Raw genomic sequence first — 57,671 nt, forward strand, 5'->3', positions numbered from 1 at the left:
ATTTCAGTTCATCGTGGTGAAGCCAATGGTCAAGACATCGAAATTGATCGTTTGGAAGGTGGAAAAGTCATTGGTCATACGGTGCATGTTAAACAGATGATTGGTGGCGAAATTATTGCCAATAGCGTTAAAATTGACAATCTTCTTTCCAATGCAAAAATAACAGCGTGTGATCTTATCGAAATAACAGAACTCAAAGGCAATAACAATAAACTTATTATTGATCCAAGTGTCACAAAAGAGTTCAATGAAATGATTGATACGATTAATGCTAAGATTGAAAAACTTGAAGAAGAGCTCAAAGCCTATCCAAGGCAACTCAGTTCTAAAAAAGAGTTTATCGATAAAAATAAACCTATGGCAGAGATGGTTAAAGATAAGATTATGGAGCTTAAACGTAATGGCGTTGAACCGCCTATGACACTTTTTGCTAAGATCAAAGATTTTCAAGAAAAAGTGATTGACTATAATACGTTTTTGCAGACCTTTAAAGATAAAAAAGAGGAGTTGCAAGAGTATCGTAAAGAGCTCAATCAAGTCCAAAATAAAGTGTTCTCTGCCAAAATCATTAACCATTCTGCTTGGAAAGAGTTTAATGAAGTACGATTTAGACTCATTTCTCCACCCAAAGATATTACCTACAATCCAAAAGAGCATGAAATTGTACGTGAAATTACGCTCAAAGATATGGGCAATGGTGAGCATAGAGTAATGCGTTCCGCGGAGTATAGTAGCAAATGATTGTGGGTATTGAAGGAAAAGTTGTTAAAAAAGAGGTGACGTTTGTCCATATTAAAACAGCTGCAGGACTAACGTATAAAGTGTTTGTTTCATTATCGTGTCTTGGAAAAATCAGCAGTGAAATAATCTCTTTACATGTAAGCCAAATTATCAGAGAAGATCAGCACAGTTTGTATGGTTTTATCGACGAAAATGAGAAAAAAGTATTTGACACACTTATTAAACTAAATGGTATTGGACCATCAACGGCTTTAGCGGTTTGTTCGACGCTCAGTCCCGATGATTTTGCACAAGCCTTGGTGAGTCAAAATGTTCAAGCTTTTCAAAAAGTTCCTGGCATTGGACCCAAGAGTGCCAAACGTATTTTAGTAGAACTGAGTGATTTTTCGTTGCAACTTAGTTCTGATGAGCATAACTCGAGTAGTATGATTGAAGCCTCTTTAGCCCTTGAAAGTCTTGGATTTAAAAAAGAGATGATTAAAAAAGCATTGAGTACCTGTCAAGGGGTAGATACTCAAACACTTATCAAAGAAGCTCTTAGAAAGCTTAGTTAAATAAAGGATGAAAATGACTATAGCCGTTTTGTTTGGCGCCCAAAGTTTTGAGCATGAGATTAGCGTGGTAAGTGCCATTGCTCTCAAAAAAGTGCTAAAAAGTGACATTGTTTATATTTTTTGTGATTATTACCGTAATTTTTATTTGATTCCAACCGATAAAATTACTTCAAAACGTTTTAGCAGTGGTGAATATAAAAAAGATAAACTGCTTTATCTTAAGCAAGGTGGTTTTTACGCTAAAAAGATGTTGGGTGAAGAGAAAATAATCTTCGATGTCATGATTAACCTCGTGCATGGCATGGACGGAGAAGATGGAAAACTCAGTTCTATGCTTGATTTCTTTAGTGTACCCTATATTGGGCCTCGGATGGAAGGTAGTTGTATCAGTTATAACAAACTTTTTACAAAGCTGTATGCCAAGGAAGTGGGTGTTAATGTTTTAGACTACCAAGTGCTTCGTAAAGGAAGTGGTGAATCAATTAAAATTGCTTATCCATTTATCGTCAAGCCTCTACGACTAGGAAGTTCCATTGGAATAGGGATTGTTAAAGAAGAAAAAGAGCTTGCATACGCACTTGATGTTGCTTTTGAATTTGATGATAGTGTCCTAATAGAACCGTTCATAAGTGGTGTAAAAGAGTACAATCTTGCAGGTTGTAAGACCGATATATTCCACTTTTCTATTATAGAAGAGCCTCAAAAAGAAGAATTTTTAGATTTCGATAAAAAATATTTAGATTTTTCTCGTACAAAAAGAGTGAATGAGGCTACACTAGATATCAAAGCAGAAGAGGGAATTCGAGACGCATTTATGAAGCTTTATGATCCACTTTTTTTAGGTGCACTTATTCGTTGTGATTTTTTTGTGATTGATGGAATGACGTATCTTAATGAAATCAACCCAATCCCTGGTAGTATGGCCAATTATCTTTTTGATGATTTTGACAGAATAATTAAAAATCTTTCAAAATGGTTGCCAAAAAGTATCACGATTCCAAAAGAATACCGCTATATCAACTCCATTCAAGCAGCTAAAGGTAAGTAAAAGTCTTGTTTATGTAGGATATTACATAAAATTTTGCACAAAGGCTCGAATCGATGACCTATGCTAAAAACGAGATAATGACTGCAACAGACATGGTGCGCAACTTTAGTTCTGTGTTGGGTAGTATTACCAAAGGGAAAAGTAAACGTGTGGTCATCGTGAAAAATAACCGTTTTGAAGCGGTTATGATCACGGTGGATGAATACGAAAAAATGAGTGAAGCCGTTAATATTTTGGAAAAAATCTATGCCAACACGAAAAAGAAGAGTGATGGCTAAGAAAGAGATCGTATTTCAAAATACTTCTTACGAATTATCGTATGAGTTGTTAAACCAAAACCAACCGCAAACCATTCTTTTTTTACATGGTTGGGGCAGTAATAAAGAGATTATGAAGCAAGCGTTTGGGAAGACGTTTTCTCAGTACCAACATCTCTATCTTGATCTTCCTGGTTTTGGGCACTCTTCAATTCATGATGTCATCACTACAGGAACTTACTCAGACATTGTATCTGTCTTCTTAAAAGCGTTACATGTAAAACCTCTTATCATTGTGGGACACTCGTATGGTGGTAAAGTGGCAACATTGCTGCAACCAGAGGTCTTGGTTTTGCTCTCAAGCGCTGGTATTGTTCCACCAAAATCTTTGAAAGTCAAACTAAAAATAGCGCTTTTCAAACTGCTAAAACCCTTTGCTCCACGCTCTTTTTACCGCTTTTTTGCGACCAAAGATGTGGAAGGGATGAGCCAAACCATGTACGAAATTATCAAGCGGGTCGTCAATGAAGACTTTAGTGAGCAATTTCTTACATGTAAAGCAAAAACGTTTCTGTTTTGGGGCAAAGAGGATAGTGCAATGCCACTTTTCTGTGGAGAAAAGATGCACTCTCTCATTAAGGGAAGTCACTTTTACCCGATGGAGGGTGATCATTTCTTTTTTATGAATCAAGCAAAACAGATCGAAAAGACACTTGGGGAGTTTGGATTTTGAGTACTTATAGATTGATTGTAACAGGACGCGTACAAGGTGTTAATTTTCGCCGATTTGTTGTTGATATAGCGCATGCATTGAATTATGTGGGGTATGTCAAAAATAGTGCCGATGGCAGTGTTGAAGTTGTGATTAACTCTGCTTATGAGGAAGATTTGGAATTTTTTATTAGTAAACTCTATGATGGTTCAATGTTTTCAGATGTTCAAGACGTTACATGTCAGAAGATTGAAAGTATGATCTTTGATGATTTTGAGAAGAGATAAAGAGCATGGAAATAATGGTTACAAGCATCACTCACCTCTGTTTTATTTTAGGGCTTAGCTACTACTTTATAATAGCAATGCAATGGTACAGTTATAGGCTAGAGCGTATTTTATTTCACTACAATCGTTATGATTGGCACGTGTTCTACTTTTTAGTTCCTTTAGTAGGTTACTACCTTCTAAACGGTGTTGTACTTTCTCTTTTTGTTGCACTTTTTTTGATCTCCCTTTTCATATGGCAGAAAAAAATGGACAAAAAACTTGTTTGGACAGCACGAGTAAAGCGATTTTTTCTCTTTTTAGTTTTAGCGACTCTTTTTCAAGATCTTTTGTGTACGGTATTGGTTGCATCATGCTTGAAGTTAGGTGTCATTATTCCTTTAATGGTGGCACAAATAGCAAGTATGTTCTATGAAAAGATGCTTTTTCTTAGCTTTAAAAAAGAGGCTCAGAAAAAATTGATGGCAAACAGTGCGTTAAAAGTAGTTGCCATTACAGCGAGTTATGGTAAAACCAGTATTAAAAACTTTTTAGCACAAATTCTTTCCACAAAGTTTAATGTCTATAAAACACCACGTAGTGTCAATACAATAGGTGGCATTATTAAGGATATTAACAACGATTTGCCTGAACAATGTGATGTTTATATTGTTGAAGCGGGTGCTCGAGCTCGTGGAGATATTGATGAAATTGCGAGACTTGTCAATCCACACATTGCCGTTGTTGGGTGTATTGGCGAGCAACATATTGAGTATTTTAAAACATTGGAAAATATCCGAAATACAAAGATGGAACTCCTTCACTCCTCTAGGCTTGAAAAAGCATTTGTGCATGAAAGTACCAATGTCAAAGGATCAGAATCTATTCTTTCTTTTGGCGCTGAGCTTAGTGATGTTGAGGCTTCTTTGCAAGGGCTAAGTTTTTCAATGCTCCTAAATGGCGTAAAAGAGAGTTTTACATGTAAACTTTTGGGTGCTTTTAATGCGATTAATATAGCAGCAGCCATTCACGTTGCACGCACACTAGGGCTCTCTATTGAAGAGATTAGGTCTGCCGTATCGCATTTAGAAGGGGTTGAGCATCGTCTTCAAAAAATTGAAGCAGGTGGAAAGCTCATTATTGATGATAGTTTTAATGGTAATTTAGAAGGCATGTTAAGTTCCTATAATCTGGTTTCACAGCATCAAGGGCGTAAAGTGATTATTACGCCAGGTATTGTTGAAAGTACCGAAGAAGCGAATAGGATACTTGCCAAAAAAATTGATGATGTCTTTGATCTTGTCATGATTACAGGTAAAATAAACGTTACTATTTTACACGATAACATTCATAAAGCTCAAAAAATTATCATTTCCGATAAATCAAAGCTCCAAGAGACCTTATCAGAACAGACATATGCAGGAGATGTGATACTTTTCTCCAATGATGCACCAACTTTTCTCTAATAATCGTATCCTTTTTATATTCCTATTATCTGTTGTAAAGTATGATGGGCAATCAATTTAAAAGGAGTGAGATGAAAAGTAAGAGTTTGTATATCTCATCGCTTGCACCTGCCGCAGGCAGTTTGATTGTAGCGATGGGCATTATGGAACTATTAAAAGGGCGTCTTGGTAAGGTTGCTTTTTTTAGACCGGTTATTTTAGATGCGAATGAAGTTGATAAAGACATTGATTTCATGCTGGAATATTATGCCCTTAAAATGGACTATAACGCTACTTATGGTTACACTGTTCATGAAGTTGAAAGTTTAATTGCTGAAAATAAATACAATGAAGTTTTGGAAAATCTTATTGATAAATTCAAAATTTTAGAGAGCCAGTATGACTTTGTACTCATTGAAGGACTTAACCAAGCGAATTTTTCACAAACTCTTGATTTTGATATTAATCTTTCAATCGCTAAAAACTTGAGTAGCCCTTTTATCAGTGTTTTAAAAGGTAAGCAAAAAAGTGTTAAAGAGGTATTGGATGAAATATCTATCGAGGCAGATGCCATTAAGGGTGCTGGATGCCAACATTTTGCGACATTTGTCAATCGTTTAGGTGACCAAGAGGTTCAAGAGCTTAAAGAGCTCAATCGCGCTAAACCAATTCAAAATGTTCCTGTCTATTTTTTACCTGAGGTGCCAGAGCTTGACACTCCGACTGTTGCTGAGATAAAAAATAAGCTAGGTTGTTCCCATATCTATGGTGAAGAAAAAGATTTACGTAGAGTTGTCAAGCAGAGTAAAATCGCTGCAATGAAACTTGATAATTTCTTAGAATATATTGAAGATGGTGACTTGGTCATAACTTCAGGGGATAGATCAGATATTATCGTAGGATGTCTTAGTACCGTATTTTCTAATAATTATCCAAATATCTCCGGCATTTTATTGACTGCAGGGATGATGCCCCATAAGTCCATTAACAAACTTATTGCTGGGTTTAAAGACCTTTCCATTCCTATTTTAAGTGTCGACAATGGTACTTTTGATACTGCTGTCAATGTCTCCAATGTTCCAGCGACAATTACACCACAAAGTGTACGCAAAATTGCATTGGCTATGGGACTTTTCTCTTCAAATGTCAATATTGAAGAAATCGAAAAAAGTATTGATACTGAATCCACCACGAGTTCTATTACTCCAATTATGTTTGAGTATGCTCTTTTTGAACGCGCAAGGAGAAATCGTAAAAAAATTCTTCTTCCTGAGAGTAATGATGAGCGTATTCTTCGAGCAACGGAGATTTTATTACGTCGTGATGTAGCTGATATTATCCTTTTAGGTGTTGAAGAAGAAGTACGTCGAAAGAGTGCAACACTTGGACTTGATATAAGTAAAGCGACTATCATTGATCCTTTAACATCACCTCTAATGGAAGAGTTTGTCACTTCTTTCTATGAAATGCGTAAAGCCAAAGGATTGAGCTTAGATGTTGCTCGTGATAGTATGATGATGAAAAATTATTTTGGAACAATGATGGTTTACCTAGGTTATGCCGATGGCATGGTCTCAGGTGCGATTCATACAACCCAAGAGACGATTCGTCCAGCACTTCAGATTATCAAAACCAAACCAGGTATTTCCATTGTTTCAAGCCTTTTCTTTATGTGTTTAGATACAAGAGTCTTAGTTTACGGTGATTGTGCCGTCAATCAAGATCCAAATGCGGAAGAGTTGGCTCAAATTGCTATTTCTTCTGCAGATACGGCTAAGATATTTGGTATATCTCCAAAAATTGCAATGCTCTCGTATTCTACAGGTGATTCAGGGAAGGGTGAAGAGGTTGAAAAAGTGCGTTTAGCCACTAAAATCGTTAAAGAAACACGACCTGATCTTTTGGTAGAAGGACCTATTCAATACGACGCAGCCATTGATCCTATTGTTGCTAAAACAAAATTACCGAATAGTAAAGTCGCTGGTGAAGCCACCATCTTCATCTTTCCAGATCTTAATACTGGTAACAACACCTATAAAGCGGTTCAAAGAAGTTCAGGTGCTGTTGCTATTGGCCCTGTACTCCAGGGACTTCGAAAACCCGTTAATGATCTCAGTCGAGGTTGTTTAGTTCCAGATATTGTCAATACCGTCGCCATTACAGCTATTCAAGCACAAACCAATGATGGAGCTAATAAGTGAAAATTTTAGTCTTAAATGCGGGTAGTTCTTCTGTCAAATATCAACTCTTTAATATGGCCAATAATGAGGTTTTGGCCAGTGGAGTGATTGAGCAAATTGGCGAAAAAGAGTCAATGGCTAAAATAAAATATAAAAAGCCAGCTGGTGATGAGCAAAAAAGAGAAGAAAAATGCTCCATCCACGATCATGATGCAGCCTTAACATGGATGAGTGAGGCATTGATCCAATCAGGTGTTATTCACAATCTTAATGACCTTGATGGGATTGGTCATCGTGTTGTTCAAGGTGGTTCTTCGTTTCAGGAACCAGCAATGGTTGATGACTATGTGATGTCAGAGATTGAGCGTTTAATTCCACTTGGACCATTGCACAATCCAGGTCATCTTGCCGGTATGAAAGTTTCGGTACATCAAAGCCCTAATGTTCCCCAAGTGGCTGTTTTTGATACCGCATTTCACTCGACATTACCTAACTATGCTTACATGTATGCTATTCCTTACAAATACTATGAGGAATTACGCATTAGACGTTATGGCTTTCATGGAACTTCGCACTATTACGTTACCAAAGTAGCTGCAAAATATTTGAAGCAAGACATCAATACACTTAATGCCATTACGCTTCATTTAGGAAATGGTGCAAGTGTTGCAGCGATTGAAAATGGTCAAAGTGTTGATACATCAATGGGCTTAACACCACTGGAAGGGCTCATTATGGGAACACGAAGTGGTGACCTTGATCCAGCTATTCTCTTCTATTTAGCACGTAAACGTGGACTTACTCTTGATGAACTGGATAAAATGCTCAATAAAGAGAGTGGATTAAAAGGAATATGCGGAAGTAATGATATGCGTGAAATTACACGTATGGCAGAGGAGGGTGATGAAAGAGCACAGCTTGCCTGTGATATGTTCAATTATCGCCTTAAAAAATACATTGGTTCTTATTCTGCTGTTCTTGGGCGGGTAGATTGTATTGTTTTTACAGGAGGTATTGGCGAAAATGCAAATGATGTTCGCCTCAAGTCTTGTGAAAAATTGGAGAATTTTGGCATCAAAATAGACCCAATACTCAATAGTGTTCGATCAAGTGAAATTAGAACGATTAGTGCAGATGATAGCAAAGTAAAAGTTTTGGTTATTCCAACCAATGAAGAGCTTGAAATTGCAATAGAAACTTTGGAAATGATCCAAAAGCATCACTCGTAAAATATGTGTTTACATGTAAAGATTTTCTTTACATGTAAACCTTCTTTTTTAGCTCAAAAGTTCTTTCGCAATCGTATTAATACGTTTACCATCAGCTACGCCTTCACATTCAGCAAGAACTCCAGCCATGATCTTACCAATTTCTTTTAAACTCGTTGCTCCAGTTGCAAGAATGTGCTTTTGAATGATGACTTTAAGACTTTCATCACTGAGTTGCTGCGGTAAATAACTTTTTAAAATCATTGCTTCTGCCAACTCTTTTTCATAAAGATCTTCTCTTCCTGCATCTTTAAAAGCAGATAAGGCATCTTCGCGTTGCTTGAGTGATTTTTGGATAATTTTTACAATATCAGAATCACTAAGCTCTTTACGTTCATCGACTTCAATTTGTTTAAGTGCACTCATCAAAAAACGGATAACATCACGTTTAAAAGTATCTTTGGTTTTCATCGCATCTTTTAGATCATCTTGAAGTTTTGACTTGAGTTCTGACATCTTTTTTCCTTAGAACATAATTTACTTTAGAGGTGAGTATTTTATAGTATAATAGTAAAAAATAGAATAAAACGGAGTCGTATGAGAGTTTTTACATGTAGCTTTGTAGCCGCTCTTTTTTTGGCAGGCTGCTCAGTACATCCAGCTGATCCAAAAATTAGTATGAAAGCACCTGTATATGTTGATGAAACGCCTTCCAAAGTGAATGAAGTGATGCCAACAAATCCAGGTAGCCTTTTTGGACAAGGTGACAACCCTTTATTTGCCGATCTTAAAGCAATGCATGTTAATGACGTTGTAACTGTTACCATTACTGAAAAAACAGCACAAACATCTACGGGTAAAAAAGCTTTAACAAAACAAAGTAGTGATTCTCTTGGTGCTGGTATTACCACTGCTGCAGGTGGTGGTGTTTTAGGTACAGTATCAAAAAATTTAAATGATGTTGGTAATATTGGTTTTACGACAGGATCCAATAACTCTTTTACAGGCAATGGAAGCAATACTCGTAACGAAACCTTTAGTACGACTATTTCGGCACGTGTCATCAAGATTTTAAATAATGGACATTACTTTATTGAGGGTAGTCGCGAATTATTAATTAATGGTGAAAAGCAAATTATTCAAGTGAGTGGCGTTATTCGACCTTATGACATTGATAAAAATAACAACATTGATTCAAAATACATTGCGGATGCAAAAATTCTTTACAAAACAGAAGGTGATATAGATCAAACTACGACTAAGCCATGGGGTGCCAAATTTATGGAAACCATTTGGCCATTTTAATGTAACTATACTAAAGGATATTTTTTGGAAAACAGTAACCCACCTAAGTTTATTGAAAGAGACAAAATTTTTAAGGCAAAAGATATTATTGTTGCACTTAAATATTTTGGTGTCAGTTTTGATAAACTTAAAACAAATACACCCAATCGTGCTCGTGCCATCGTTCTAGGCTATAAAGCATGGCGATTAGGATTGAATGAAACACAATTACGTTCTGTCATTGAACGCAAAATTGATGATAAAGAAATTATTGAGATTCTTGAATATAAAGAAAAAAAAAGTATTCGAAGTTGGAGTATTTTTACTAAAATTAAAGAAGATGACTATAAAATTAAAGTTGAACGTTTATGGTGTAAAAAGCTAGGAGCACTTTGCTTAATTGCAAAAATAGGGCAAAAAGAACTTATTACGCTCGCATGCGAAACATTCAAAGATCAATTAGATTGCACAATTCCTAAAGAGTTTTAAACCCAATTTGCCTTACATGTAAAACCATATAAGGCAAAATTCTCTCTTTTATGATTTAACAGCTTTTGCCATATCCCACATAGGCATGAAAATACCTAAGGCCATCAAAAGTACCATAGCTGCAATAAAGCCCAAAAGAATAGGCTCAATATAACTTGCGATATTGTCGATAATTTGGCTAAAACGTGATTTGAAATAAAGGGTGACTTTTTCCAGCATTTTATCCAGAGTACCACTTTGTTCACCTGCTTGAATCATTTGAATAAGCATACCTTCAAAAAGTCCTGTATCACGAAATGATTCTGTTAAAGAAATACCTCTTTGTACTGAGATCTTAACACTAGAAAGTTTCTTTTTAAGATGGGTGTTTTCTAACGTTAATAAAGCTGTATCGAGCGCATCTGCAATAGGAATACCTGCACGAATAAGTTCCGTAAAAACAAGGCAAAAACGGCTCAGTGTTGCATAAAAAATAATATTTCCAATTAAATAGACCTTAAGAATATAGATATCAAATTTTTTCTTAAAGTCTTCATTATTTTTGAGTAAATACTGAAATAGTAGAATAGTGCCAATAATGCCAGATAGAAGGTAGAGACCATAATGATTAATAAGGTTTTCCATAAAAAGAAGGATTTTGGTTGGTAGGGGCAATTCCGCTTTAAGTTGAGCAAAAATTTCTTTAAATTTTGGGACAACATAGATCATAAGTATTGAAAAAGCAACAGCAATTGCAATAACAACCGTAATAGGGTATCGCATCGCTTTTTTAAACTTTTGTCTATTTTCTTCAATTTCTTCAAGAATTTCTGAAAGTTTTTCTAAAGATTCTGCCATATTTCCTGTACTCTCACCTAACTCAACCATAGCAAGGGTCACGTCACCTACTTCATTGCGATATGTCATCAATGATTGCGTAAGGCTAAGTCCAGAGTTTAGATCATCATTAACGCTGTTAAATATTTCCTTCAGTGTCTTGTCTACGGTAGCATTTGCAACTTCTTTAACACTATCATGAATAGAAATACCAGCATTGGTCATAACACTGAGCTGTCTCATTGCAGCAATAAGGTTTGGCATTTTTATTTTTTTGCGAAAGAGAGCATTCATGATTTGATCTTTTAATTCACCTAACTGATCTTCAAGGGGTGCCGAAGTTTCTTTAATATTTAAAATTACGCCTGGTATTTTTAATTTTGCTATTGATATTGCATCATTTCGTGTGGGCGATTTGACAACGGTTTTAGTCTTTTGCCCTTTGAATAGGTAGTTTACTTCAAAATATTTCATTCTTTTGCCACCCTTATGATTTCATCTAGCGTTGTAATGCCATGTGCAGCTCGGGTAATACCATCTTGGAACATATCGACAAAGCCTTCTTTGATTGCCTGCTCTTTAATATCACTTTTACTGCCACCTTGTGCAATCATACTTGAAATTTTTTCACTTATAGGAAGAATTTCAGAGATCATTTCACGCCCTAAATAGCCTGTTTGTGAACATTTTTCACAACCATTATTTTTATAGAATTGAAAATTTTCAGGAAGCATATCTTTAATTTCATCATGAGCAGTTTTTGGTAGTGTATATTTTGTTTTGCAATAAGGGCACAATTTACGTACTAGCCTTTGTGCTTCAATCGCAATTAATGATCCACTAATTAAATACGGTTCAATTCCCATATCTACAACTCTTGTAACGGCACTGATTGAATCATTTGTGTGAAGCGTTGAAAAAACCAAGTGACCTGTAAGTGCTGCTTGCACTGCAATACGAAGGGTTTCAGTGTCACGAATCTCACCAATCATAATAATATCTGGATCTTGTCTTAAGATAGAACGTAATGCCGTTGCAAACGTTAAATTAGCCTTTTCATTAACTTGTACCTGTTGCGTTAAATTGAGTTGGTACTCCACTGGGTCTTCGACGGTAATAATTTTACTTTGCACACTTTTAATAGCATTTAAAGCCGCATAAAGCGTTGTGGTTTTACCACTTCCTGTTGGCCCTGTAACTAAGATAATACCATAGGGAGACTTCATAGCTTGTGCAAACTTAATGTAGTTATTAGGATGCATACCAAGATCTTCAATTTTAATCATCACTTTAGATTTATCTAAAATACGAATTACAATGGATTCTCCATTAATTGTAGGCAATGCAGAGATCCTGAAATCATACTCACGGCCTAGAATCGTAGCTGAAAAACGACCATCTTGAGGCTTTCTCTTTTCAGCAATATCCATATTGGAAAGCAACTTCATCCGTGAGCCCAGAGGAGGGTATATATCTTTATCAAAAATGAATGTTTCTGTGAGCATTCCATCAATACGGCTACGAACAATGCAATTGTTCTCTGTTGGTTCAATGTGAATATCACTAGCACGTGCCAAAATAGATGTTTTAAGGATAATTTCTATGAGTTTTAAAATCCCAGAAGATTCTTGTGGATTTTCAGCAGCACTGGAAGTAATCTCTTTGCGAATTTCGCCAATGAGTCCTTTGATACTTTCACCTAACTCCATTTTAATCAGGTATTTATCAATTTGTGTAGGCTCTGCAATGATAACTTTGAGTAGTTTTCGTGGAAAAATTCTTTGAACGCCTTCTTGAGCATTGATGTCCAATGGATCTTTTAATGCAACAAAAATATTAATTTCATCTTCTCTAATAGGGAGTGCTTTAAATTTCTTGAGTTGAGCAAAAGGAAGTTTTGAGGCAAGACGATAATCAATGTCTATTGAATCAAGATCAAGGTACTCATAATTAAGATTTTTAGCCAAAGATTGTAAAAACTTTTCACTGTCAATTGCAAAATTAGCGTTAACATCTTCTAAATTTAGATACCCTTTTTTAAAAAATTCAATGACTAAAATAAGAAGATCTTCTTTTGTAAAAAAATTATTTTCTAAAAGAATTTCACCTAATACTTTATGATTATTCTGTTGTGTTTCTTCTCTTATTTTAGCAGCACTATGTTCATCAATTATACGGTTGTGAATAAGATATGTTAAAAGTGTTGTTGTAATATCATTCATTTTTTACCACTATTTATAAATTTTTCTATTGTACCATTTATTAAAAAAAGAAAACAAATTCATTTAGTCAATAACTTCACCTACACTAATTTGATTCAGTAGACTTTGAGCTGCTTTTGATTTATTACTTTTTAGGTAGGCTTGAAGCGCAAGGACAGCATCTTCTTTATGACCAAGTTTAACTTTAGATTTAGCAAACCAAATCCAACTTTTTTCACTATCAGGATCTGCATTGTTGGCCATAAGAGCCCATTTATTACATTCCGTATAGTTTTTCATTGCATAATATTCTTCTGCGAGCATTAATGCAAAAGTAATGTTGTGTGTTTTCTCAAATTTATCTTTAAGATATTGTACAGAATTTACCTCATGCGTCTCAATTTTTATAAGACCCTTTGGTTTTGGTTCATCTAGTAGAGGAGGGGGCAAAAGAGCTGTGTCAACTTTGTCCTCTTTATTGCGATAAAAATTTTCATCATCAATAGTTGGCATTTTACGCATTAAAACTTTATTGTCAAGTTCTTCTTCTTGAATACCAAAATTTGTTTTTTTCTCAGGAGTTTCTGGTATATAAGAGGACTTTTTTTCTGCTTTATTTCTATTAATAGTTGGAAGTTGGAGAAAAAGTGTTTGATTTTCTTGTTCATTCATCACAATAGGTGGAGTATATTTCTTCACACCAATATTCACATCAGGAACATTTAAGGGCTGTTCTTGAATACTAGTACTGTTAGTATCAAGAGGTTTTATTGTTTCTGCTGTTGTTTGAACATCAGATAATGACGTATTGGTATCTGTCCCATGAATAATCGTAGGATAAGAGTAAATGGCAATAGCCCCTATTAGTAAAATAATGACACTAATAATGATGTAATGTATTCTTTGTTTAAGTCTATATTTGAAGACTCTTTTTTCGAGCTCCATAATTTCTACAGCACTAAGCATGGATCATTCCTAGACTTATACCTGCCATTTCAATATATTTTACATGTAAAGCATTTGTTTTGATAAGGGAGGGTTGATGCATATCGTAATATTCCAAAATTTCAAAAAGTTTGTACATTAGTTTATTAATAGTTCTCAAATTTCCATCCGTAACTTTTAAAATAAGTTTATAGTGCTTATCTCTAAAAAGGTTGAGATATTCAAAGCGATTATGGAAGAGGAGTTTTTTTTCAATATATGTTTTAATTTCATTCTTTGAAGCATTGTCAATTTCAATTGTTTCCCAAATACGTGTCTGAAAATAGTCTTTAGCTAAAACATCTTCTTTTTCTGTTTTATGAACCGTAAATAAAAATTTAAATAAACGCGAATCTGCCATCAGACGAATTTTTTCAATCAAATCTGTTGGATAAAGCTGTGCTTCATCAATTAATACGGTAATAGATTGATCTGTAGATGTAATATGCTTGCTTAAGAGTGCTAAAAATTCATTGTAATTTGAAAATCCAGGAGATTTCTTTGCAAAAATATGCTCAAACAATGCATCAATAAAAACTTTTTCTTCAAAAAAAGGTCTTGGAAAAAAAATAATCCGTTTTTTTGTTCTTAAATCATTAAAAATTTTTTGGAGTAAAAAAGTTTTACCCGTTCCTGGCTTGCCATAAAAAAGGATTAACTTTAGAGGTTTATCTAAAGTCTGTACCAACTTATCATACGTTGTTGCAGACTTATCAAGATTGACATAATCAAAAACTTCACCATCAACAAAGATAGTTTTAAGATCACTGTAATGGCTATTCATTTATCTTTTGACTGTACCCAAGATCTTTAAGTGTTGCTTTATCTGTGCCTTTTGCTCCGATAATACGTGGTGTGATTACAAAAACAAGTTCATTGCTAGACAATGTATCAGCCGAATGTTTAAAGGCTTCTCCCAGCAGAGGAATACTACTGAGTAGCGGTACACTCGTATCTTGTTTAGATTTATTATTTGTTATAAGACCACCTAAAATAATCGTTGAGCCATCTTTAACTTTTACAACTGTTGAGAGTTTTTTCTCAGAAGTATCTGGTGCAATAACTCTAGGGTCAGTCGTTTTAACATCATCTGCTGTGTATTTAAACGTACTAACAGATGGATTTATCCTAAGAATAATTTCATTGTCTTCAGAAATTTCAGGAGTAATATTCAAAAGAACACCAATAAAAATAGAATAATTAGTATAGGTTGTTGCCAATGTAGCGGTTCCAGTTGTGCTAGCTGCATTGGTTGTTTCAGGAACACGGTAATTAACATTATCACCAATAGTAATGAGTGCTTGTTGATTATTCATTGTTAAGACTTTTGGACTAGATACAACTTTTGTTTCACCACTTGAACCTAGAAAATCAATCAGTCCTGCAATAGAAAAAGATACGTCATTGACAACTGTTAAATTATTGAGATTGCTTGATGCATTTGCAGTACCAGTACTGGCTGAATTATATAAAGTATTTGGATTGCTAGCAGATAATGTTCCTTGATTGCTGTTGTTAAAAATAGAGTTACTACCAATATTTAAAGAAAATTTACTCCAATCAACACCTGATGTATTACTATTATTTAATAATACTGAGACAATTGAAACATCAATTAACACTTGCCTATGAAGTCTCTCTTTAAGTACATCTATATATTCACTGACACGGTCTAATTGCCTTTTTGTAGCTGTAACAGTAATCATACCTGCATTGATATTGATAATAGGTGATTGTGCTTTATACGTTTCACCTCCCGTATTTAAAACGGAGGTAAGTTCTGTTGCAATAGTTTTCCAAAAATCAAAAGATTCATTTGAAGAAATTGTATTTTGACCTTGTGTTGCTGTATTTTTTGTGCCACTGGTACTTGTTTCAGTCGGTGTAGCATCGACTGAAGCATTGATAACCGCTTTACCTTCTCGAATTGATGAAATGTAATCTACTTTAAAAGATTTTGTTGATAAAGCTGAAATCTTTAAATAGTTCTTATCATAAGTATAAAAAAGATCATTATCTTGAATAATTATTTGAAAAACTTCATCCAAAGAGAGATTTTTGATATTAACCCCATTAAGATTTTTAGCAAGCACCTTTTCTGCTTCAGTATCTTTGACAACAATACTAAAATCACAAACTTCTGCAAGCTCGCCTAAAAGTTCTAACCCTGTTGCTTTGTTATTTGTTTTAATGTTAAATGTACGATACTCACATGATGAACGATTATTTTTTTCTGCTGCATGTAAAGGCAAAAGAGCAATCGTGAAAACTGCAACCAATGCAATAATTTTACTTGGAAAATATTTTAATATTGCTATCATCTTTTGTCCTTATTACAAGTTCTTTTTTTTCAATTTCATTCTGAAGAATAACACTATTGCGTGTAATTTTTATTAGCATATAAGATCCTATAAGATCATTTTTTTTGTACCAATTACCATTTATTTTTGCTTTTTGATCAAAAGTAGCTTCTAAAACATAAGTAGATGCTTGTGCGGTTGCATTGTTTTCACTCTCATTTTGTTCTGAAGAAAGAATAATAAAAGGATTTTCGAGCTTATCAATCATAATCGAATCAGCACCTGATCTTCTTTCCGCAATTTTTTCAAAAATTTTATCATACTCTTTGACTTCACTGCTCGCAGGCAATTTATCTTGTGCTTCTATAACAGTAAACATAAGCAATAATCCTAAAATAGGCTTCATTAAAGTTTTCAATATTTCATCCCCCAAACAGCAATATTGAATTGACCCTCAATATCTTTTTGACCTGTACAGTTGAGCTCATAAATATCAACAACCAATTCACTTTCTTCGATAGCATTCATATACTTCATTGTATTGGCGAAAGAACCATTAAAAGAAACTTTTAGAGTTAAAATTTGCTCTATTTTTTGAATACTTGGCTCGTTGATTTTATTTTCAATAACTTTAATACGAACAGAATATTTTTGTGCCAATTGGCTAATTGTATTAAGAAATTTTGCCCAATTTTCATCATTGAATAACAGATAGGAGAGATCTTTGAGTTTATTATCTACGTAATCATTCATATAAATTGTTTTTTCTAAAAGGAGTTTAGAATTTTCAATATCTGACTTAACTTTTTTAATTAAAAAAGTTGCATCTCCATCTCTCGATACAGAAGTCAAGTAAGCTTGTTCATCATGAAGCTTCTTTTCAATGTCTTTTGCACTTCGCATTGACTGATTCAATATTTTTTCTGTTACAGGATAAAGATAGCTGTAGAAAATAAATCCAATGACGACAAAGGCCATCGCAAAAATTAAGTAAATTTCGTTATTTTTTTTATCTTTAAAAAAAAGATCAATTTTATCTAAAAGTGAATCAATACTATTCATTGCTCAATCCTATAGAGATTTTACTGGTATAGAGTTTAATCTTGTCATCCTGTATAATCTTTTCCGTATTGACTTTATATTTTTTTAGAGCTGTTAAATCTTTAATAAATTCTGTAATCTTTTTTTCATTTTTATTTCGAACAAAAAAATCAAGTTGCTGGTTTTTGAACTCAATTGCCTCGACTTTACAACCATTTTGATTTGAAAGCTGAAATATTTCTAGTAGCATTAGTGCTTTCATAGGATATGATATTTTTTTATTATAAATTTCACTTAAAAGCTTTTTTCTAAATTCAAACTTCGTTGTTTCATTCTTAACCAAACCATCAACTTTTTCTTTCTCAGTTTTTAAAAGAGATAGTTGTTGCCTGATATCAGATGTCTGTTTGTATAACTCATTATACTCACTTGTCTGTTTTACAATTATCAAACTTAAAAAAGTATGGTATGCAAATTGATAAGCAGGATATGCGAGACTAATAATAACACTTGCTGCCATAATGCCAAGAAATTTTCCTGAAGCTCTGTATTTAAGAGGAGGGGGTCTTTTATAAATGGAAAAATTAAGATTATCATCTGGATTTTCAATATAAAGTTGTGCACTAAGCATCATCAAAATATGAATTTGATCAATATACCACTCTTTGGAATTAATCGCTATACTAAAATTAAATTCATATGACTCTAATCCGAGATAGCTTTTCCCATATTCTTCAATACCCGAAAAAGTACCAATCTCTGATCCTAAATAGATTTTATCAATAAAATCTATATTGTAAGAACGTTTTGTAAAAACTAATACATCATTAATATAAAGGAATATCTCACCAAAAAGCTGCATTAAGCTTTGTTGATATTGGCTATTGGTAGCTCTTAATCCCTCGTTAGTAAGAAGTTTATAGAAATCTTCTTCATCAACACGCTCGCCGATCAGTTCACAAAATTTTTCATTAATCTCTTTTAATGAATAATGAAGTGATTTAGAATAAACATATTCACCATTTTTGTAAATTGCTAAAAAAGCATCTGTCTTTTGGAAATAAACAAAACAGTGTGTTCCATCTGCTTCAATAAAATTTTTGCGATATAAAGCTTTAATAAGAAAAGGTGCAGAGGTTACATAATCAATATAACGTGTTTTTTCTTTAATGGGTGTCAATTTTGTATAAATAAGTGCTGCATCAATAATAAAAACATTAAAAGAGCGATTTTTAGAATCTTTTGATTCTGTTTCAATATAACTTATAGAGTATTCGATAGCAGAATCAAGGGCTAATTCATCATATACTTTTATTTCAATAGCATCTTTAAGATCGCTATCAGGAATATTCCGACTTACATCAATAGTAGCACTAATAACATCACGCGTTTGAAGATATGAGGTATAAAACGCATTCTTATCACTTTTTTCTAGTTTGTTAAGTTTGATTTCATTTTTTGAATAGGTATAAGAGACAAGTGATAAAGGGTCTATTGATACAATTTCTGAGCTAAAACGTCTATCCTCAGTTACGGCCATTTTAAAAACCCCTTTTTAAATAATTATATCTCTAGATAACGATGATATTACAGTAACTTTATTCTACTATATAACCAATTTTCTTCAACATTTCTTTATCTTGACTCCAACCCTGCTTCACGACAACAACAAGTTTCAGAAAGACACGTTTTTGTGACAAGGATTCAATGAGCAAACGAGCGCTAGAACCGATTCTTTTGATCGTTTGACCTTCTTTACCAATCACAATACCTTTTTGACTTTTTTTATCAACAATAATAGTAGCATAAATATTATCGATTGTCTCTTTTTCGTCTACCTTATCAATGATTACATCCGCAAAATAGGGGATTTCATCACTCGTATTTTCAAAAATAGCCTCTCGAATCAACTCTTTATAAATATCACGTGAACGCTCTGTTGTAAGAATTTCAGGGTCATAAAGATAAGGATGTTCTGGCATGTATTTAGAGATTGCTTCTAAAAGATAGGATTGTGAGATTCCTTTTTTAACTGAAACAGGAATGAGTGCTACAAATTTATCTTGATAGGCTTGATATTCTGTAATCTTATCAAAAAGTGCTGTTTGAGAAACACTGTCTGTTTTTGTAAGGAGAACCATGTGTGGAATATTGTTTTTATTGAGGGATAAAAAATCTACATAGTGCTGAAGCGCATCGCTTGCTGGAGCTAAAAAGAGAATAAGATCACAATCACCCATCGCTTTCATTGCTTCTTCAAGCATAAATTGGTTTAACAAACGTTCTTGTTCATGAATACCTGGCGTGTCAATAAAAATAATTTGTGTATTTTCGTGCATTGCAATGATGTTTAAACGTTTTCGTGTTGCATTGGCTTTGTGTGAAACCATCGCCAGTTTTTCACCTACAAGCCAGTTTAATAGGGAACTTTTCCCCGCATTAGGTCTGCCAATAACGGCAACATACCCTGTTTTTGTTTTTTCGCTCATTTCTCTTCTTTGGTTATAAAATATAGCGACTACTATCTTCGCTTTCTACGATGGCATCAAGTTTTGCATGGACGAGTTCTTTGGTTACATGTAATGTCTCACCTTCGTGCTCATCGGCTGTATAACTGATATCTTCTAATACTTTTTCTATAATGGTATGCAATCTTCTTGCTCCAATATCTTCTGTTTTTTCATTGGTAATTTGTGCAATTTTTGCAATGGAAGCAATAGCATCATCATCAAAAACAAGTTCAACACCTTCAGTTTTTAAAAGGGCTTGGTATTGGCGCAAAAGCGAGTTTTTGGGTTGTGTTAAAATTTGGTAGAGAACTTCTTCTGTCAATGAACTGAGCTCAACGCGCAGTGGAAAACGTCCTTGAAGCTCAGGAATAAGATCACTGGGTTTACTCAAATGAAAAGCACCTGCTGAAATAAAGAGAATATGGTCGGTTTTAATGCTACCGTATTTGGTATTGACATCACTGCCTTCAACAATAGGCAAAAGATCGCGTTGAACACCCTCTTTGCTTGGATCGCTTCGGTGAGATTGTGAAGAGCTTACCGCGATTTTATCAATCTCATCAATAAAAATAATACCACCATTTTGAGCACGCTCTCTGGCTTCACTTTTGACAGCTTCCATGTCCAGAAGTTTTTCGCTTGCTTCAATTTTAAGTGCCTCTTTGGCATCTTTGACTTTCATCTCTTTTTTAATATTACCCTGACCCGCACCCAAGATTTTAATAAAAGACTCTTGCACTTTAATCATTTCAGGTGGTAAGGATGAATCCCCTAAATCATTATTGTTTTGAGAAATCTCCACTTCAATTTTCAGATCATCGAGTTCGCCATCACGAAGTCTTTGTCGCATCTTTTCATAACTTTTTTCATAGTCAGCTTTTTTCTCTTCACTTACGCCTTTTGGAAGTGGTGGAAGCAGTTTTTCAATGATAGCTTTTTCTACATGTAAAGCAATATCATCTTGATTTTTCTCTTTGTGCTCTGCTTTGACAAGGTTAATGGACGCCATCATAAGATCACGTACCATTGACTCAACATCACGTCCCACAAAACCTACTTCGGTGTATTTGCTGGCTTCTACTTTGACAAAAGGAAGCGAGAGCATTTTTGCCATACGACGTGCTATTTCTGTTTTTCCTACACCTGTTGAGCCAATCATTAAAATATTTTTTGGCATCACTTCTTCTGCCATTTCACCTTCAAGCTTCAATCTCCGATATCGATTTCGAAGGGCAATAGCAATAGATTTTTTTGCATTAAATTGTCCGATGATATACTCATCTAAGTAAGCAACGGTTTGTTTGGGTGTTAAATTCATGCTTCTTTACTCTCTAAAACATATGTTTTGATGTTGTCGTTAGTATAAATACAAAGCTCACTGGCAATTTTCAAACTTTCTTTTACGATTGTTTCTTCATCAAGATTGGTATGGCGATCCAATGCACGTGCAGCTGATATGGCGTAGTTTCCACCACTGCCAATCGCTGCAATTTTGCCATCTTCTGGTTCAACCACATCTCCATTACCACTTAAAATAAAAATATGCTCACAATCTAAAACAATCATCATCGCTTCTAAACGACGCAACATTTTATCTTTACGCCACTCTTTTGAAAACTCAATCACTGATTTGTACAAATCACCTTTTTTTTGTTCCAAAATACCTTCGAACATATCAAAAAGGTTAAACGCATCCGCTGTGCTTCCTGCAAATCCTGCTAGGATTTTGCCACTAAAGAGTTTACGAATTTTTGTGGCATTGTTTTTAAGCACGGTATTGCCAAAAGTGACCTGCCCATCACCGCCAATAACTGCTTTCTTATCACCGCGACACGCAAGGATAGTAGTTGCTTCAAACATAGAATTTATTCTCCAAGAATAATAAGTGTTAAGGTAGCGTGAATACCGTGCCCTAACTTAATACTCACACTAAAATTGCCCGTTGTTTTGATCGCTTGCTCAAGTTCAACAGTTTTTTTATCAATTTCAATTTTATACTGCTCTTTAAGTTCGTGTGCAATTTCATCTTTGGTAACGGCGCCAAAAAGACTTCCGTTTGCACCCAATTTACGTTTAACCGTAAGTTTAAGTTCACCAAGTTTTTTTTCAATGGATTTAAGATTTGCAATTTCTTCAGCTTCTGCTGCTGCTTTTTTACGTTGATCTGATTCATATTTTCGCATGACTTCGTTGGTCGCTAAAAGCGCAAACCCTTTACCAATGAGGAAGTTTTGACCATAACCGTCTTTTACCTCTTTGATTTCGCCTTTTTTACCTAAATCTTTGACATCTTTAATCAATAATACTTTCATTTTTTTCCTTTTATCATGATCGAATATTTTTGGGAAATGGGGCATTTTTCAGTTTTTCACCGTGAAAGGCATCAATGCCGCCACTGAGATGGGCAATATTTGAAAAGCCCATTCTTCGTAAAATAAATATCATTTGTGCTGTGCGCCCACCGGTATGGCAGTAAAAAATCAAAAGCTTACTCGCAAGTTTTTTAAGTTCATCCATGTGTTGATGAATGGTTGAAGTCGGTAATAGCATGTCTGTACCTTTGATACAAGACAGTGAGAACTCATACATCTCTCGAATATCGACCAGCACAAAATCAAGTTTTTTTTGTGCTCTTAAATTCAGCATTACATGTAACTCTTCACCACTGACTTCACAGCTTCTCGTTACTGTTTTAACTAAATTCATCATGGCTTCTTCACTCCATTCATCATTGTTTGGCTTATCCACTTTGGTTTAAGCTTTGCCTTGATTTCTTCTGTTTTTACCACTAATGATAAAGCGTAGCGCGTTCAGCTTAATAAAGCCTGCAGCGTCTTTTTGGTTATACACTTCATCCTCTTCAAAGGTGCAGAATGCTTCGCTGAAGAGATTATTGGTTTTAGAATCTCTACCGATGACTGAAACATTCCCTTTGTAGAGTTTAAGTTTAACCGTGCCATTGACGGTCTCTTGCGATTTATCAATCGCTGCTTGCATCATCTCTCGCTCTGGTGAAAACCAAAATCCGTTGTAAATGGTTTTGGCATACGTTGGCATAATTTCGTCTTTAAAGTGAGCCGCTTCACGATCCAGTGTAATGCTTTCAATGGCACGGTGTGCACGAAGCATAATTGTACCACCCGGTGTTTCGTAACACCCTCTACTTTTCATACCGACAAAACGGTTTTCAACGATGTCAATACGACCAATGCCGTGTTTGCAACCCAGTTCATTCAGTTTTGCCAGCATCGTTGCGGGACTGAGTTTAACACCATTGAGTGCGACTGGATCACCTTTTTCATAGGTAATTTCAATGACTTCAGACTGGTCAGGTGCTTTTTCAGGGCTTACTGTCCAGCGCCACATATCTTCTTCTGGCTCTGCCGCTGGATTTTCCAAGACAAGTCCCTCATAAGAAATATGAAGAAGGTTTGCATCCATAGAGTAGGGTGATTTACCTGGTTTTTTCTCAATCACGATACCGTTTTTCTCTGCATAGGCAAGGAGTTTTTCACGAGAGTTCAAATCCCATTCTCTCCACGGTGCAATGATGACAAGGTCTGAATTCATACTCAAATATCCCATCTCAAAACGGACTTGATCATTTCCTTTACCCGTAGCACCATGACTGACACCGTCAGCTCCCACCATCGCAGCAATCTCTGCTTGACGTTTAGCAATTAAAGGTCTAGCAATAGAGGTGCCTAAAAGGTATTCGCCCTCGTAAATGGCATTCGCTCTAAACATAGGGAATACATAATCTTTTACAAACTCTTCTTTTAAATCTTCAATAAAAATATTTTCTGGTTTAATGCCCAAAGAGATAGCTTTCTTACGCGCTGGCTCTAACTCTTCGCCTTGACCGATGTCGGCTGTAAAAGTGACAACTTCACATTTATACTCATCTTGGAGCCATTTTAAAATAATACTGGTATCGAGCCCACCTGAATAGGCTAAAACTACTTTTTTGACACTTTTTTTCATAATACGAATCCTCACAGAATTTATAGAATTGCGTGATGGTAGCGCAACTTTGTAAAAACTTTGCTTATGCTTTAGGGGAGACTTTACATGTAAAGATAAAAAAGCAAGTTTAAATATTCTTTTGATAGAATGGGGATTAAATCCTAAGGATGGGGTATGCGAGTCGATAAATTTTTAAACAGTGTCAATATTACGAAACGTCGCGCAATATCGGAAGATATGTGCAAAAATGGCGTTGTCTGCATCAACAGTGTGGTTGTTAAGCCTGCAAAAGATGTCAAAGTCGGTGATATTATTACGATTAATTATCTTGAAAAAACAGTCAAATACGAGGTTTTGCAAATTCCTGAAGCCAAAACCATTCCAAAAACGAAACAAAACGAATACGTAAGGGAAGTGTGATGAATTACCAAGAGGCCTATCAACAGTTTAATGCGCTTTTTGAAAATGAGCTGAGCCCAGAAGCAGCAGCACAATTTTTAGTTGAGCTTTACGAGCGAGGTGAGAGTTTTGAGGAGATCGCCGCAGCTGCAAATGTTATGCGCGAGCACAGTGTTAAACTGGACATCCCGGAGCATTTGAAAAGAGAACTTATTGATATTGTTGGAACGGGTGGCGATAAAAGTGGCACGTTTAACATCTCCACAACAACGTCCATTGTTTTAGCCACTCTTGGTTGTAAAGTTGCCAAACACGGCAGCGGTTCTGCCACTTCACTCTCTGGCAGTGCCGATGTACTTAAAGCCTTAGGACTCAACCTTAGTTTAACACCCGAAAAACAGATTAAAATGCTCGAAGGATGTGGTTTTGTCTTTATGTTTGCGATGAATCACCATCCATGCATGAAGCATATTATGCCCATTCGTAGAAGTCTCTCACATCGAACCATTTTCAATATGTTAGGACCCCTTGCCAATCCTGCAAGTGCTCAAAAACAGATGGTGGGAGTGTTCCATGTGGATTACATTGATCGTTTTAGTCAAGCATTAAGGGAGCTAGGCACAACAAAGAGCATGGTGGTAAGTTCTCTGGATGGTTTGGATGAAGTGAGTATTACGGCACCAACACGTTACACGATGATTGAAAACAAAATCATTACAGAAGGTGAAATCAATCCAGAAGCGTTTGGTTTTACCTTTGCTCCACTTGAGGCAATTAAAGGTGGTGATAGCATTCAAAATGCTGAAATTACGCGTGCGATTTTACGAGGCGATGAAAAGGGTGCAAAACTCGATGTTGTCCTTTTAAATGGGGCATGCGCTTTAATGATCGATGGAAAAGCAAGAGATATGCAAGAAGGAATTGAGCTCATGCGAGATGCCATTGAAAGCAAAAAAGCATGGGATAAACTGGGCGAAATTATTAAGCTCTCTTATCTTATATGAGTCAATGTTATGAAAAAGTGTGCGATTTAGCGCACTTAACTGCTTTTGCCGACGAGATAAAAAGTAAACTTGGAGATTCAGGCGTACTCTTATTACGAGGGAATCTCGCTAGCGGAAAGACCGCTTTTGTTAAAGCGTTTGCTAAAATATTAGGTATAGAAGAAGCGATCTCATCGCCAACCTTTTCGATTTTACATGAGTATGATGAAAAACTATTTCACTACGATATTTACCAATGCGGAAGCAATGGTTTTTTACAAAGTGGATTGATCGAAAAATTAGATGCTGAAGGTTACCATCTCATTGAATGGGGTGATGCTGAATTTGAAAAATTACTACACCATTTTGGTGTTGACTATAGTACAATAGATATTGAGACAATGGATTTAAAACGCAATTATAAGGTTCACATTAATGCATACGCTTAAAGTTCAAGAATTACAAAAAGTGATTAAAAAAACGGAAATTATTAAAGGAGTTTCCCTTGATGTTCAAAGTGGTGAAGTTGTAGGTCTTTTAGGACCCAATGGTGCAGGTAAAACAACAATGTTTTATATGATTTGTGGTCTTATCCCTCCAAGCTCTGGCGTTGTTTTTTTAGATAATCAAGATGTCACTCAAATACCTTTACATGTAAGAGCAAAACTGGGTATTGGTTACCTTCCTCAAGAATCAAGTATTTTTAAAGATTTGAGTGTGGAAGAGAACATTATGCTTGCTGCTGAAATTGTTTATCCCAATAAAGAAAATGCAATGAAGCGCGTGGAAGAGCTTTTAAATTTGCTCAATATTGAACCGATTCGTAAACGAAATGGCGTCAGTCTGAGCGGTGGTGAAAGACGCCGTTGTGAAATTGCACGTTCCTTGGTCTTAAAACCCAAATTTCTTCTTCTTGATGAACCTTTTGCGGGTGTCGATCCTATCGCTGTATCAGACATTCAAGGTATTGTACAAGAGCTTGCAAAATTGGATATTGGTGTTTTGATTACGGACCATAATGTACGCGAGACCCTCGCCATTTGTGATAGGGCATATGTACTTAAAGATGGAGCTCTTTTGGCGAGCGGTAGCAGTGAAGAAGTTGCTCAAAACAAACTGGTGAAGACCTATTATCTTGGTGAAGATTTCAGGTTTTAACCCACAAGGAGATTGGTTTTGAAACTTAGGGTTTCTAGCACACAAACAACCAAACAAAAGTTCTCCTCAACTCTTAGAGGTTGGCTTCCTATACTTCAAGCCAATTTAGATAGTTTGGTGGAAACACTGGAACCCTTTGTGCAAGAAAATCCTTTCATCAGTGTTAAATCAGGTTCAGAAACACCCGATAAACGTTTTGAAAAGAAAAGCTTTTTCTCCGAAGTTGCAAAAACATCGGTTTCTGATACCATTGAAGCACTGACTTTAGATAAAAAATCGCTCTATCAAGTCCTTAATGAGCAGGTAAATCCACCCCTTTTCCCTACTGAAAAATCACAACGAATTGCGTATGAAATTATTGAAAATATTAATTCAGAAGGATATTTTGAAGCTCAAGCATTGAGTGAGATTGCAAAAAAGTTGGATGTTAAAATCGAAGACGTGGAAAAGATAAGACAACGCTTTGCTTACCTTGAGCCTTTGGGCATTGGGGCACTTGATTTAAAAGAGACCTTTTTATTTCAACTCCAAGACCTTTCTTTAGAGAATGAACTCTATGACATGGTTGAAATGCTGATTATCAACTTTGATACTATCGAATCGTTCGGCAAAGAACCCCTGTTTCATGATGCCCTCGCTATTATTAAGCGGTTTCACAATCCACCCGCAATCGATTTTATGGAAGATGAGAAAGAGGTTATCCCTGATATTTTTATCTATAATCTTGAAGGTGCGATTGAAGTGAGACTCAATGATGCTTATTATCCTGAAGTGATACTTGATACGGAAGGGCTGGATGTTGATCATAGTTTTGTTTCTCAAAAAATTAAAGATGCTAAAGATCTTATTGATGCTCTTGAGATGCGTAAAGCAACGCTTTATAAAATCGGATTGATGATCGTAGAATATCAGTATGATTTTTTCTTTGGCAAAGCGATAAAACCGATGAAACTTAAAGACTTAGCCGATGATCTAGGGCGAAATCCTTCGACTATTTCACGTGCCATTGCGGGAAAATACCTTTCCTGTAGCCGTGGTGTGATTCCTTTAAAACAGTTTTTCGCAACGGCATTGGAAGAAGATATTTCCAATAGCGCTATTAAAGAATATATGATTGAACTTGTTAAAAATGAGAGTAAAATAAAACCTCTGAGTGATATTAAACTTTTAGAACTGATAGAAGGAAAATTTAACATCAAAATGGTGCGAAGAACCATTACCAAATACCGACAACAGTTTAATATCGCAAGCTCATCCGAGCGTAAAAAACTCTACACTCTTCAATTTTAAGCACTTTTTGCATCGGCATGTCTGAAGTGCATTTTAAGCATTTCATAGGCATTTTGAACCTCTTGAAACTTCGCAACATACTTTACATGTAAATCGCCATCGTAAAGCCCACAACTATCCGGATGATATTTTTTAACCAGTGTAAGATAATTGCTACGAATCATATCAAAGGAGTCTTCCATCTTACATCCAAGAACACCAAAATACTCTTCAAGTAAAGAGAAGAGGGCATTATGTCGGCTTCGTTTAGCACGTTTGGATACAAAACTCTTTTTATAGGCTAAAAAATCGTCCATAGAATAAGAAAACTCTACAAAACACCCAAAAAGCTCCTTTTGTGCCAAGAGTTTCTCTAAAAGACATACCGTAATCTCTGAGTTTGGATAGAGCGTAATGGTGCCATTCTTGGGGCGAATTCTGACTAAATGGTCTTTAAAATAGCTTTTCAGGTAGGACGCAAAAAGCGTGTTATGTGAACCCATATAAAAGACAACTGCATAATTGTCTTCAATGCAGAGTTGAATGTTCATTTTTTGAAGGACTTGATTGGATTTTAGAAGCGAAATCTTGATACTTTTATCGATTGTATTTTCGATGATACGTGCTTGTTCCACATTACCCGTTTTTCGTAGATAAATTTTACTGATCAATTTTAAAAAGTAACGGCGTTGCACTAACTCATCTTGCTCTTTAAAAATAATCATCTTATCTTTGCGTCCAATCTTCTTTTGAAAGTTTTTATCGGCAATATTTTGTAAAAAATAAAAGGTTTTTGAATCTTCTTCTATCGTAAGAGCTAGCATATCATGAGAGAGAGAAAGGTGCATCTATCCATCCTTTTGTATCAAGTTATTTACCTTGAAGCAAAAAGAATTCCAAGTTTTAAAACGTTATATCCAAATGGCATCTTCATCTAAATTTGGATTGCCTTGAAGCGTCTGATAAGGGGCATAGGATGCTTTATATTTAAGGCTTTGACACTCTTTGACGTAATAACCAAGATAGATCCATTCAAGATCATACTCTTTTGCCAAAATAATCTGCTCGTAGATGGAAAGTCGGCCTAAAGAGAGTTTTTCAAAATCGGGATCGTAGTAAAAATAGATTGAAGAGATACCATCATCTAAGAAGTCAATGAGATCAACACCAATAAGCTTTTCACCCTGAAAATAAAGCACCTCTTTGCCAAAATTATGTGCGCCACTTACATAGAGTTCGTGGTAACTTTGTGGCTTCAGGTTGTAGTATTGCCAGCCTCGTTTTTGTTCCATATGCCGATGATATTTGTCATAAAGTTCAAGATGTTCCGTGCTAATTGTTGGTGCTTGAATGACATAACGAATACCTTCTGCTTTTTTGAAAACACGCTTAGCCGAACGTGAAAAATTGTAATTTTTAACATCAATACGAAGGCTTAAACATAATTTACACTTTTGACATTGTGGTCTTGAGTAGTAGTTTCCAAAACGTCTCCAACCGCGTTCAATCAGTTCTTGATTGAGCTCCATTGTTGCATTTTCAATGTACTTATATTCCATACGTGTTTTACAGTCATCAAGGTATGAACATTTCGTTTCTAATGTTGAAAATTCAATAATGCGTGAAAATGATCTCATTGATTAGTCTAGTTTTCTAACTCCAGAGTTTTGCATAAACTTTTCAAATTGGTCATGAAGTTTTTTTTCTTTTTCTTGCTTTTGTTCTATAATAAGTTTTTCTTGAACATTTTTTTCTTCTTGACTTATTTTCTCTTTGAGTAATTTAAGATCATCAAATAAAATTCCTTGCATTGCATATGCCTTTACATGTAAAAATAAACAAGGTTAGATTATAGCAAAATTTCGTGTGAAGAAGTTGCAATACATCTTAACAATGTTTAATTGATTGACAAGCGAAGCACAGAGATCGCTAGTTATTACATTGAGACGTATCGTTGATGTCTTTAGTGAAGAAAAGCGCAAATTGCTTATTGAACATTCAAGTGGGCAACTTCATAACCTGATTCAGTTTGTTTTTTACAGCGGACTGAGAGCAGGGGAGATAATAGGCCTTAAGTGGGACAATATAGACTTTGACAAAAACAAGATTGATGTCTATATGAGAGTCCGAAAAGGTACTGTTGATCTGCCAAAAGGCGATAAAATCCGTTTGATTGATCTGTTACCGCAAGCGAAGCAAGCGCTTCTTGTACAAAGACAGCTAACAGGTCTTTCGACCTTTGTGTTTCATTCAAGAGAAGGTAAACCCTATTTTAGTGAAACAAGTATTACGCAATCTATTCAAGAGTTGTGTAAAAAGCTAGGGATTGAAAGTGGTGGTGGATTACAAAAGATGAGGCGAACGCATAACACAATGCTTAAGCAATGTGGTTTACCTCTTGATTGGATTCCTCATCAAATGGGTCATGAAACGGATGAAGTTAATCGAAATCATTATACGGGAACTATTACGGTAGATGTAAGTAAAATTATTGCGTAACTGACATTTACTGACACTCGTACTGACACCGTGTATATTGTAGGTTGGGAATATCGTATTTTAGGGATTTAGGGTGGTACTGAGGCCGGACTAAAATATATGCTTCAACTACAGTAATATCAGTCTTTAATTATTTTAATGTGGACAAGTACTGTCAAAAGTACTGTTATTTTAAAGTGTTTCAACTATCAGCTTATGCGTGATCTAGTTTTTAGGATGGGAACATAATTGTTATATTATTTTAATAGTAAAATACAAAAATCACTTCATTCAGTTAAAACAATATAATCTGCGATTCGTTTTATAACCCCAAATTAAATACTTTTTCTGAACCAATACTCATTTAACTATAAAATATTTTAATTAATAAAAAAAATTGAAGTATTTAAAACTTATCTACAATTTCCCTACAACTTAAATGTATATTTACCATGAAAATATATAAATTTAGATTAATAATGATGAAAAATAGTTAGAAGGAGGATTATATAAGTTCGGTTAGTTATTGTTTTGTTGACTTACTGTTTGTAGTTTGCTCTCTTTAATTTTAGTGTTTTACTATTGATTAAGAGTATTGGTGACGTCTTTTTGTTTTGCTGTATGTTACCAATTGTTAAAAAACGAACAAGTAACTTTTTTTATGGATCTGTGGTAGTTACAATTATCATAGGTCTTCATGTTAGCGTTAATAAATAGACATCTTGCAAAACTCATTTGTATTCCACAGCAAAACCACGGTCAAAGTTGATTAATCCACATATCAAATTAAAGCGTAGATTGAATCGTTTTCTTCTGTTTCTGTATTTTTGGGTGAGTATCTGAAATGTTTTGATTTTAGCATTCACATGTTCAACACATATTCTAGCACTTGCTTTTTGTCTGTTTTCCTCTTTTTGCTCCTCACTCAAAGGATGAAGTTTGGAGGCTTTATGGGGAATTTGACAATGGCTATGTTCTTTGGCAATACCCAGATATCCCAAATCAACATAAACACAGGTCTTGGGCATCAAGGGGAGATTAGATTCTTGAAACAGTCTAAAATCATGTGTCGTACCTTTAGCGGTATGCACACACATAATCCTCTCCTCTTTATCAATCACAATCTGTCCTTTAAGGGTATGACGCTTTTGCTTACCTGAGTAGTACTCTCTTTGCTTTTTTTGGGTCTTTGACAAGGCGTTTCTGTCGCATCAATGACAACAAAAGAGAGGGCAACATCACTTTTATAGAGTTCTCTCTTGCTTGGCAATGAAAATCTACCAGACTTAATCAACACTTCTTCTACTTCACATACAATCCTTGAAGCCGTTGATTCACTCACACCATAATCAAATCCAATATGTTCAAGGGTGCGATACTCACGATAATAGCCAAGCATCAAAAGTACTTTATTTTCTGGTGAAAGAGATCTCCTCCCTCCTACACCTAATCCTTTTTTACGATTCTCATCGTATTGCCTAAACACCTCTATCATTGCGTTAAATGTCTCTTCATTAACGCCAATATGGCGCTTAAAATCTTTGGGTTTATGCTTTTGCATTTGTTCATATTTTTTCATGCCTCTTGCCAAGCATTTTTAGTGCCTTTTATTTGAGTTTTGCAAGATGTCTAATATTTATTAGCAAATAAATACAAAAATCAAGGTGCTAGCCCTATTACTTTCAGATATATATCAAAGTAAAGGTTAATTTAAGATTCAAATGAGATTTTAATTAGAATATGTTTTTATACTAGTTGAAACAAAACTATTTTTAGGAGGAGTTTATATGAAATTAGCAAAGTTAAGTTTGGCGACATTGATCGCTATGAGTTCAGTTGTGTATGGCGCGGATACACTGGAAGATGCATTTAAAAATGGTAAGGTTAACGGGGAAATTAGAGCATTTTATTTTGGTCGTGATTATGATGCTGCTGCACATGGTGGTCCTGGAGCAACAGATTCTTCGTTAATGGCTTTTGGTCTAAGACTAAGCTATGAGGACGGCTGAATTAAAAGGATTTAGAGTAGGATTAGGTTTTCAAGGACAAAGTACTCCATGGGCTGATACTGATACGAAGCTGGACCATATGTTACCATGGGATTTAGGTGCATCAGGTGCTATTTTATCTGAAGCATACCTTTCTTACACTATGAATAAAACAGTCGTTAAAGTTGGTCGTCAGTACTTTGATAAGCCACTTATGAGCAGCGATAATCATGACGTAATAAAACAAGCAATTGAAGGTGTTACAATTGTTAGCAATGACATTCCTGATACAACACTTTATGCAGCGTATGCATGGAGAATGTCTTGGATGAAGGATAATGGGGTTAATAATGATTTTGCAAATTTTGGCAAGTTTGGCCTTTTGTATAATGTTATTCCTGGTGCTGAAGGTGGCGACTATGCTTATGTGGTGGGTGCGATCAATAAATCACTTCCAGATACAACATTGACATTGGCTTATGGTGAGGAAGATAAATCTCATTCTCTTTTTTTAGCACAAGCTGATTATATGCCAAAGATTAATGATAGCGTAACGTTAGTCACAGGTCTTCAGTTCTGGAATACAGAATTAGATGAAAGAAGTGTGGCTTGGGCAGATTCAACGGTTTACTCAGCCAAACTTGGTCTTAATGTTGGACCTGTTGGGGCTTATGTAGCGTATGCTAAGATTAATGATGGACGTGGCGCTTGGGGCGTTGGTATGACAGATGATCGCCCAAGACTGTATACTTCAACACTTACAGATGCTGGACAATTTGAAGCGTCAACTCAGTATGCTGTTGATGTACATGCATTTGTTCCTCAAATCGCAACCGTTCTTGGCGTGCGTTATGTCAATATTGATTTAGATGAAAAAGGTGCAGCATCATCACAGGTTGGTATTGGAAAGATTGATCAAACAGGTTTCTATGCTATACACAACTTCAGCGGTTCACTCAAAGGTCTCTACTGTATGGGCTTTTATGAAATTGCAAATAATAGTAATGATGCATATAGCAGAGATGAAATCCGTTTTAGAGTTGGTTACGAATTTTAATAGCAATATATTTTTTCTAACGAAACAAGTATAGATCTCCTTGTAATAAAATGGGTTTTGCATGTAAGTATGCAACGCCCATTTTTTATTTACATGTAAAGCTTTAAATGTATGGCTTTACATGTAACTAAAAATACATGCTCAAGGATTACAGATATGAAATTGCAACAGAAGATTACACTTTCTATTGTGTTAGGATTGGTCACTGGATTTGTTGTTTTTTTAGTCATTAACCATTCGATGATGAAAGAAACGACAAGTTCAGAAATTTATGAAAAGCTTAAAGATAAGTCATTTGGGTTGACTCAAAACATACAAAATTGGTTTGAATCAAAGCAACAAATCGCAAGTGCGTTAGCAGATGTTGCGCAAAAGATTGAAGATAGATCCCCTGAAAATTTACGAAGCTATTTGAATCTTGTCAATAAATCTGCGAAGATAGATGCTTCTATGGTTTACTATAAAGGTATGCCACTTCGTCATACCGATCCTAACTGGGCACCTTCTCCTGAGCAAGAAGAAGCCAATATGCCATATCAAATGATGCTCTCCAAAAAATTTAAAGAACAAGCGATCAGTCCTATTATTAAAAGTCCTATCGATAAAGTGACTGATTTGTTGGTTATTGTCTCTCCTTTTAATGGTGACAGTGAAGTGACCTTGGTTGTTGAGATTAAAGATATTAATGAAAAAGTACGTGAGAGTAAGTTTGAAGGTGGTTATGCTGCGTTGATAGGGGCTGATCACAAAATTATTGTTGATCCAAATGTAAAGATGCAAGGGAAGTCACTTTCTGAAAATGCTCCTGAATTAAAGTGGCTGGAAGAGGAAATTTTTTCTAAAAAATCAGGTTTAGCTGACTATAAAATGGCGGGGAAAGAATGGATAGCAGTATTTGATACCGTTGAAGCTACCGGCTGGAAAGTTGTCGTGACCGTAGACAAAGAAATTGCTTTTTCTAATCTAAATGCGCAAACTCAAAAATTACTCTTTATTAGTTTTGGCTTTTTCTTGTTAGGTTTGATTGGAATTTATGCTCTTTTAAAATGGCAGTTTAAACCACTGCACGCATTGCAGACGATGGTGAAAGATTTGTCATCAGGAGAAGGGGATCTCACTCAGCGTTTGAAAGTGCAAAGCAAGGATGAGTTAGCGGATATTGCTACTTCAGTAAACCTTTTTATTGAAAAGATTCAAATTTTACTTACCAACTCAAAAGAAAGTAGCAGTGAAAATGCATCGATTGCGCATGAACTTTCTACCACCTCTTTATCGGTAGGGAAACGCTCAGAAGAAGAGAGTTTAATCGTTTCCGCTTCCGTTACAGAGGGGCGCAATGTTTTGCAAGAAGTACAAAACGCTGTGAGTATTATCAAACATAACAGTGAACAATTAGATTTGGCAAATGTAAATTTTAAAACTATTCAAAAAGAGATGGATACAGTCAATTCAATACTACAAGTGGGTTCGAAAAAAGAAATAGAATTAGCAAAAAAACTTCAAGTTACTTCTGAGAATACAGAAGAAATAAAATATGTCCTAACCGTTATCGCTGATATTGCGGATCAAACCAACTTGCTTGCACTTAATGCCGCCATTGAAGCTGCACGAGCTGGAGAGCACGGACGAGGTTTTGCTGTGGTCGCTGATGAAGTTAGAAAATTAGCAGAACGCACTCAAAAAAGTTTGAGTGAAATTAATACCACCATTAATGTTGTTGTTCAATCAATTGCTGATGCAAGTGGAGAGATGGATTTTAACTCTAAAGAGATATTTAAACTTGCAGAGTTATCCTCAGAGCTCAAAACTATTGTAGGTGATAATGCAAAAATACTTGAATCTACAATTGCGAACAATCGTCAAAGTGTTCAAGACTTTGTACACGTCAATGAATCAGTCGATACTATGATTAAAAAAATACAAGAAGTAGATACTATTGCAAGTGCTAATGCTAGAAGTATTGAAGAGGTAGCAAGTGCTAGTGATCACCTCTCTTCGATGACTAATAAACTCGATAATGAACTTAAAAAGTTTAAAGTTTAAGCATGTCAGATATGTCTTCATTTTTGTGTCAAGACTGTATTGTTGATTTTAAGCAAGATGTGATGAATATGCTAATTCACACCATAGAACTAAAAGATATCTATACATCAGGCCATTCAGAGCAAGTGGCTCGTTATTGTTGTTCAATTGGTAATGCTCTTAACTTAGGGTTAAAGGATACAATTCTTTTATACCAATCTGCTTTTATGCATGACATAGGAAAAATTCTTATTGATCCTAAAATTTTGCAAAAAAATGATTATTTGACGAAAGAAGAATATGAGAGTGTTAAAAAACATTCTACTTTTGGAGCTCAAATGCTTCAAAATATCAATTTATTTCAAGAGCATGCTCAAATCGTTAAACATCATCATGAAAGATGGGATGGAACAGGCTATCCAGATGGTCTTACAAATAAAAAGATACCATTTTTTTCCAGAATCATTGCGATAGTTGATGCTTTTGATGCTATGACATCTATGCGAAATTATAAAAATAAATGCACATTTGATGAAGCTCTTAATGAGTTGGATCGTTGCAGTGGAACGCAGTTTGATCCGGAACTTGTTTCAATTTCCGTGAAAGTCCTCAGTGCATTTATTAACAACAACGCATTCAATAAAAAAATATGTTAAAGTTTAATAATGACATATAATAAAGTTTGATGAATAAAGGAAGACTATGTTAGATGAAATAAGAACAATTACCATCAAAGAATTAAAAGAAGAGATCAAAGAAAATCTAGAATATGCTCATCCCGAAAAAAATGAAAGTGTAGCTGCTGCCAATGCCTTTGGTGTACACTATGGATTTAAACCCTATGTAAATGATATTTTTTTTGCAACAGAAGATGAAGCGGTTGCCTATACGTTTAACACAGAAACAATCTATCAAAACATTAAAGAGCTTAATGATAGTGCAAAAGTTATTGAAAGTTATGATGATACAGAAGATACCTTGTGCTATGCTATTTTTAATGATATTGATAAAATTGCTCTTAAACAAGTCTTTTTTAGCCCCAAATCACAAAATGAAATTACAATCAAATTTCTCTTTGAAGAAGAGCAACTTTGTGTCTCTGATGAGAGTTCTCTAATGTTTACATGTAAACTAATGGATAGCGGTGAGACTGTATGGAACGAGGAAGAAAGTATTGAATTAATGTTCGAAAAAGAAGGGATTTTATACCCTGAGAATATTCGTAAGTTAGTAGAGGGCTTGTGGCTTTCTTGGAGAAACTATGAAAGAACTCTTGAAGAACTTGAAAAAGATCTAAATGCTTTAGTAGCATGGATTAATGCAATGACAAAAACAAAGCCCAATTTTATAGAATAAGTTGAAAGTTTTTATAATTCATGAGAAAGGAAAGCTAAATGAAGTTGGAAAAAAAGATTATCCTTTCTATTATGGGAGGTATGCTCTTAGGATTTACGGCATTTCTTAGTATCAACTATTCTATGATGTATGAAACAACCAGTACAGAAATCTATGATAAACTTAAAGGTAAATCTGCTGATTTAACACGAGATATTGAAGAATGGTTGGGAGATAAGCAGCGAACAGCTCTTGCTTTGGCTCGGCGTGCACAGAATCTTCAAGATAGATCACCTGCTAATGTACGAAACTATCTCTACCTCGTCAATCAATCTGCCAATATTGATGCTTCTATGGTTTACTACAAAGGTCAAACCCTCATTCATACAGAACCTGACTGGGCACTTACTCCACAAGAGGAAGAAGCCAATATGCCTTATCAAACGATGTTGGCTAATGGTTTTAATCCTACAATCAGTAAAGTTTTTAAAAGCCCTATTAATAAAATTGATAATATGGTTGCGGCGATTGCTCCTTTTAATGGAGATAGTGTGGCAACGTTGGTTGTTGAGATTAAAGATGTGGAAGAAAAAGTTTCTTCGAGTAACTTGGATGGAGGTTTTGCAGCACTTATCGATGTAGACCGAAGACTTCTTGTTGATCCAAATCCTAATTTTATCGGTAAGAAAATTTCTGAATTTAATCCAGAACTTGGCTGGATGGAAGAAAAAATATTTGCACTAAAGTCAGGATATATTGAATACCTTGTAAAGGGGAAAGTTTATTTGGCTTTTTTTGATACGATTGAATCTACAGGATGGAAAGTGGTACTCACGTTAAAAAAAGAAACTGCTTTTGCAAATTTGACGGTGCAAACAAAGAAGTTGATCTTGATTAGTGTAATCTTTTTTATTCTAGGTGCTATATTTATTGTTATCATTAATATTTTACATGAATATTGGAGACGCGAAATTGAGCTGAAACGAGATGAATATGAGTTTATTTTAGCACATCGTTCTCGCATCAGTGAGATAGGTGAACTCATCTCTGGGATTAATCATCAATTGCATCAACCTTTGAATTCTTTAAGTCTTTTATCCTCTTCAATGCTTTCCAAATCAAAAAATAAAACACTGACTTCTGAAGTTTTAGAAGAGAACCTTATCATGTCTCAAAAAGCTATTGCGCTTATGTCTACGACTATTGGGATGTTTCGAAACTTTTATAGGTTTGATGGAAATGCCACTACTTTTTGCTTAAAACAGTGTATAGACGGGGTTTTACAAGTTCTTTATATTGATTTTTCTCGTCACAATATCAGTGTTGAGATTGACTGTGATAGATGTGACATGTTAAACATTACTTCTGTAGATAACTTCATTCAACAAGTATTACTGGTTCTGCTTCAAAATGCAAAAGAAGCATTACTGATGACGAATGACAGAATAGATAATAAAATACAAATCCATGTTTCTCTTGATGGTGAATTAGTCAACGTTGATATTGCAGATTGGGGAGAGGGAATTAGTAAAGCGATTGAAGAAAAACTTTTTGACAATATTAAAAGTTCTAAAAAAACTTTAGGCAGTGGTATTGGGCTTTATTTTGCAAGAAAATTAGCCAGAGAAAAACTCAAAGGTGATCTTGTATTGGTGCAATCTTCAATGCCAACAATATTTAGATTTTCTTTTAAAAATTATTTATCTCCAAAGGAGCAAAACGATGCATCTGCAAACGCTTAATTTACTTAATGATATCTGTGTACTTATAGTCGAAGATGATGAGATTGCAAGAACGACGATTAAACAAGATATTAAGCCCTATTGCAAAGCTTGCTATGAAGCGGCAGATGGACTAAGTGGATTGCAAAGTTTTAAAGAACATCATATTGATGTTATTATCACGGATATTCATATGCCTGGTATTAATGGACTGGATATGATTAAAGAGATATTAAAACTCAAATCCGAACAATTGTTTATCGTTATGACTTCTTATGATAATGATAAAAACTTGATTGAGAGTATGAAAGAGGGAGCGTGTAGTTTTTTGCGTAAGCCTTTAGATATAGAAGAGTTACAAACAGCTCTTATAATGAGTTTAGGAAGAATCAAATATACGACAAAAATTCTTAGTGAAAGTGTTTATATTGATTACCAAAAAGAGATTATATATATAGATAATCAACCTGTTTTTCTCTCACATACAAGCAATAAAATATTTTGGTTATTGTCTTACAATATAGGTCGTTTGGTTTCTTATAATATGATAGAAGATTACATTTACGATGGCGAATCTGTTAATAAAAATATCTTACACAATGCTATCCTGAGAATTAAAAAACAACTTCACTCTATTGATATTGAAAACATCCCAAGTGAAGGATATATTTTAAAAGTTAAAACATTGTAATTAGTTTTAGCGAGTCAAATTAACTATCAAAAAATTTATTTCTGAAGCAAATGATTAAATGTACAGGACAGAATAGTGTTTTTGTTTGTGTACAAGGATATTTTATAAAGTAAAACTACTTCATTACATGGTTTACATGTAAGCATTTTCTATCTTCAACACCTCCTTTAATTTTAAGTTTTTTTTAATTTTCAGATGAGTTCTCTGATAGTGTATTGCTTTATACTTAAACTTAGAAATTAAAAAGAAAGGTTGTAACGTGAAAAGAGTTTTTCCAATACTTGGCATCTTTCTTTTTTCCATTGTGTTACTGTGTATCTCTGTACAGGCTGTTGACAATGCTATGTCACCTACTACTACAGCCAAAGAGGCTACACCTGTGATAGAAGTAAGCAAGGAATTAAGAGACCAATACCCAATCAAATCGCACCATGCGAAGTTATCCATAGATTGTATTCACTGTCATGATGACCAAGGACGTGTTCCTGCTAAATTTGAATACATTGGGGATAAAGGGTGTCTTAGCTGTCATGGAAGTAAAGAAAAAATGGCCAAACGAACAGGATTTATGGATATGTTCCATACCAATCCTCATAATTCCTATCATGATGGCCCAACATTATCATGTGATGAGTGTCATAAAGAACATGAACCTTCACAAAATAGATGTATGGAGTGTCACGAAAAAGAGGTTCCTAATTGGATGAAGAAGGTAATGCCATGATAAAAAATATTTTTACGTCTATTAAAAAGAAAATTCCACTTCTTTTAGTTGTAGGAATTGTTGTAGGCTTTATCGTTTCTTATACATCCTATGAAGCAATATCAAGAACAGGAACGCCTCAGTTTTGTGTTGTTTGTCATGAAATGGCGCCGATGAGAGCATCATATGATAACGATGTTCATGGTGGCAACGGTAAAACAGGCATAAGAGTCAATTGTGTTGATTGCCATCTTCCTCATAATAATCTTGTCAATTATGTTTTTACAAAAGCAAAAAATGGAATGTCTGAAGTAGGTACTCATTTTTTTGGAAATCCAGATGCTATAGACTGGCAACAAAAGAGAGAAGAGCGAGCTAAATTTGTTTATGATGATGGATGTATTAAGTGTCATAGCAATTATGCAACAAATGAAAAAATAAGTCCAAAAGCTCGACAAATGCATGAGCATTATAATGGACTTCTTGGTACAAATAAAGAATTGGGTTGTGCAAGTTGTCATGCAGAGATAGGACATAACGGACTTAATAATATGTTAAATATTTATAAGCCAGAACACGCTCTTTATGAAAAAGGCTCTGCAAAAGAAAAAATTAAAATAAATGAAAAATTATACGGAAAAGGAAGTTCTAATTAACAAAGTATCCCCTAAAACAAAAATAAAAAACAGAACAGAATAAGGTGCTCGCAAGAGTCAATACATACGAAAAATCAAAAAAGGAAAAAAGATGACAAATCAATCAAGACGAAATTTTTTTAAGACCAGTGCAATTGGTACAGGAGTTGTGGCATTAGGTGCAACAGGAATTGGTTCAAGTTTGAGTGCTGCAGAAAAAGGTCCAGATTTAGATAAAGCAGCTGCGCAACCTTTTATCACTGAAAGAGGAATTGCTCCTTCAAAAAATCCTGCATATCCAAATACTTTACCAAAAGTTGATGCAAGCCAAGTTAAAGAGACTGTTGAAGCTGATATTATCGTCATTGGAGCTGGTTTTGCAGGTATGTGTGCAGCTATTTCTGCTGTAGAAGTTGGTGCAAAAGTAATTGTGTTGGAAAAATATAAAAGACCAGGTGCCCGTGGTGGCCATATTACTGCATTTGGTTCAGATTTTCAAGATAAACACGGAATCACTAAAGATATTCATCCAAGACAAATCGCGAAAGAACTTGAACGATGGGGACAAGGACGTGTTGATGAAGACTTACTAAGACTCTTTATTGAAAAAAGTGGCGCATGTATGGATTGGCTCGATAACACATTGAAAACAAAAGGCTTTCAAAATGGTCAATGGTTTGAAGGTTGTAAAGATCCATTCTATTATGAACACCCAGTAACACATATGTTTAGAGATAAAAATGGCGTACCTGGTAACGCACCTGTGGTTGATGCTCTTGTTGAAATTGCAAAAGAGAAAGGCGTAGATGTAGTTTTTGAAGCGAGAGCACTTAAACTTGTTAAAGATGGTAATAAAGTTACAGCAGTTATTGCTAAAACCAAAAAAGGTTATGTTCAATATGCAGCTAAAAAAGCTGTTATTATAGCATCAGGCGATTATGCTTCAAATCATGATATGGTTTCTTACTACTCTCAAACATCATCACTTGCAGATGCTCAAATTTATTTTCCAAGTAAATCCAATACCGGTGATGGTCATATGATTGCTATGGATATTGGTGGTGCTATGCAAAGAGATGCAAACCATGCTGCAGTTATTCACTTAGAAGCAGGTGCAAAAAGTTATAACTTTTTACATGTAAACGCATATGGTAAACGTTTTAAAAATGAAGATATCAATACACAATCAATGAGTTGTGGTAAATTGTATCAAAAAGATGGCATTGCTTGGTCTGTTTATGATGCAAACGGTCTTAGCTATGCAGAAGAGATGATGAAGAAAAAAATTGGTGGTGGTTTATTCTTTGGCCAACAAGATAAAATTGTAGGCGTTAAAGAATGGAGCATGGACGATGAAAAACATATGCTTGAAAAACATATTTCTGAGGGAAAAGTTGTTGTTGCTAACACTCTCGAAGAACTTGCAGATAAAATGGGTGTTCCAAGAGCAGAATTTGTTAAAACTGTTAAAAGATACAATGAAATTGTCAAGGTTAAGAATGATACAGATTTTGGTAAAAGATCTGAATGTCTTTATCCTGTTGAAAAGGCACCTTTTTATGCTGGTAAGCTTTTGGCAACATTACTTACAATGTGTGGCGGTCTTAGTACGGATGATAGAATGCTTGTTCTTGATAAAGATGATAAAGCATTTGATAACCTCTATGTTGCTGGTGCTGCACAAGGTAACTTCTTTGCAGGCGATTACCCAACAATCTGTCCAGGTATTGGTCATGGACGTTGTATGACATTCGGACGCCTTACTGGTCTAGTTGCTGCAGGTAAGAGTGTTAATGATGTTAAAACAAAAATGACACTATAAGTTACATTTTTGAGATAGGTCTGCTTGTAATAAGCAGACCTTGTATGTACCCTTGCGAGGTTATATACAAGGTCTTTTATCTTATATCTCTACATAGCAATAGATAAAACGTTATTAAAGGATATGGAATGAACATTAAAATCTCAAATATTGCTAATCTTCCATCCAAATTTGGAAATTTAAAAATCCAATCTTTTCAAGAAGGTATTAAAGAGCATTTAGTGATTTTCAAAGAACCTCTTGGGCAGATTCCATTGGTTAGAATTCATAGTGAATGTTTAACAGGGGATGCACTTGGCTCTTTAAAATGCGATTGTGGTGAACAGCTTGAGTTTGCATTGCAGAATATCTCATCACTTGGTGGAATGATCATTTACTTACGTCAAGAAGGACGCAATATTGGTTTGTTTAATAAAGTAAATGCCTATGCGCTACAAGATCAAGGGTTCGATACTATTGAAGCAAATCATCAGTTGGGTTTTAAAAGTGATGAACGTAGTTATGAAGTGGTAGAAACTATTTTAGAGCATTTTAAAATTGATAAAATTCGTTTGCTTACGAATAACCCTAAAAAAATGAGTTGTTTAAAAAACATTATGATTATTGAAAGATGGCCAATTATTATACCTTCAAATAATCATAACGTTGATTATTTGAAAACTAAAAAAGAAATGATGGGTCATTTACTTTAAAGGAAAAACATGAATGCAATATTAAGCGATCAAAAAACATTCCAGGCTATTATCCGCGTTAATCAAGCGATTGAGGATATTAGACAAGGCAAGATGGTTGTTATGGTAGATGATGAAGATAGAGAAAATGAAGGTGATTTAGTTTATGCTGCTTCTTTTTCTACACCACAAAAAGTTAATTTTATGGCAAGTCATGCAAAAGGGCTTATCTGTGTTGCTATTTCAAAAAAGATAGCAAATAGATTGCAATTAGAGCCTATGGTCAAAAAAAATGATTCATCATATGAAACCGCTTTTACAATTACAGTCGATGCAAGAACAGCAGCAACGGGTATATCTGCAGGTGAGCGTGATATGACCATAAAAATTTTAGCAGATGGTGGATCGCATGAATCAGAACTCGTTCGTCCCGGCCATATTTTTCCATTGATTGCTAAAGAGGGTGGTGCATTAGTAAGAATAGGTCATACTGAGGGTTCTGTAGATTTATGTCGTTTAGCAGGACAGGGTGACTCTGCCGTTATTTGTGAAATCATGAAAGAAGATGGAACAATGGCTAGACGTCCTGATCTGGATATCTTTTGTGCGAAGCATGAATTAAATATTGTCTATATTTCTGATATTGTAGAGTATCGCATGATGAATGAATCACTTATTCGTGTTATTGCCGAATCAACAACGCAATTTTTAGGCAAAGATGCCAGACGTTATGACTTTGTGGATCATAATGATAACCATCATATAGCCTATGCGTTTGGAAATATTAAAAATAGATCAGCAGTAAAATTTCATAGTATTATGCCTGATAATGAACTTTTAGCTGATACAAAAAAATATAATAGCTTAATTCAAGCCATACACTATCTGCAAAAAAGTGGTGGAGTATTGATTTTTATGGATAATGGAACACAAGATATGTCTAAAATTCGTGAATACGGTATAGGTGCGCAAATAATTAAACATCTAGGTATAGAAAATATAGAACTTTTAAGTGATAGTAAGAATAAAGAGTTTGTTGGCATTAGTGGGTTTGGCCTTAGCGTCATTAAAAGTACGAATGTTAATGAAACTGTTGCTTAAAATAACAAGTATTTATTGTCAATGAAAATAAAGAGTAAAAAAGGTATCAGTGTAATGGGTTTCTATCTTGTAGCGTATGGTTTAAGTTGTGTTGTGTTGGGAATGATGATTGGCACATGCATTCAATTCTCTAAAATTAATAAATGAGTCTGCAATGGATTATATCAGTATATCCATTTTGTTAAAATGTATGATATGAAGGATAATAATGAATATTGTAGAAGGTAAATTGTCCCTAAATGGTGACGAAAAAGTTGCTATTATTAATGCACGCTTTAACCATATCATCACAGATCGTTTGGTAGAAGGAGCGCGGGATGCCTATTTGAGACATGGTGGCAAAGATGAAAATTTAGATCTTGTTTTGGTACCGGGTGCATTTGAAATTCCAATGGCACTTAATCGTCTTTTGGCTTGTAGTAAATACGATGCAGTATGTTGTTTAGGTGCAGTAATACGTGGTTCAACGCCACATTTTGACTATGTGTCTGCAGAAGTGACCAAAGGTGTGGCCAATGTAGCACTTCAATTTGCTAAACCAGTCGCTTTTGGTGTCCTGACAGTGGATAGCATTGAACAAGCAATTGAACGAGCAGGTAGTAAAGCAGGTAATAAAGGTTTTGAAGCAATGGTTACTGTCATTGAACTATTAAGTCTATACTCTGCATTAAAGAATTAAGAAAAAGTTATAGATGTAGATATTGATAGAATTGATGGTGTTTTTTTGAGCATCGAGATAGATAGAAATACTACTGAATATTATTTAATGATTAAAGAATTAGTAGAAAAATTATTATTATCTACAAACAACCTATAATTATTTTCTATACTTACATTTATAATAATTAAATATTTTAAAAATAAGGATAGAATATGGCACACATAGCACTTTGCGTCTATGAAAATATGAGTGATTCTGTTAAAAAACATGCGGATAAGAAATTGGAAAAAACGGGTAGCTTGGGTGAGATATTTCAGCTACTTGCATTAAATGAAGACGTTTATTTTGCTACAGATACTATGGTTTCCAAGTTTCTCTTGAAAGAAACATTACTCCCTTATGTCACCAAACAAAGAATTGCAATATTAGTATCATTGGATAATGGGTGTAAAATGTGTGCAGGTGTACACAAGCAACTTGCACGGGCTTTAGGTGTGAGTGAGGTTGAAATTGAAGAAATAGCATTAGGTATTGATGCCCTAAGTTGTAGTGAAGCTGAAAAAAGGTTACTTCATTTTTGTATTCGTGCCTCAAAAAAAGATAACTATAAAATCATGAAAGAAGATATAGAAGTTATCAAGGCGTTTGGATACAGTGAAAAAGAGATCTTTGAAGCGGTTTGTATTGTTGGATATTTTAATTATATCAATACCTTATCTAATACATTTGGTCTTGGAAGCGAATAAAACATAAAATATTAGGGACGACTTTTTATCTTACTTTTTTTTTAAAAGCGTTCCTTTAACACAAATTATTGTCTGATATATTGACAAAATCTTTATAAAATCTCCAAAAATATAAAAAAAGAAAAGTATTTACTTATTACTTCGTAAATATTATTAACTTTCATTATTTTAAAATTAAAATCTATATCTTTCCTATAACAAAGCTATAACTTTTGTATATCATTCTTAAAATGTGAAATTAATTCATAAACACATTAAAAAATAAATAACTGTACTTGGGGTTATTTATAAAAGGTTACAAGAAGGTTTGAATACCACTGTGTAAGTTGTTACTCTTGGTATTTTTTAAGGAGGAAGTATGGAAAAGAAAAAAAAGCCTGAACTCTCAAGAAGAGATTTTGGTAAGTTGATTATCGGAGCTGGAGCTGCAGCAACGATAGCTCCATTTGGTGTACCAGGTGCAAATGCAGCTGAAAAAGAGAAAAATGCAGCTGAAATTCGTCAACAATTTGCAATGACTGCAGGTTCTCCCATCATAGTTAACGACAAATTGGAAAGATATGCTGAAGTACGAACAGCGTTTATTCATCCAACCTCATTTTTTAAACCAAACTACAAAGGTGAAGTGAAACCTTGGTTTTTATCAGCATATGATGAGAAAGTACGTCAGATTGAAAATGGTGAAAATGGTCCTAAGATGAAAGCTAAAAATGTAGGAGAAGCTAGAGCAGGTCGTGCACTTGAAGCTGCTGGATGGACCTTAGATATTAACTATGGAAACCATTATCCAAATAGATTTTTTATGTTATGGTCTGGTGAGACTATGCCTAACACCCAATTGTGGGCACCAGCAGGGTTAGATAGAAGACCTCCAGATACAACTGATCCTGTGGAACTTACAAATTATGTAAAATTTGCTGCACGTATGGCAGGTGCTGATTTGGTAGGTGTTGCAAGATTAAATCGTAACTGGGTTTATTCTGAGGCAGTAACTATACCAGCTGACGTACCTTATGAACAATCTTTGCATAAACAGATTGAAAAGCCAATCGTTTTCAAAGATGTTCCACTACCAATAGAAACTGATGATGAATTAATTATCCCTAATACTTGTGAAAATGTTATCGTTGCAGGTATCGCTATGAACCGCGAAATGATGCAAACAGCTCCTAACAGTATGGCATGTGCAGCAACATCATTTTGTTATTCACGTATGTGTATGTTCGATATGTGGTTATGCCAGTTTATTCGTTATATGGGTTACTATGCAATACCAAGCTGTAATGGTGTTGGACAATCAGTTGCCTTTGCTGTTGAAGCAGGTTTAGGACAAGCTAGTCGTATGGGTGCTTGTATTACTCCTGAATTTGGACCAAACGTAAGACTTACAAAAGTCTTTACAAATATGCCTTTAGTTCCAGATAAGCCTATCGACTTTGGAGTAACAGAATTTTGTGAAACATGTAAAAAATGTGCACGTGAGTGTCCTTCAAAAACAATTACTGAAGGTCCAAGAACTTTTGAAGGACGAAGTATTCATAATCAATCAGGTAAATTACAGTGGCAAAATGACTATAATAAATGCTTAGATTATTGGCCGAAATCTGGTGGATATTGTGGCATATGTGTAGCTGTTTGCCCCTTTACAAAAGGCAATATTTGGATTCATGATGGCGTTGAATGGCTTATTGATAACACAAGATTCTTAGACCCATTAATGCTTGGTATGGATGATGCATTGGGCTATGGTGCAAAACGAAATATTACAGAAGTTTGGGATGGAAAGATTAATACATATGGTCTAGACGCAGACCATTTTAGAGACGCTGTAAGCTTTAGAAAGGATAGGGTTAAAAAATCATGAAATTATTAAATATTTTAAATTATAAAGCGCTTGGTTTGAGTTTACTTTATTTGGCATTGATTTTGGTTACTTTCCAAATTTCAATGGGAAGTTATGGAGAGGATGAGCCACAAGCTGGTAGTATATTAATGGTTGCTGGATTGATTTTTTCGATCATCGGCGTTTTTCTTTTAATGAAGTTCAAGCCAACATATATTTTATGGGAAAAGCTTAAGCGTTAATTTCTAAATCTATGCATAAAGTAGGGTTTACATCATTACATGTAAACCCTACTTTTCTCTTTTTCTAAGTCATAAATATGCTTAAATATACAGCACGTTTAGCTTGACATTCCCATTATTTTGGAGTGACTCCAAAGCGCTGATGAAGTGGCTGACTTGATTATGACATTTATGCAGGGATTACGAGTTCAATCACGAAATCAATACTCTGGTGATGCAATCAAGCGAGCCATAAAAACATTTTTGGCTTTGATAAAGTCAATGGAAAAGAAAAAAAGTATATTTTTAGGTTTGTAATTGATATAAGAAAACGTTATAACTTTTTTTTCAGTTTTAAGAGAGATGACTTGGTAAATAACTCTCTTTTGAGCTAGATCGCCAATTATCTCTCTTGTTTTAAAAAGTTAGAGTCGTAATGCGCTCTTCTTTCTCTTTTTCATAATAAGCTTCTACGCACTCTTTATACGCTGTTAAAAATAACATGCTGCATCGTGATTCTTTAGAATCGTCATCTTTGATTTGTTTCAAAATATTACCAGCTAAAATGTAAGTCTCTGAAAGCGTAGCATTAAAAGCAGAATCTAAATAAAGCGAAGCTTGTGCAAGCAGTGATGGGCAACCTTTGATTTCAAAACCACATCTGACAGTCTTATCATCTTCAATTTGCATAGTAAGGACAACTTTACCTTTTCCATCGGGGTGAAGGCATGTCGCTTTGGCATTGTAATTATCTAATAGTCCATAAAAACGAGGGTTTTTCATATGGTCTTCTAATTGGCTTATGAGCCCTGTGTAGTCAAAATCATCACGCATAGTGTTTATTCCTTTAGTTATAAATTTTAATTATGGCAAAAAAGTATAGGACGTTTATAGGTAAAATATAAGTTAATTAGACGAAAAAACCTATTATCTCATACTGCGCATTCCTAATGTCTAGAAGTATTTTCATACAAATATAGCATATTAATTAACATGGCTAAGATCAATGATAAATTTTGCGCCTTTTTTAGAATTCTTTACATGTAAAGAACCACCGATGTTTTTTTCTATGATAATTTTTGCCATATAAAGCCCCAAACCAGTGCCATTTTTTTCTTTTTTAGTGCTAAAGTATGGGTCAAATATCTTCTCAATGATCTCAAGATCAATTCCTTCTGCATTATCTTCTATGAATATTTCTTTGTTTTTGATAGTAATCCATATCTGTTTGTCTTCTTTGGTTTTCAAGGCATCTTTGGCGTTGCTCATGAGAATGGTTAAGACTTGAATGAGTTCATTTTTACATCCAATGATAGTACTTTCATCGCTCTTTACATGTAAAGAAATTTGTTCTTGTTTAAAAGGTGTTCGGAGTAATACCATGGCACTCTCAACGGCGCTTTTAAGGAGAAAAACACGCTCCTCTTTTTTTGTAGAAAAGAAATTTAAAAAATCATTGATAGTATTTGACATGTATTTTATCTGTGTATTGGCTTCATGGACCTTTGTTTTCAATTTTTCATGTGAAAGCATTTGAAGTTCACTGGTCATTTCAATGTTGGCCAAAGTTGTTGAGACATTGTTAAGAGGTTGTCGCCATTGGTGAGCGATACTTGCAATCATCTCGCCCATTGCAGCAAGGCGTGATTTGGCTAAAAGCTCTTTTTGAAAAGAGAGTTTTTCATAAAAGAGTTTACTCAACCTGATATAAATAGAAAAGCACAGTAAAATTGCAGCAATAGTATTGGTGACCTGCATATTGTTGATGTAGGTGCCCTTGTTTAAGTAGGTATCAAAGAATTTGATATCAAATGAAGAAAAATAGAAGATAAATGGGTAGTAGATAAAGGCTGAGCTGATGATGTATAAAACGGAGACTGTGAAATCTTTTTTGAGGTTGACAATACCAACCATGAAAAAAAAGGGTAGAATTAATGCTGCTATAATGTAGCTGTAGTGGTCAAAGATAAAATTGTAGATATTTAATATTAAAGAGAAGAGAAGGCTTATATTGATAAATTTATCAACCCAAAGATAATTATTTTCTGTTTCAAAAAAGTATTTAGTAAAGAGTAGAAAAGTGATAATGTGAAGGGCAGGGAAGAAGATATTAAAAAGGACAATGATATTTTTATTGGAAAAGTTTAACCACTCTAATAAGACGACAATATCAGGAGAACAGTAGAGTGTTGGGGGTAAAAGTACCAAGCAATAGTATCCCAAACTTTTTTCTTTGATAGAAAAAAATACGATTAAGTTAAAGAAAAATATACTAATTAAAATTCCGAAAAAGAATCCATTGTCAAAATAAGACTTATCTGTTGAAATAACACTAAAGGTTTTTTCTTGATTAACTATTTTTATGGATTTAAAGACATCATACCCTTTTTTTTCATTAGATTTTACATATAGGGTTAAAGTTTCATTGGGGCTAATGATAAAATTATCAAATACAAACCCAGTGCGATCTTGGTCATAAAGTGAAGAATGTTTTAGTATTTGATTATGTTTAACATAATAAAGATCCAATTTGGCGTTGTACCAAAAGAAGATAATGCTTTTTTCAAGTTGTTGAACATTATTATTGGACATAGGTATTTTTATCCAAAAATTTCTGTTATCTAAATTTCGCATATCAGAGTATTGTAGATTTACTTTCGAAAAACTAGGATTATTAATAGCTTCATCAATAGATATATCTTTTTTAAGGAGATACGTTGATGGATTTTCTAAATTAATATAAGGCAAAGCACAAGCAGGAGAAAGTATTAATAAATAAACAATCAAAAAAGAGCGTAGTAGTTTCATTTATAGAGTTTCAATTTATAACCAAGTCTTGCTACATTAATAATAGTCTCTGGAGGCAAATGTTTTCGGATATCTCGTACTAACGAACGAATAGCGGCACTACTCATACCTTCTTCCCAGATATTATTTTCAAACTCTTGATAACTAACAATTTCATTAACACGTTTTAGTAAATATTCTAAAAAAGTGATTTCACTTCTTCTCAAAATTACATCTTTCTCATTGACAAAAAGAGCACGTTTAATAGTGTCATAATAAACTATATCAGAAAAATAAATTTTTTCATTTTTATTGTTTTTAAGATTAGCAACACATTTTTTAAGAGCATTTTTGAGATCAATCGCGGTGACAGGTTTTAGGATATAAGCTGCTAGATTAAGTTCAACGGCTTTTAAAAAATACTCAGTGTCTGTATAAGCAGTAGCAATGACAAGAGGTATTTTTTGGTTAAATTCACGAATTTGTTCACACACTTCAAGTCCATTAAAGTAGGGCATTTCGATGTCAAAAATAGCAATATCAATAGTATTGTTTTGAAAGATTTGAAGAGCTTCTTTCCCATCTTTGGCTAAATATACTTTTTTGCAAAAAAGAGAAAGTATTTCTCCTATGTTTTCACGAGTTTGTTCTTCATCATCTGCATAGAGTATTGTATAAGAAGCGAGCATGTTAAATCCCTGAAATTTTATGAATAATGTACGTATTATAAAAAAAGAAATATAGAACTTGTAGATAAAAAATATTTTCCTTCTATTTTAGTTATACAACGGTTGCATAAGTTTTAAATACAATTTTCATAATAAGTCAGATGTTAAATGGTTGTACTTGGGATCATTTAATTAAAGGTTACAAGAAGGTTTAAAATCATTATCATGATTGTATGGTAGATGATTTTTTAAGGAGTAAATATGGAAAAGAAAAAACCTGAACTTTCACGTAGAGATTTTGGAAAGATAGTTGCTGGCGTTGGTGTTGCGGTTACTATTGCACCATTTGGGGGCACAGATGCTCATGCAAAAGAAAAAGCATCGCAAGAGATTCGTCATCAATTCGCGATGCCAGATGGGGTATCTCCTATCAAAATCAATGAAAAGTATGAAAGATTTAATGAGGGGCATGTGGCATTTTATCATCCCTCTTCAGTGATGATTCCAAACTTCAAAGGAGAAACTAAGTTTTGGGTGTTTTCTATGATGGACCAAAAGCAAAATTTGATTAATACAGCACAACATGCACCTGGCGTTAAAGCTCCAAGTGTTGCTGAGGCAAGATCTGCTAGAGCATGGGAATCAGCTGCGTGGACACTGAATGAAATGCTAGGATATGGAAAGCCAAATAGAAAGATGCATTTATGGGATAATTTTAAAGCAGCAAAGGATTGGCCACATATCTATAACAAAGCACCAGATGAAAAAGATCCTGCCATATTAACAAATCAGATTAAATACGTTACAAGATTAGCAGGGGCTGACTTAGTGGGTATTGCAAGATTGAACCGAAATTGGATCTTTAAAGAGGCTTTTACTACAGTATCAGATAAGCCTGAGGATGATAATAACTTTATCACAAAGCCAATTAACTTTAAAGATATTGAAAAACCAACGGAAACAGAAGATGAATACATTATTCCAAATAGCTTTGCCAATGTTATCGTTTCTGCTTTTGCGATGAACCGTGATATGATGCAGTGTTTGGCTACTTCTATGGCACATGCAGCTGCGGCACTTTGTTACTCTCGTATGGTGGCGCATGATATGTGGATTTGTCAGTTTATTCGTAACCAAGGCTACTATGCAATACCAAGCTGTAATGGTGTTGGACAATCAGTTGCCTTTGCTGTTGAAGCAGGTTTAGGACAAGCTAGTCGTATGGGAACTATCATCACCCCTGAGTATGGACCAATGGTTCGTCTTTCTAAGATCTTTACCAATATGCCTCTTATTCCCGATAAACCAATTGATTTTGGTGTTACAGAGTTTTGTGAAACATGTAAAAAATGTGCAAGAGACTGTCCTTCCAAGGCAATCTCAGAAGGGCCACAATCCTATGAAGCACGAGATATTCATAATGCAAATGGCCGCTACCAATGGCACAATGACCATAAAAAATGTTTACAGTATTGGGTTGAATCGGGCGGAGACTGTGGCATATGTGTAGCTGTTTGCCCCTTTACAAAAGGCAATATTTGGATTCATGATGGCGTTGAATGGTTGATTGATAAAACAAGATTCCTTGATCCTGTAATGCTAGGTATGGATGATGCACTGGGTTATGGTAAAACACGAAATGTAGAAGAAGTATGGAAAGGTAAAATCAATACCTATGGTTTAGATACATCTCACTTTAAAGATACGGAGACAACAGGAAAGGATAGGGTAAAAAAATCATGAAATTATTAAATATTTTAAATTATAAAGCAATTGGTTTGAGTTTACTTTATTTGGCATTGATTTTGGTTACTTTCCAAATTTCAATGGGAAGTTATGGAGAAGATGAGCCACAAGCTGGTAGTATATTAATGGTTGCTGGATTGATTTTTTCGATCATCGGTGTTTTTCTTGCAATGAAGTTTAAGCCAAACTATATTTTATGGGATAAACTTGAGCGTTAATCTTTGAATTGATTATTAAATAAAAGGTACAAAGTCTACCATTTTTTGGAAGTAATGTACCTTTTTTGTTTTGTATTTCTGTTAAAGCGATATTTTTGGGAGTAATGGCGATAGTACTATTTTAAAAAACAAGAGACTATGGAAGTTTTAAGATAAACTCGGCTCCTCTTTTATTGTTTGCAACTTGAATACTCCCTTTTATATTATTTTCCATAATGATTTTTGCTGTGTAGAGTCCAAGTCCTGTTCCATTCTTTTCAAGTTTTGTTGAAAAATAAGGCTCAAAAATTCGATGAATAATTTTGCTATCAATTCCCCCTGCATTATCGCTAATGGATATCTCATTTTTACTTGTTTTAAAATAAATCTTTCGATCTTCTTCAGGATTATCTTTGAGTGCATCTTTTGCATTCGTTAAGATGGTGATAATGACTTGTATAAGTTCATTTTTATATGTATTGATTTCAAACATTGCATCGCACTGTGTGTAAATTTGAATATGATTGCTTTCAAAGGATGTGCGCATAAAAGAGAGTGAATCATCAATGATTTCTTTACATGAAAAAGTAGATTTTTGCTTTTTCTGAGAAAAAAAGTTCATGAAATCTTCTATGGTATTGGTCATATGACGAATCTGCAAATGCATCTCATTGAGTTTGTCTTGTAAGGTTTTTGGTGAGAGTTTATCAAGCTGGCTGTGCATGTCTATATTGACAACGATAGAGGAAAGATGACTCAGTGGTTGCCTCCATTGATGGGCAATATTGGCAATCATTTCTCCCATCGCACTAAAGCGTGAGCGTACAAGTATCTCTTTTTCAAATTGCCTTTTTTCTTCTAAGATCGAGAGTAGCTTTATATGGGTTACAATGCTTAGGCATAAAGAGCATAGTGTGCTGGTGACTTGAAGGTAATTGTTCATATTTTGTACACCATCAAAATTGAATATTCTAATAAAGGACTCCATAAATAGAGGGTAGATTAATAAAATCATCGCGATAGAATAAAGGGAAGCTTGCAGTTTGTCTTGTTTTAACATAATGAGACCAATTAAAATAAAACCTGGTAATAATATACCTGGATAAAAAATAATCAAAGATCCATTTGAAAAGATGAACTGTATAATTACCATTAGTATACAAGAGAGCATGTAAAAATTTAAAATGCTATTAATCGTGGCATGCTTATATTTGAGATCAAAAAACTCTTTGGTGAAAAGGGTAAGTGTCATCAAAATACTAAAAGGATTAGCCACTTTCATAATGTTATAGAGTATTGACTTTTCAAGGTATGGACTCAGTGCTGAGTAAAAGCTCCAGTGTAAGTTTGAGGTAATGAAGATAATGGACATTACAAACAAGACATAATAAAAGTAGCTTTTTAAGGATGTCATAAAGTACATAAATAAACTTGCAAAAAGAATGGTAAGTAAAATACCAAATAAAAGACCATGTTTATAAACGCTCCCATAGTTACTAATTTCTGATATAAGTTGTTCAGTATTGATGATATAAGCAGCAGAAAAATCATCCACTAATGGGTGATCATTGACTTTGATATAGATGGTACTTTCTTCATTAGGTCCTATAATGAAAGAGTAGTAAGAAATACCATTGTTTATGCCATCACTTACAGACTTAGTTTCGATGATTTTATTGTCTTTGCTATAGTAAACTTGGAGGTTGATATTCTTCCAGTAAAAAAGAAGTGTTTTATCTAGCTCTTTATTGAGTGTGTTTTTGAGAGGTATTTTTAACCAATAGTTCTTTGTAAATTGCTTTCTTAAAAAAACGGAAAGGTTATTGTTTTTGATGAAATCGCTATGCTTGAGAGCATCTTCTATAAAGATATTTTCATTTAAAAGATACGTATTTCGATGTAATAAGAGTTTCTCTTCATTTAAAGTAATTACGCCACTAAATAAAGAGAGTGTCAAAAGAAAAAAAAGAAAGAAGAACTTCATTTTTGAAGAACCAGCTTGTATCCAACTTTTGGAATATTTTGAATGCTCTCTTTGGTTAGGTGCTTTCTTAGATCTTTGACAAGGGTTCGAATAGCTGGACCACTCATCCCTTCTTCCCAAATATTATACTCAAATTCACTATAGTTGATAACTCTATTAGGATTTTTCAACATATATTCAAGAAATTGCATTTCAATATTCGTTAATCTGACTTCACTATTATTGATATACAGTGTTCGTTCACCTACATTATAATATGCGCTCTGATTGATGTGAATTTCGCTATTTTTAGAATAACTTAATTGCTCTTCACATTTTTTAAGTGCTTTTTTCAAATCAGAAGTTTCTATTGGTTTTAAAATATAAGAGGTTAGATTTAATTCAACTGCTTTTAAAAAATATGCCGTGTCTGTATAAGCTGTAGCCATGACAATCGGGATATTTTTATTGCTTTTTCTGATTTTTTCGGCCACTTCTAAGCCATTAAGATAGGGCATCTCAATATCGAGTACCATGATATCTGGAGACTCATTTTGATACAATTCATATGCCTTTTCCCCATCTTGTGCTAGAAGTACATCATCAAAAAGAAGAGAAAGAATTTCTCCAATATTTTTACGAATTCCTGCATCATCTTCTGCATAAAGTACTTTATAGTTTTTAAACATGTGTGAACCTATCCTATAGTTTATAACTATGATTCTATCAGATATTTTGTTAAAAATTAACTTAAAAGAGTAAAAATTATCTATTTAATAGTTACCTATAAATATTCATAAAATTCAAGGTTCTCTCTTTATTGCACACAAAGTTACTACAAGTTTTATGTACTATGGAGTTTTAGTGTTGAATGTTGATTGTATTAATACAAAAATAAAGGAACGACATGTTTAGACAAGTAGTATCGTTGACGTTATTGGTTTCATTGCTGGCAGTTGGGAGCTCTGGTATTTTGATGATTATACTGAATAGTTTTGAGTTTCAGTTTCAGATGCATCCTGTTCATAAGATTTTTGGAGTCTTGATGGTTTTATCCGGTAGTCTACACCTGTATCTTAACTTCGGTTCAGTAAAAAAATACTTGAATATAAAAAAGATGGCACTTTTTACAGGAGTATTGAGCATAATAATGGTTTTACTTTATGGTGTAGGTATTAATAAACCATTAAACATAGAAAAAATAAAGCAGATGGAAAATATTGCAAAAACATTAGAAGAGTAAACAAAATTTCCTCAGAACTGGGTTAAAACTTCTCTGAATATCTACACATAATGAAGGACTTTATGATAAAAGTCCTTCTTCTATCTTATTTGATTTTATGACTACAAAGAGATAAAACTTTATGTTGTATTAAAAAAAAGGTAAAATTTTTTATTCATCTATTTTCTCCGCACAACTTATCTATTTTTTTTTCTTATCATTACATAGCAATAAAAATAAGTAATGATAAGAGAGTCTTAGTGCTAGGACAATCTTTAAGAGAGAAAAAGATGAATTTTAATCGAAGAAAATTTTTAATTTACAGCGCAGAAGCAGGAGCGATGTTCGGTCTTGTTGGAGCTGTTCCGTTAATGTCAGGAGAACATCACTACTTACGACCTCCAGGCGCCATTAAAGACGATACTTTTTATAAAGCATGTATTAAATGTGGTGCTTGTGTTTCAGCATGCCCCACTAAAGCGGTGACACTTATTGATCTTTGTTGGGATGTTAAAAATATCGGCACACCTATAATTGATATCAAAAATGGTGGCTGTATTGCTTGGGGAAAAGAGTGTCTTTTATGTGTTAAAGCTTGTCCAACAGATGTTTTGAGTGTAGTTAAAGATTTAAAAGAAGAAAAGCTTGGTCTTGCCATTATAAAAGAAGAAGAGTGTGTGAATTGTATGGTTTGTTTTTTACATTGCCCCATTGAGGGAGTAGTACTCTTTCCAAATCCAGAAGTTCCTGATAAACCTTATACTAAAGAACGTGATATACCTACAAAAATAAAACTCAAAGATTCCCCGTTAAAGCCTTATATTGTTAAAGATAAATGCATTGGGTGTGGATTGTGTGCTCATTATTGTCCTCCACGGTGCATTGATATGATTCCTATAGCAGACGTAAAAAAGGTAGCAAAAAATGAATCAAATTAATAAAGTTATTAATGTAAAAAAATTACAAATCATTAGAAAAAGTGTACATAACTTTTCTATGCTAAGCATTATACTAGGTGCATTTGGCATCATAACTGTTGCCGGAACATGTTATGTAAGTATTGGTTATTTTAGGCTTATTTGTCCAGTTGGTTTTATAGAGCTCTCTCTAGCAACACACACTATTAATACAAAACTTATCGTACCTTTTTTAACAATTTCAGTTCTTCTTTTTTTAGCGGGAAGATCGTTTTGTTCTTGGGGTTGTCCTACGTCTTATATGGGCGGAATTATACGTAAAATGACATCTAATGAGACCTATAAAAAATACACTAAAGTAAAAAATAAAGTGCAAAAGTATGTACCGCAACCTGGTATGGATGATATCTTTGTCATGATGATAGGTACATTAATAGGAATATTTGTATTTCAGTATCCACTACCTTGCACAATTTGTCCATTAGGAATCATTTCACGGGCTCTTATTGAAACAGTCAATCATTCTACAATTACGCATTTTCACATTGCACTACGTTATGACACTTTATTGTTAATAATTCCTATCGTATCTATGTTTTTATTTGTAAGAGGTTGGTCACAAGTTTGCCCTGTCGGTTCATTGAAAGGGCTTATGTCAACGTATA

63 protein-coding genes (2 of these 63 cut by a window edge) are annotated in these 57,671 nt (G+C 34.4%); 38 read left to right on the forward strand and 25 right to left on the reverse strand.

All coding sequences use genetic code 11. The features are described 5' to 3' along the window. From FA584_RS06470 to FA584_RS06510, 9 genes are all read left to right on the forward strand, one after another. Positions 1-741, forward strand: partial view of a flagellar assembly protein A gene (locus FA584_RS06470; RefSeq protein ID WP_167750577.1) — the end only. Its footprint begins 1,191 nt before the window's first position; the window shows 741 of its 1,932 coding nt (coding positions 1,192-1,932); the start codon falls outside the window, past its left edge; it ends in the stop codon at positions 739-741. Further along, positions 738-1,295, forward strand: a complete 558-nt coding sequence (ruvA, locus tag FA584_RS06475) for a Holliday junction branch migration protein RuvA (protein WP_167750578.1) — start codon at positions 738-740, stop codon at positions 1,293-1,295. The genes FA584_RS06470 and ruvA overlap by 4 nt, the downstream gene beginning before the upstream one ends. A gap of 13 nt (positions 1,296-1,308) precedes the next feature. Further along, complete coding sequence (locus FA584_RS06480) at positions 1,309-2,343, forward strand: D-alanine--D-alanine ligase (protein WP_167750579.1); 1,035 nt, start codon at positions 1,309-1,311, stop codon at positions 2,341-2,343. Between the two features lie 53 nt (positions 2,344-2,396). Then, entirely contained in the window at positions 2,397-2,621 is a 225-nt protein-coding gene (locus FA584_RS06485; RefSeq protein ID WP_087438612.1) for a type II toxin-antitoxin system Phd/YefM family antitoxin, read from the forward strand. Continuing rightward, a complete protein-coding gene (estV, locus tag FA584_RS06490; RefSeq protein WP_167750580.1) occupies positions 2,614-3,333 on the forward strand; it encodes an EstV family lipase in 720 nt (239 codons plus the stop codon). The genes FA584_RS06485 and estV overlap by 8 nt, the downstream gene beginning before the upstream one ends. Next, positions 3,330-3,599, forward strand: coding sequence for an acylphosphatase (locus FA584_RS06495; protein ID WP_087438613.1), 270 nt, complete (start codon positions 3,330-3,332; stop codon positions 3,597-3,599). Before estV ends, FA584_RS06495 begins: the two co-directional genes overlap by 4 nt. 5 nt (positions 3,600-3,604) lie before the next feature. Beyond that, positions 3,605-5,044 carry a Mur ligase family protein gene (locus tag FA584_RS06500; RefSeq protein ID WP_167750581.1) on the forward strand — a complete coding sequence of 480 codons (1,440 nt, stop codon included), beginning with the start codon at positions 3,605-3,607 and terminating at the stop codon, positions 5,042-5,044. A 71-nt stretch (positions 5,045-5,115) separates the two neighbouring features. Next, positions 5,116-7,224, forward strand: a complete 2,109-nt coding sequence (gene pta, locus FA584_RS06505; RefSeq protein WP_167750582.1) for a phosphate acetyltransferase — start codon at positions 5,116-5,118, stop codon at positions 7,222-7,224. Continuing rightward, positions 7,221-8,432: an acetate/propionate family kinase gene (locus FA584_RS06510; protein ID WP_167750583.1), complete on the forward strand. Its 1,212-nt coding sequence runs from the start codon at positions 7,221-7,223 to the stop codon at positions 8,430-8,432. Before pta ends, FA584_RS06510 begins: the two co-directional genes overlap by 4 nt. 48 nt (positions 8,433-8,480) lie before the next feature. Here the strand turns inward: FA584_RS06510 and FA584_RS06515 are convergent, their stop codons facing one another. Beyond that, entirely contained in the window at positions 8,481-8,927 is a 447-nt protein-coding gene (locus FA584_RS06515; protein ID WP_167750584.1) for a GatB/YqeY domain-containing protein, read from the reverse strand. Between the two features lie 81 nt (positions 8,928-9,008). Between FA584_RS06515 and flgH the strand changes: the two genes are divergently transcribed. Continuing rightward, positions 9,009-9,716: a flagellar basal body L-ring protein FlgH gene (flgH, locus tag FA584_RS06520; protein WP_167750585.1), complete on the forward strand. Its 708-nt coding sequence runs from the start codon at positions 9,009-9,011 to the stop codon at positions 9,714-9,716. A 24-nt stretch (positions 9,717-9,740) separates the two neighbouring features. After that, a complete protein-coding gene (locus FA584_RS06525; RefSeq protein ID WP_087438618.1) occupies positions 9,741-10,184 on the forward strand; it encodes a hypothetical protein in 444 nt (147 codons plus the stop codon). Positions 10,185-10,232: 48 nt separating this feature from the next. Here FA584_RS06525 and FA584_RS06530 read toward each other — a convergent pair whose 3' ends face one another. The 14 genes from FA584_RS06530 to FA584_RS06595 all read right to left on the reverse strand — a co-directional run bounded on the left by FA584_RS06530 (position 10,233) and on the right by FA584_RS06595 (position 24,020). Next, the gene (locus tag FA584_RS06530; protein ID WP_087438619.1) at positions 10,233-11,474 is read right to left on the reverse strand and encodes a type II secretion system F family protein; all 1,242 of its coding nucleotides are present in this window, start codon (positions 11,472-11,474) and stop codon (positions 10,233-10,235) included. Beyond that, positions 11,471-13,222, reverse strand: a complete 1,752-nt coding sequence (locus tag FA584_RS06535; protein WP_087438620.1) for a GspE/PulE family protein — start codon at positions 13,220-13,222, stop codon at positions 11,471-11,473. Before FA584_RS06535 ends, FA584_RS06530 begins: the two co-directional genes overlap by 4 nt. 63 nt (positions 13,223-13,285) lie before the next feature. Continuing rightward, entirely contained in the window at positions 13,286-14,167 is an 882-nt protein-coding gene (locus FA584_RS06540) for a tetratricopeptide repeat protein (protein ID WP_167750586.1), read from the reverse strand. After that, positions 14,160-14,969, reverse strand: a complete 810-nt coding sequence (locus FA584_RS06545; RefSeq protein WP_096046631.1) for an ATP-binding protein — start codon at positions 14,967-14,969, stop codon at positions 14,160-14,162. The genes FA584_RS06540 and FA584_RS06545 overlap by 8 nt, the downstream gene beginning before the upstream one ends. Beyond that, a complete protein-coding gene (mshL, locus tag FA584_RS06550) occupies positions 14,962-16,506 on the reverse strand; it encodes a pilus (MSHA type) biogenesis protein MshL (protein WP_096046632.1) in 1,545 nt (514 codons plus the stop codon). The genes FA584_RS06545 and mshL overlap by 8 nt, the downstream gene beginning before the upstream one ends. Next, positions 16,475-16,903, reverse strand: a complete 429-nt coding sequence (locus FA584_RS06555; RefSeq protein ID WP_096046633.1) for a hypothetical protein — start codon at positions 16,901-16,903, stop codon at positions 16,475-16,477. Before FA584_RS06555 ends, mshL begins: the two co-directional genes overlap by 32 nt. After that, positions 16,900-17,547 carry a hypothetical protein gene (locus FA584_RS06560; protein ID WP_096046634.1) on the reverse strand — a complete coding sequence of 216 codons (648 nt, stop codon included), beginning with the start codon at positions 17,545-17,547 and terminating at the stop codon, positions 16,900-16,902. Before FA584_RS06560 ends, FA584_RS06555 begins: the two co-directional genes overlap by 4 nt. After that, a complete protein-coding gene (locus FA584_RS06565) occupies positions 17,540-19,066 on the reverse strand; it encodes a hypothetical protein (RefSeq protein WP_167750587.1) in 1,527 nt (508 codons plus the stop codon). The genes FA584_RS06560 and FA584_RS06565 overlap by 8 nt, the downstream gene beginning before the upstream one ends. Positions 19,067-19,124: 58 nt before the next feature. Continuing rightward, a complete protein-coding gene (gene era, locus FA584_RS06570) occupies positions 19,125-20,015 on the reverse strand; it encodes a GTPase Era (RefSeq protein WP_167750588.1) in 891 nt (296 codons plus the stop codon). Positions 20,016-20,028: 13 nt separating this feature from the next. Further along, a complete protein-coding gene (gene hslU, locus FA584_RS06575) occupies positions 20,029-21,354 on the reverse strand; it encodes an ATP-dependent protease ATPase subunit HslU (protein ID WP_167750589.1) in 1,326 nt (441 codons plus the stop codon). Beyond that, the gene (hslV, locus tag FA584_RS06580) at positions 21,351-21,896 is read right to left on the reverse strand and encodes an ATP-dependent protease subunit HslV (protein ID WP_167750590.1); all 546 of its coding nucleotides are present in this window, start codon (positions 21,894-21,896) and stop codon (positions 21,351-21,353) included. The genes hslU and hslV overlap by 4 nt, the downstream gene beginning before the upstream one ends. Before the next feature lie 5 nt (positions 21,897-21,901). Continuing rightward, positions 21,902-22,348, reverse strand: coding sequence for a 50S ribosomal protein L9 (gene rplI / locus FA584_RS06585; protein WP_167750591.1), 447 nt, complete (start codon positions 22,346-22,348; stop codon positions 21,902-21,904). A 13-nt stretch (positions 22,349-22,361) separates the two neighbouring features. Beyond that, positions 22,362-22,784, reverse strand: a complete 423-nt coding sequence (locus tag FA584_RS06590) for a rhodanese-like domain-containing protein (RefSeq protein ID WP_167750592.1) — start codon at positions 22,782-22,784, stop codon at positions 22,362-22,364. Between the two features lie 6 nt (positions 22,785-22,790). Beyond that, positions 22,791-24,020 (reverse strand): argininosuccinate synthase, encoded by a 1,230-nt coding sequence (locus FA584_RS06595; protein ID WP_096046641.1) that lies wholly within the window; start codon positions 24,018-24,020, stop codon positions 22,791-22,793. Between the two features lie 156 nt (positions 24,021-24,176). Between FA584_RS06595 and FA584_RS06600 the strand changes: the two genes are divergently transcribed. Genes FA584_RS06600 through FA584_RS06620 form a run of 5 tightly spaced genes read left to right on the forward strand, consistent with a single transcriptional unit; the run spans position 24,177 to position 27,832 of the window. Continuing rightward, positions 24,177-24,422, forward strand: a complete 246-nt coding sequence (locus FA584_RS06600; RefSeq protein ID WP_167750593.1) for an RNA-binding S4 domain-containing protein — start codon at positions 24,177-24,179, stop codon at positions 24,420-24,422. Continuing rightward, entirely contained in the window at positions 24,422-25,405 is a 984-nt protein-coding gene (gene trpD / locus FA584_RS06605) for an anthranilate phosphoribosyltransferase (protein WP_167750594.1), read from the forward strand. Before FA584_RS06600 ends, trpD begins: the two co-directional genes overlap by 1 nt. Beyond that, entirely contained in the window at positions 25,402-25,833 is a 432-nt protein-coding gene (gene tsaE / locus FA584_RS06610) for a tRNA (adenosine(37)-N6)-threonylcarbamoyltransferase complex ATPase subunit type 1 TsaE (RefSeq protein ID WP_167750595.1), read from the forward strand. The genes trpD and tsaE overlap by 4 nt, the downstream gene beginning before the upstream one ends. Beyond that, positions 25,820-26,542, forward strand: coding sequence for an LPS export ABC transporter ATP-binding protein (gene lptB, locus FA584_RS06615; protein WP_096046645.1), 723 nt, complete (start codon positions 25,820-25,822; stop codon positions 26,540-26,542). Before tsaE ends, lptB begins: the two co-directional genes overlap by 14 nt. A gap of 18 nt (positions 26,543-26,560) precedes the next feature. Continuing rightward, on the forward strand, positions 26,561-27,832 hold the full coding sequence (locus tag FA584_RS06620) for an RNA polymerase factor sigma-54 (RefSeq protein ID WP_167750596.1): 1,272 nt from the start codon (positions 26,561-26,563) through the stop codon (positions 27,830-27,832). Here the strand turns inward: FA584_RS06620 and FA584_RS06625 are convergent. From FA584_RS06625 to FA584_RS06635, 3 genes are all read right to left on the reverse strand, one after another. Further along, complete coding sequence (locus FA584_RS06625) at positions 27,829-28,659, reverse strand: adenylosuccinate lyase (RefSeq protein ID WP_096046647.1); 831 nt, start codon at positions 28,657-28,659, stop codon at positions 27,829-27,831. The two genes, FA584_RS06620 and FA584_RS06625, sit on opposite strands and share 4 nt — an antisense overlap. 63 nt (positions 28,660-28,722) lie before the next feature. Further along, entirely contained in the window at positions 28,723-29,448 is a 726-nt protein-coding gene (locus tag FA584_RS06630; protein WP_096046648.1) for an arginyltransferase, read from the reverse strand. A 3-nt stretch (positions 29,449-29,451) separates the two neighbouring features. Further along, positions 29,452-29,622: a hypothetical protein gene (locus tag FA584_RS06635; protein ID WP_167750597.1), complete on the reverse strand. Its 171-nt coding sequence runs from the start codon at positions 29,620-29,622 to the stop codon at positions 29,452-29,454. 130 nt (positions 29,623-29,752) lie between these two features. On the opposite strand from FA584_RS06635, the gene FA584_RS06640 reads away from it, so the two are divergent. Further along, the gene (locus FA584_RS06640; protein ID WP_167750598.1) at positions 29,753-30,310 is read left to right on the forward strand and encodes a tyrosine-type recombinase/integrase; all 558 of its coding nucleotides are present in this window, start codon (positions 29,753-29,755) and stop codon (positions 30,308-30,310) included. Between the two features lie 710 nt (positions 30,311-31,020). Here FA584_RS06640 and FA584_RS06645 read toward each other — a convergent pair. Next, a complete protein-coding gene (locus tag FA584_RS06645; protein ID WP_084613060.1) occupies positions 31,021-31,485 on the reverse strand; it encodes a transposase family protein in 465 nt (154 codons plus the stop codon). After that, positions 31,407-31,868, reverse strand: coding sequence for a transposase family protein (locus FA584_RS06650; RefSeq protein WP_025343414.1), 462 nt, complete (start codon positions 31,866-31,868; stop codon positions 31,407-31,409). Before FA584_RS06650 ends, FA584_RS06645 begins: the two co-directional genes overlap by 79 nt. A 208-nt stretch (positions 31,869-32,076) precedes the next feature. Between FA584_RS06650 and FA584_RS06655 the strand changes: the two genes are divergently transcribed. The 16 genes from FA584_RS06655 (at position 32,077) to FA584_RS06730 (ending at position 47,527) form a co-directional block, all read left to right on the forward strand. After that, entirely contained in the window at positions 32,077-32,298 is a 222-nt protein-coding gene (locus FA584_RS06655; RefSeq protein ID WP_025344651.1) for a hypothetical protein, read from the forward strand. Positions 32,299-32,491: 193 nt separating this feature from the next. After that, a complete protein-coding gene (locus tag FA584_RS06660) occupies positions 32,492-33,334 on the forward strand; it encodes an OprD family outer membrane porin (RefSeq protein WP_238098878.1) in 843 nt (280 codons plus the stop codon). A gap of 156 nt (positions 33,335-33,490) precedes the next feature. Further along, positions 33,491-35,377 (forward strand): methyl-accepting chemotaxis protein, encoded by a 1,887-nt coding sequence (locus FA584_RS06665; RefSeq protein WP_025344653.1) that lies wholly within the window; start codon positions 33,491-33,493, stop codon positions 35,375-35,377. 2 nt (positions 35,378-35,379) lie between these two features. Next, positions 35,380-36,012, forward strand: coding sequence for an HD-GYP domain-containing protein (locus FA584_RS06670; protein ID WP_025344654.1), 633 nt, complete (start codon positions 35,380-35,382; stop codon positions 36,010-36,012). Positions 36,013-36,058: 46 nt separating this feature from the next. Continuing rightward, positions 36,059-36,712: a hypothetical protein gene (locus tag FA584_RS06675; RefSeq protein WP_025344655.1), complete on the forward strand. Its 654-nt coding sequence runs from the start codon at positions 36,059-36,061 to the stop codon at positions 36,710-36,712. Between the two features lie 44 nt (positions 36,713-36,756). Then, positions 36,757-38,433 carry a cache domain-containing protein gene (locus FA584_RS06680; RefSeq protein WP_191342093.1) on the forward strand — a complete coding sequence of 559 codons (1,677 nt, stop codon included), beginning with the start codon at positions 36,757-36,759 and terminating at the stop codon, positions 38,431-38,433. Continuing rightward, complete coding sequence (locus FA584_RS06685; protein WP_025344657.1) at positions 38,414-39,103, forward strand: response regulator transcription factor; 690 nt, start codon at positions 38,414-38,416, stop codon at positions 39,101-39,103. Before FA584_RS06680 ends, FA584_RS06685 begins: the two co-directional genes overlap by 20 nt. Positions 39,104-39,362: 259 nt before the next feature. Beyond that, on the forward strand, positions 39,363-39,827 hold the full coding sequence (locus tag FA584_RS06690) for a cytochrome c3 family protein (protein ID WP_025344658.1): 465 nt from the start codon (positions 39,363-39,365) through the stop codon (positions 39,825-39,827). Beyond that, the gene (locus tag FA584_RS06695; RefSeq protein ID WP_223809794.1) at positions 39,803-40,462 is read left to right on the forward strand and encodes a cytochrome c3 family protein; all 660 of its coding nucleotides are present in this window, start codon (positions 39,803-39,805) and stop codon (positions 40,460-40,462) included. Before FA584_RS06690 ends, FA584_RS06695 begins: the two co-directional genes overlap by 25 nt. Before the next feature lie 91 nt (positions 40,463-40,553). Beyond that, positions 40,554-42,263, forward strand: a complete 1,710-nt coding sequence (locus FA584_RS06700; protein WP_025344660.1) for an FAD-dependent oxidoreductase — start codon at positions 40,554-40,556, stop codon at positions 42,261-42,263. A 128-nt stretch (positions 42,264-42,391) separates the two neighbouring features. After that, positions 42,392-42,955, forward strand: coding sequence for a GTP cyclohydrolase II (gene ribA / locus FA584_RS06705; RefSeq protein ID WP_025344661.1), 564 nt, complete (start codon positions 42,392-42,394; stop codon positions 42,953-42,955). A gap of 9 nt (positions 42,956-42,964) precedes the next feature. Then, positions 42,965-44,035, forward strand: coding sequence for a bifunctional 3,4-dihydroxy-2-butanone 4-phosphate synthase/GTP cyclohydrolase II (locus FA584_RS06710; RefSeq protein ID WP_025344662.1), 1,071 nt, complete (start codon positions 42,965-42,967; stop codon positions 44,033-44,035). Positions 44,036-44,243: 208 nt separating this feature from the next. After that, positions 44,244-44,714: a 6,7-dimethyl-8-ribityllumazine synthase gene (gene ribH / locus FA584_RS06715; protein WP_025344663.1), complete on the forward strand. Its 471-nt coding sequence runs from the start codon at positions 44,244-44,246 to the stop codon at positions 44,712-44,714. Positions 44,715-44,908: 194 nt separating this feature from the next. Then, positions 44,909-45,442: a carboxymuconolactone decarboxylase family protein gene (locus FA584_RS06720; RefSeq protein ID WP_025344664.1), complete on the forward strand. Its 534-nt coding sequence runs from the start codon at positions 44,909-44,911 to the stop codon at positions 45,440-45,442. Between the two features lie 358 nt (positions 45,443-45,800). After that, on the forward strand, positions 45,801-47,306 hold the full coding sequence (locus FA584_RS06725) for a reductive dehalogenase (protein WP_167748973.1): 1,506 nt from the start codon (positions 45,801-45,803) through the stop codon (positions 47,304-47,306). Continuing rightward, entirely contained in the window at positions 47,303-47,527 is a 225-nt protein-coding gene (locus FA584_RS06730; RefSeq protein ID WP_025344666.1) for a hypothetical protein, read from the forward strand. The genes FA584_RS06725 and FA584_RS06730 overlap by 4 nt, the downstream gene beginning before the upstream one ends. Positions 47,528-47,923: 396 nt before the next feature. Here the strand turns inward: FA584_RS06730 and FA584_RS06735 are convergent, their stop codons facing one another. The 3 genes from FA584_RS06735 to FA584_RS06745 form a co-directional block, all read right to left on the reverse strand. Then, a complete protein-coding gene (locus FA584_RS06735; protein ID WP_025344667.1) occupies positions 47,924-48,340 on the reverse strand; it encodes an iron-sulfur cluster assembly scaffold protein in 417 nt (138 codons plus the stop codon). A 150-nt stretch (positions 48,341-48,490) separates the two neighbouring features. Then, positions 48,491-50,314, reverse strand: coding sequence for a sensor histidine kinase (locus tag FA584_RS06740; RefSeq protein ID WP_025344668.1), 1,824 nt, complete (start codon positions 50,312-50,314; stop codon positions 48,491-48,493). Next, entirely contained in the window at positions 50,311-50,982 is a 672-nt protein-coding gene (locus FA584_RS06745) for a response regulator transcription factor (protein ID WP_025344669.1), read from the reverse strand. The genes FA584_RS06740 and FA584_RS06745 overlap by 4 nt, the downstream gene beginning before the upstream one ends. A 240-nt stretch (positions 50,983-51,222) precedes the next feature. Here FA584_RS06745 and FA584_RS06750 point away from each other — a divergent pair, with 240 nt between their 5' ends. Next, positions 51,223-52,704, forward strand: coding sequence for a reductive dehalogenase (locus FA584_RS06750; RefSeq protein ID WP_025344670.1), 1,482 nt, complete (start codon positions 51,223-51,225; stop codon positions 52,702-52,704). Then, positions 52,701-52,925, forward strand: coding sequence for a hypothetical protein (locus FA584_RS06755; RefSeq protein WP_025344671.1), 225 nt, complete (start codon positions 52,701-52,703; stop codon positions 52,923-52,925). The genes FA584_RS06750 and FA584_RS06755 overlap by 4 nt, the downstream gene beginning before the upstream one ends. A 136-nt stretch (positions 52,926-53,061) precedes the next feature. Here the strand turns inward: FA584_RS06755 and FA584_RS06760 are convergent, their stop codons facing one another. Both FA584_RS06760 and FA584_RS06765 read right to left on the reverse strand, forming a co-directional pair. Then, entirely contained in the window at positions 53,062-54,888 is a 1,827-nt protein-coding gene (locus tag FA584_RS06760; protein WP_167748975.1) for a sensor histidine kinase, read from the reverse strand. After that, positions 54,885-55,556, reverse strand: coding sequence for a response regulator transcription factor (locus FA584_RS06765; RefSeq protein ID WP_069478037.1), 672 nt, complete (start codon positions 55,554-55,556; stop codon positions 54,885-54,887). Before FA584_RS06765 ends, FA584_RS06760 begins: the two co-directional genes overlap by 4 nt. A 218-nt stretch (positions 55,557-55,774) precedes the next feature. On the opposite strand from FA584_RS06765, the gene FA584_RS06770 reads away from it, so the two are divergent. The 3 genes from FA584_RS06770 to FA584_RS06780 form a co-directional block, all read left to right on the forward strand. Continuing rightward, entirely contained in the window at positions 55,775-56,110 is a 336-nt protein-coding gene (locus FA584_RS06770) for a DUF4405 domain-containing protein (RefSeq protein WP_025344674.1), read from the forward strand. Positions 56,111-56,379: 269 nt separating this feature from the next. Further along, positions 56,380-57,027, forward strand: coding sequence for a 4Fe-4S dicluster domain-containing protein (locus FA584_RS06775; RefSeq protein ID WP_025344675.1), 648 nt, complete (start codon positions 56,380-56,382; stop codon positions 57,025-57,027). After that, positions 57,014-57,671 carry the 5' portion of a 4Fe-4S binding protein gene (locus FA584_RS06780; RefSeq protein WP_025344676.1) on the forward strand. It continues 260 nt past the right edge of the window, so only the first 658 of its 918 coding nucleotides appear in the window; it begins with the start codon at positions 57,014-57,016; the stop codon falls past the right edge of the window. Before FA584_RS06775 ends, FA584_RS06780 begins: the two co-directional genes overlap by 14 nt.

It is taken from the genome of Sulfurospirillum diekertiae, assembly GCF_011769985.2.
Lineage (GTDB): Bacteria > Campylobacterota > Campylobacteria > Campylobacterales > Sulfurospirillaceae > Sulfurospirillum > Sulfurospirillum diekertiae.

Excerpts from the sequence above, each read along its gene's own strand:
- ruvA (WP_167750578.1), top strand. The coding sequence starts at position 738 with ATGATTGTGGGTATTGAAGGAAAAGTTGTTAAAAAAGAGGTGACGTTT.
- FA584_RS06480 (WP_167750579.1), top strand. The coding sequence starts at position 1,309 with ATGACTATAGCCGTTTTGTTTGGCGCCCAAAGTTTTGAGCATGAGATT.
- FA584_RS06485 (WP_087438612.1), top strand. The coding sequence starts at position 2,397 with ATGACCTATGCTAAAAACGAGATAATGACTGCAACAGACATGGTGCGC.
- estV (WP_167750580.1), top strand. The coding sequence starts at position 2,614 with ATGGCTAAGAAAGAGATCGTATTTCAAAATACTTCTTACGAATTATCG.
- FA584_RS06500 (WP_167750581.1), top strand. The coding sequence starts at position 3,605 with ATGGAAATAATGGTTACAAGCATCACTCACCTCTGTTTTATTTTAGGG.
- pta (WP_167750582.1), top strand. The coding sequence starts at position 5,116 with ATGAAAAGTAAGAGTTTGTATATCTCATCGCTTGCACCTGCCGCAGGC.
- FA584_RS06515 (WP_167750584.1), bottom strand. The coding sequence starts at position 8,927 with ATGTCAGAACTCAAGTCAAAACTTCAAGATGATCTAAAAGATGCGATG.
- flgH (WP_167750585.1), top strand. The coding sequence starts at position 9,009 with ATGAGAGTTTTTACATGTAGCTTTGTAGCCGCTCTTTTTTTGGCAGGC.
- FA584_RS06530 (WP_087438619.1), bottom strand. The coding sequence starts at position 11,474 with ATGAAATATTTTGAAGTAAACTACCTATTCAAAGGGCAAAAGACTAAA.
- FA584_RS06535 (WP_087438620.1), bottom strand. The coding sequence starts at position 13,222 with ATGAATGATATTACAACAACACTTTTAACATATCTTATTCACAACCGT.
- FA584_RS06540 (WP_167750586.1), bottom strand. The coding sequence starts at position 14,167 with ATGCTTAGTGCTGTAGAAATTATGGAGCTCGAAAAAAGAGTCTTCAAA.
- FA584_RS06545 (WP_096046631.1), bottom strand. The coding sequence starts at position 14,969 with ATGAATAGCCATTACAGTGATCTTAAAACTATCTTTGTTGATGGTGAA.
- mshL (WP_096046632.1), bottom strand. The coding sequence starts at position 16,506 with ATGATAGCAATATTAAAATATTTTCCAAGTAAAATTATTGCATTGGTT.
- FA584_RS06560 (WP_096046634.1), bottom strand. The coding sequence starts at position 17,547 with ATGAATAGTATTGATTCACTTTTAGATAAAATTGATCTTTTTTTTAAA.
- FA584_RS06565 (WP_167750587.1), bottom strand. The coding sequence starts at position 19,066 with ATGGCCGTAACTGAGGATAGACGTTTTAGCTCAGAAATTGTATCAATA.
- era (WP_167750588.1), bottom strand. The coding sequence starts at position 20,015 with ATGAGCGAAAAAACAAAAACAGGGTATGTTGCCGTTATTGGCAGACCT.
- hslU (WP_167750589.1), bottom strand. The coding sequence starts at position 21,354 with ATGAATTTAACACCCAAACAAACCGTTGCTTACTTAGATGAGTATATC.
- hslV (WP_167750590.1), bottom strand. The coding sequence starts at position 21,896 with ATGTTTGAAGCAACTACTATCCTTGCGTGTCGCGGTGATAAGAAAGCA.
- rplI (WP_167750591.1), bottom strand. The coding sequence starts at position 22,348 with ATGAAAGTATTATTGATTAAAGATGTCAAAGATTTAGGTAAAAAAGGC.
- FA584_RS06595 (WP_096046641.1), bottom strand. The coding sequence starts at position 24,020 with ATGAAAAAAAGTGTCAAAAAAGTAGTTTTAGCCTATTCAGGTGGGCTC.
- FA584_RS06600 (WP_167750593.1), top strand. The coding sequence starts at position 24,177 with ATGCGAGTCGATAAATTTTTAAACAGTGTCAATATTACGAAACGTCGC.
- trpD (WP_167750594.1), top strand. The coding sequence starts at position 24,422 with ATGAATTACCAAGAGGCCTATCAACAGTTTAATGCGCTTTTTGAAAAT.
- tsaE (WP_167750595.1), top strand. The coding sequence starts at position 25,402 with ATGAGTCAATGTTATGAAAAAGTGTGCGATTTAGCGCACTTAACTGCT.
- lptB (WP_096046645.1), top strand. The coding sequence starts at position 25,820 with ATGCATACGCTTAAAGTTCAAGAATTACAAAAAGTGATTAAAAAAACG.
- FA584_RS06625 (WP_096046647.1), bottom strand. The coding sequence starts at position 28,659 with ATGCACCTTTCTCTCTCTCATGATATGCTAGCTCTTACGATAGAAGAA.
- FA584_RS06630 (WP_096046648.1), bottom strand. The coding sequence starts at position 29,448 with ATGAGATCATTTTCACGCATTATTGAATTTTCAACATTAGAAACGAAA.
- FA584_RS06635 (WP_167750597.1), bottom strand. The coding sequence starts at position 29,622 with ATGCAAGGAATTTTATTTGATGATCTTAAATTACTCAAAGAGAAAATA.
- FA584_RS06650 (WP_025343414.1), bottom strand. The coding sequence starts at position 31,868 with ATGAAAAAATATGAACAAATGCAAAAGCATAAACCCAAAGATTTTAAG.
- FA584_RS06655 (WP_025344651.1), top strand. The coding sequence starts at position 32,077 with ATGAAATTAGCAAAGTTAAGTTTGGCGACATTGATCGCTATGAGTTCA.
- FA584_RS06660 (WP_238098878.1), top strand. The coding sequence starts at position 32,492 with ATGAGCAGCGATAATCATGACGTAATAAAACAAGCAATTGAAGGTGTT.
- FA584_RS06665 (WP_025344653.1), top strand. The coding sequence starts at position 33,491 with ATGAAATTGCAACAGAAGATTACACTTTCTATTGTGTTAGGATTGGTC.
- FA584_RS06670 (WP_025344654.1), top strand. The coding sequence starts at position 35,380 with ATGTCAGATATGTCTTCATTTTTGTGTCAAGACTGTATTGTTGATTTT.
- FA584_RS06675 (WP_025344655.1), top strand. The coding sequence starts at position 36,059 with ATGTTAGATGAAATAAGAACAATTACCATCAAAGAATTAAAAGAAGAG.
- FA584_RS06685 (WP_025344657.1), top strand. The coding sequence starts at position 38,414 with ATGCATCTGCAAACGCTTAATTTACTTAATGATATCTGTGTACTTATA.
- FA584_RS06700 (WP_025344660.1), top strand. The coding sequence starts at position 40,554 with ATGACAAATCAATCAAGACGAAATTTTTTTAAGACCAGTGCAATTGGT.
- ribA (WP_025344661.1), top strand. The coding sequence starts at position 42,392 with ATGAACATTAAAATCTCAAATATTGCTAATCTTCCATCCAAATTTGGA.
- FA584_RS06710 (WP_025344662.1), top strand. The coding sequence starts at position 42,965 with ATGAATGCAATATTAAGCGATCAAAAAACATTCCAGGCTATTATCCGC.
- ribH (WP_025344663.1), top strand. The coding sequence starts at position 44,244 with ATGAATATTGTAGAAGGTAAATTGTCCCTAAATGGTGACGAAAAAGTT.
- FA584_RS06720 (WP_025344664.1), top strand. The coding sequence starts at position 44,909 with ATGGCACACATAGCACTTTGCGTCTATGAAAATATGAGTGATTCTGTT.
- FA584_RS06725 (WP_167748973.1), top strand. The coding sequence starts at position 45,801 with ATGGAAAAGAAAAAAAAGCCTGAACTCTCAAGAAGAGATTTTGGTAAG.
- FA584_RS06730 (WP_025344666.1), top strand. The coding sequence starts at position 47,303 with ATGAAATTATTAAATATTTTAAATTATAAAGCGCTTGGTTTGAGTTTA.
- FA584_RS06735 (WP_025344667.1), bottom strand. The coding sequence starts at position 48,340 with ATGCGTGATGATTTTGACTACACAGGGCTCATAAGCCAATTAGAAGAC.
- FA584_RS06740 (WP_025344668.1), bottom strand. The coding sequence starts at position 50,314 with ATGAAACTACTACGCTCTTTTTTGATTGTTTATTTATTAATACTTTCT.
- FA584_RS06745 (WP_025344669.1), bottom strand. The coding sequence starts at position 50,982 with ATGCTCGCTTCTTATACAATACTCTATGCAGATGATGAAGAACAAACT.
- FA584_RS06750 (WP_025344670.1), top strand. The coding sequence starts at position 51,223 with ATGGAAAAGAAAAAACCTGAACTTTCACGTAGAGATTTTGGAAAGATA.
- FA584_RS06755 (WP_025344671.1), top strand. The coding sequence starts at position 52,701 with ATGAAATTATTAAATATTTTAAATTATAAAGCAATTGGTTTGAGTTTA.
- FA584_RS06760 (WP_167748975.1), bottom strand. The coding sequence starts at position 54,888 with ATGAAGTTCTTCTTTCTTTTTTTTCTTTTGACACTCTCTTTATTTAGT.
- FA584_RS06765 (WP_069478037.1), bottom strand. The coding sequence starts at position 55,556 with ATGTTTAAAAACTATAAAGTACTTTATGCAGAAGATGATGCAGGAATT.
- FA584_RS06770 (WP_025344674.1), top strand. The coding sequence starts at position 55,775 with ATGTTTAGACAAGTAGTATCGTTGACGTTATTGGTTTCATTGCTGGCA.
- FA584_RS06775 (WP_025344675.1), top strand. The coding sequence starts at position 56,380 with ATGAATTTTAATCGAAGAAAATTTTTAATTTACAGCGCAGAAGCAGGA.